Here is a 56389-nt window from a genome sequence, read left to right as displayed (position 1 = left end):
TCAAGGGTAATGGCGAGAAGAATTGCAATTATGGACGTGCGTTACAGTTCGTTTGGTGAGGACGGCGGATTGCTTACGACACGAAATTCAATCTTATTCCAGAGGAAAACAACGATGCCCTCGTCTCCGTCTTGGGTTCGCCCAGTTGCAGTAGCCGCTGCACTCTTTGGTCTCCTTACCATTTTCTCAGGGGGAACGGCTCTATTTGGGGGTGCTGCTGCCAAAGCTGCAGTCGGAGATGCAGTTCCATTCGTGCTTTGGTTCAATTTTCTGGCTGGATTTGTCTATTTGATTGGCGCATTCGCAATCTACAAATCCACATTCTGGGTACAACGCATTGCCTGGTTGATTGGCTTATCTACACTATTGGTGTTTGCTGTTCTAATATTAGTGGCTCTTAGTGGCACGCCATTTGAATGGCGAACCGTCGGTGCAATGACCATACGCACTGGATTTTGGCTTGCCATAGCTTTTGTGCTTTCCAGAACAGTATGAGCCAGTCATTTCGACGTCGCGCCTTTACCCAGATTGCTTAGAGAGACCGGCATTTTTGATTGAAATCAAAGGCCGTGGCGAAGAGTTTCGGCATAGTAAGTTCGCTGTTTAGACCGGTTTGCGGGAGCGTCATTATGACAGTACTTATTGCCTACGGAACTATTGAAGGTCAGACCGCCAAGATTTCGCGCTTCATCAACAAAGTCACGTTAGGGGCAGGATACGAAACTAGGCTGATCGATATCGACCAACTGGCAGGTCCAGTGTCTTTGGAAGATGTAGACCACGTTATCCTTGCGGCTCCCGTCCATGAACGCCGGCACCCCAAGCCGTTCGAGGAGTTTTTAGAAAGGCACCATGACGCATTATCCTCGCGAAAATCACTTTTGCTTTCCGTCAGTCTAAAAGCTGCTTTTCAGAAAGGTCAGGAGGACGCGCGGGACTATCTTACCGAAATGCTGATGCGGACAAAATTCGAACCAGACGCGACCGCCTTGGTCGCTGGTGCCGTACGGCCTGATAATTACGGGTATTTTGAAAGAGAGATCGTCCAACACGTTGTCATGCTAGGCCAGAAGATTGATCCACGAGATGGCTTGAGAGAATTCACTGATTGGGATGCGTTGAAAACAACAGTAACAGCATTCCTGGACGATTAGGTCTGCCGTCACCTCGGAGAGCATCGAACCAATGACAGAGTTCGGCCGGCCTTTCACTGACTCGGATGAGGGCGCTGGCGTTATCCTTATATCGAGTGTCAACGCCAGATCAGGTGTACGATTGCCCAACTGCGTTTAACCTATGCCTCAACTCCGCCACAGTTTTCCCCGCGCCCCTATATCAGTTCCCCGCCATTCCCTACCGGGGAGTCGAGACTGGTTATTCGGCCAGGTCGCAGGGTGCCTGACGGCGAATCTAAGAAAATCTCGGGGAGCGCCGGGGAAGCATGGGGAGCCATTCGGGGACCGTTTTGAGGAGGTGACAACAGGGCATTTATTATTAGTATCAATAACTTAAATATAGTTATAAATTTATGGGGAGACTTGGGGATACCCTATAGCGCAGAATGTGAAAAAACGCAGAAATACACTTTTCTAGAATGCTCTAAGGAATCCCCCTCCCCCGCTCCCCGCACTTTGAAAACAGTGCACAACACCGCTGCGTTCATTGCGAAGAATCCGACGGTGTTTGTTCGCCTTCCCTCCCACGTAGTCATCAAAACCGAGCCAAGAACTCATACATTGGTCCACCGAAGAAAATCGCGGGTCCTTCCATGGCATTGTTACGTGGGTTTATTCGCGCCGTGTTCTATTGGCCGGTGCGAAAAAACTCAAAAGTGGGTTTTTGGGTTGGGGTTGTTGTCTTCGGAACAGATTTGCAAGCTTCATCATACCTAGATAGTAACCGCATAGGTTGAAGCTGGAACCAGAAGACGCCCGAGAGCGGCACCCTAGTAGTCAATTTTATAGTTCATGTCGGAAAGTCTTCGATGCGATATCAACAAAACTAGCTAGGTTTCGAATGCCCAAAGAAGATTTTGCGAGTTTCATTGCCAAGCATCGCTTTAAACCACACGATCTTTTTGCATCCGTCTCAAAGGGTGTTACCACACAGGAGTTTCAATTAGCGAAGTGTTTCTCTCAAGTCGACCTACTGAGATGGGACTTTGGAGACGGTCAGTTCGCCGAGTTAAACCGAGCGCTGACGGTCGCATCATATACTTCAGAAAGCAGCACGGATCATCCAGAGGGTTTCGCCGCATACACTTCAAAGCTGCAAGAGGAATCGTGGAATTACGCATTGCGCTTTTCCCCTTACCATAAAGTTCATACCGCACCGGAGAACTTAGAAAGGGTGCATGCCGCAATGCTGGAAGCAAGCCTTGGTTTGAATGCGGCTACGGCAGGGATGGACACCGTTCTTGAGTTCAAGCGCTCAGATAACTCTGCGTATGCTCGAGAACAATCTAAGGCAACATCCAATCTTTTAACATTCTCTGCGCTTTATGCTTCATACGTAGATGTTTGCAGACGTATCCGAAAATACTCCAAGCTGGAAAACAGTGAATCTTACACCCGGGGAATTGGAAGGGTAATCGGGAAGAACTCCGGCGCGCATAGTTTTGCCATGGGTCTAAGGAACTTTATTCTACATCATCATTTGGTGGAGCCTGGCATAACCATTTCGATGGGGGAAAGTCGCACGGTGCGACTGCTACTCGATTCAAACGCTTTGCTTTTCGCAGGTTTCAAGTGCAAAGCGGACGCTCGAGAATACATCCGTTCGGACAAAAAGCTGGATGTACTGAAAACGACCACCACTGTAGTCAAAGACGTTGCTAGACTTGTAAGGTTCCATCGGAAGATCGCAGAGAAACGACTACCGGAGGAAAAGTTCGCTCACGACACTTACCTTCACGAACGAACCAGGTTTAGACACCTCCAGAACGCGACGTTCGATCCGGGAGCAATTGTCTAACGGCGCTCAACTGTTTTAGCACGCGTTGTAAGCCCCAGCATTATGTCGGTGGCTCTAGACAGCTCCATTCCGGATGAAGAATTACGTATACTACTGACTACTCTGGCAAACCGGCATCAGAATCTTTCAAATGACAAAATGGCAGTTGTTGCCGACGAAATCGTGCAGCTATTGAAGCAGCGTTCAAGGTATCCGAACACCGGCTCATATCTTGACGGGCGGAAGGTCGAGTGACGGCGCATTCAGGCTGCGACGCGCCTGAAAGCAATCAGCGTTGCTGTGATCATTGCACCAAAATCCACTTGAACCAAAAATCGAGCATCATCCTTGATGGCGTTAAGCCAATGAACAATTTCAACCAACAATCCCGCAACATTCGCAAGCCCACGTACCGATAAAATCTCACTAAACAATTGTTATTTATTAAGAAATTTAATTCCTTTACGCAAGTTCGAAATTGGTACTCGCCTCCACTTCTTTTTCAAACACTTAGCTTTCTGCGCTGCTTTCGCAAATTCGGGCGTATACACTTGGGTATCATGTTCCTACTGGCTTCTGGAACAGCATAACCGTCGCCGTTGATGTCCGGGGTTAAATGTCGAAGCGGTTTGAAAGTAATGCCACACGTGCCAAATCTTTTCCCGCGAACAAACGGCGCGACGCACAATGCGACAGTGGTAGAGGGATGTGCTTTGTCTTTGTCGCGCCTTTGCCCGCTTCCTTAATATTGCCCAAAGGTTCGCACAGAACGCGATTGCCCAAGGCGCGCCTGTTGCGATTGCCGGTCCAGCGATTCCGTTTGCACAACCGCACTACCTGATTGCCAAGCCCGGAAGCGCTCAATCATCCGCGGCTGCGGGGCTGTTTTGCTCCTGGCTTCGTGATCGGATCGCATCGGATGCCGCTGACTGACTTCGGCTGGTCGCTTTTCTGACTTAACCGGTTTTCAATCCTCAGTCGTGCTTGACAAGCCCCCTGCCCGTGCCGCATGTCGCATGCGTTGGTGTCCATCCTCGGATGGATGAAAAGGGAATGTGCCAGCGATGTCATCGCCAAGCACAGCCGCCCCCGCGACCGTGACCGGAGAGGGTGCCCAAAGCCACTGGCCCAATAGGCCGGGAAGGCGGGACATCCGACAGGGCAAACGCTCTGACATCCGCAAGCCGGGAGACCTGCCAGCACCCGAAGTTGAAACCGGGCGGGGTGTTCCGGTGTCGGGTCCATGTCGCACACGTGGCCCGCATGAAACCCCGTCCCCCGTACAAAGGATTAGGGGGATGAGAGACGTGACCGAGACCGCACCAGTCGAATTACTGGTCTGCACGACATGCCGCCGTGGGTTGCCCATCGAAGATGACGCTCAGCGACCCGGCACTTTGCTGCACACAGCGCTTGAACAGGCGGGTTTGCCTGACGGCGTGGACCTGAAGCCGGTGGAATGCCTGTCGAACTGTGATCAGGGATGTTCGATCGTTTTGCGTGGTGGCCCGTCCCGATGGACCTTCGTCTATGAAAACCTCGACGAGGCCGACCATGTCGAGACCATCGTCGAAGGCGTCACCAAATATCTGGCCGCTGAAGACGGTCTGGTGAAATGGCGTGAGCGCCCCGAACATTTCCGCAAAAACTGTGCGGCCCGCATTCCCCCGATTGGAGCCCTGAAATGAGCAATCTTGAAAAACTTCCCGTCACCGTGATCACCGGCTTTCTGGGCTCGGGCAAGACCACGCTGGTCAAGCACCTGATGCAGAACCCGCAGGGCAAGCGTCTGGCTGTGGTCGTCAATGAATTTGGCGATGTTGGCGTCGATGGCGATATCCTGAAATCCTGCGCCATTCCGGATTGCCCGGCGGAAAACATCATGGAACTGGCCAATGGCTGCATCTGCTGCACCGTAGCCGATGACTTCATTCCGACCATCGAGGCACTGATGGCGCTGGAGCCGCGCCCCGATCACATTCTGATTGAAACCTCTGGTCTGGCGCTGCCGAAGCCGCTGCTGAAGGCGTTCGACTGGCCGGATATCCGTTCTAAGATCACCGTTGACGGTGTGATCGCTCTGGCCGATGCCGAGGCCGTCGCCGCCGGGCGCTTCGCTCCGAGTGTCGAAGCCGTGGACGCCCAGCGCCTGGCTGATGACTCGATCGACCACGAAACGCCCCTGTCAGAGGTGTTCGAGGATCAGATCTCGTGCGCCGACATCATCCTGCTGACAAAACCCGATCTGGCGGGCGCCGAAGGTGTGGCGAAAGCCAAAGAAGTCATCGCCGCCGAAGCTCCGCGTCCGCTGCCAGTGGTCGAAGTCGCCGAAGGTGCCGTAGACGTGCGCGTCGTGCTGGGGCTGGAAGCGGCCGCCGAGGATGACATGGATGCCCGTCCGTCGCATCACGATGGCCATCACGACCACGAACACGACGATTTCGAAAGCATCATCGTCGAGTTACCTGAACAGACCGACCCGGCCCAACTGGTCGCCAATATCGAACGTCTGGCCAATGAGCTGAACATCCTGCGCGTCAAAGGCTATGCCGCCGTTCAGGGCAAACCCATGCGTCTGCTGGTGCAGGCCGTTGGTGCCCGCGTACGTCACCAGTATGACCGCCCGTGGGAACCCGGTGAAGAGCGCCGTTCGCGTCTGGTGGTCATCGCCGAACACGACGACATCAAAGAGGCCACGATCCGCGATATCCTCGTGGGCGTGACCGAGGCCGCCGAGTAAGCCATGCACGTCGTCTTCCGCGAAAGCCACGGGCTCGAGGAAACCGAGACCCCGACCGATCTGGGCCAAAGTCCGGCGGATCTGGTGGTGCTGTCCTTTTCGGACAGTGACCTTGGTGCTTTCGCGGCGGGCTGGCATCGCGGTGGCGGGGCCGAAGGGCGAATGCCGACAATGCGGCTGGCCAACCTGACAGCACTGAAACACCCGTTGTCCGTCGACACTTATGTCGAGCAAACGCTCGAGGGCGCCAAGGGCATTCTGATCCGTTTGATCGGCGGCGTGCCTTACTGGTCCTATGGCTTGCAGCAAGTTCTGGCGCTGGCGCAATCCAAGGGGATCGCACTGGCCGTCCTACCTGCCGATGGGCGTGAGGATACGCGGCTGGATGATTACTCCACCCTGCCCGTCTCAACCCTGCGGCGGCTTGCGCATCTGTGTGACACCGGTGGCGAAGTCGCGGCGCAAGCGGCCTTGGCTCAAATGGCGCTTGCGGCGGGGCTTTATGCCGGGCCGGTGATGGGCGCTAAGACCTTGCCAGAGTGCGGCGCGTGGTGCCCGGATCGTGGCGTAGTCCCGGTCGAAACAGCATTCTCGAGCGGCGCGAAGCGTATTCTGGTGACTTTCTATCGTGCTTATCTGACATCTGCAGACACCGCCCCGGTCGCAGCCCTGATCCGCCGATTGCGGGAACGCGGCATCGAAGCTGTAGGCATGTTCGCTCCCTCGCTGAAAGCACCTGCAGCCGCCGATTGGCTGCGCGAGAACATCGCCTCCCTTGAACCGTCGGCCATCATCAACGCCACCGCGTTTTCGGGCAAAGGCGCATCCGGCACCTCTCCACTGGACGCCGCCAATGTGCCGGTGTTTCAGGTTGCTCTCGCTACGTCCCGCCGCAAAGCCTGGGCCGAGGCGGAACGCGGTCTTTCGCCCGCTGATTTGGCTATGCACGTTGTCCTGCCTGAAGTGGACGGGCGAATTTCTGCAGGCATTGCTTCGTTCAAGGAACCGGGCAAGCGTGACCCGCATCTGGAGTATTCACGTTTTGCCCACCGGGCTGAACCGGAACGGATCGAGGCCATCATCGACCGTGTCGTCGGCTGGCTGAACCTGAACGACAAGCCCAAAGGGGATCAGGTGCCCGCCTTGGTGCTGTCCACCTATCCCGGCAAGGATTGGCAGATGGCCCATGCGGTAGGCCTTGATGCTTTGGCCTCGGCCGAGGCGATGCTGTCTGACCTGCTGGGCGAAGGGTATGACACCGCTCCTGCCCAGCCGATTTCTGATACGTTGTTGGACGCGCGGATTACGTGGTCGCTTGGCGAATATCTGACTGCGCTAGCAGAATTGCCGGAACAACTGCGCGCAGACCTCGAAATCGTCTGGGGCAAGCCCGAGGATGATCCGGCCTTTGCAGATGGCGCGTTCCACTTCACCGCCCTGCGCCGCGGCAAGGCGCTGGTCGCGTTGCAACCTGAACGCGGCACGCCCGAGTTGCGTGATGACGATTATCATGACCTGTCGCGTACCCCGCGCCACAGCTACGTGGCCTTCTACCTTTGGCTGCGCAAAGGTCTTAGTGCGGATGCGCTGATCCATATCGGCGCGCACGGCACGCTGGAATGGCTGCCCGGCAAGTCGGTCGCGCTGTCCAACGAATGCTGGCCCGAAGCGCTGATCGGCGACCTGCCTGTCATTTACCCCTTCATCGTCAACGACCCTGGCGAGGCCGCGCAGGCCAAGCGCCGGATCGGGGCGGTCACGCTGGGTCATATCCCACCGCCGATGAGAGAAAGCGGTACCCCGGATCGGATGGTTCGGCTGGAATCGCTGCTGGACGAATTCTCGAACGCTGATGGCTTGGACCCCAAACGTCGCGACCGCCTGCAAGAAGATATCCGGGACGAAGCGCAAGCCATCGGGCTGGAGAGCGACCTTGGCCTCGATCAGGCCACCTGCATCGCCGAGGCGATCACTCGCATCGACCGTTTCGTCTGTGACATCAAAGAAAGCCAGTTCGGCGACGGGTTGCATATCTTTGGACGTGTGCCCGAAGCCACCGCCAATTTTGACACGGCTCCTTCTGCCCATGCCGAACGCCGGGCATTGATCGACGCGCTGGCTGGCAAACGGATCGAGGCAGGCCCGTCCGGGTCCCCCTACCGCGGACGGTCAGACGTGCTGCCCACCGGGCGCAATCTGTATACCACCGATCCGCGCTCAGTCCCCACCCGTGCAGCCTATACCCAAGGCGTCAAGCTGGCAGAAGAATTGGTGCGGCGACACCTGCAGGAAGAGGGCGATTATCCCAAGGGGCTGATCGTTGATCTCTGGGGTTCAGCCACGATGCGCACGGCGGGCGAAGAGTTTGCCATGGCGCTGCACTTGCTGGGCGTCAAACCCGTTTGGGACAAAGGGTCCGAGCGGGTGTCGGGCATCGAAGTGCTGCCCATCACTGACCTCAGCCGCCCGCGTCTGGACGTGACGTTGCGTGTCTCAGGCTTGTTCCGCGATGTGTTCCCGACCCTTTCGGCGCTTTATGGTCAAGCTGTTCGCGCGTTGTCGGAACGCGATGAAGCGCCAGACTGGAACCCATATGCCGGGCAGGCCCCGGCAGCGCGCGTCTTTGGCCCGGCACCGGGCAGCTATGGCGTGAACATGACCCAGCTGTCCGAAATCTATACGGATGAGGCCCGCGCGCAGGCGGGTAAGGCATGGCTTGAGGCCAGTTCTTTCGCTTTGGAAGGCGAACACATCACACAGGATATGGACGGCATTACCCAACGGGTCACGAATGCCGACAGTTTCGTGCACCTGCAGGATCTGACCGAAACCGATCTGCTGTTGGCCAACGACTATGCCACGCACGAGGCTGGTTTCGCCGCCGCCAAGAAAGTCACTGGTGGTACGGCGCAGCTATACCATCTGGACAACACCAACCCGGATAGCCCGCGCGCCCGAACGTTGCCTGAAGAAATCAGCCGTGTGGTTCATGCGCGTGCCGCCAACCCGAACTGGATTGCAGGCATGCAAAGGCATGGCTTCCGAGGCGCTGCCGAAATTGCGGCGACACTGGATCACATGGCCTCTTTCGCCCATCTGTCAGGCACGGTCGCGCCGCATCTGTTCGACCTCTATCACGACGCCACTTTGGGCGACGCCGAGGTCGACGCGTTTTTGCAAGAGGCCAACCCGCGCGCGTATCAGGCCATGCAGGACAGGTTCCGCGCGTTGTTGGACGCGGGCCTTTGGAACACCCGCCGCAACTCAATCCGGGCCGATCTGGAGGGGCTGGGATGAGCGCCCCGGTCGTTCAGGGTTGGTGCCCCGGTGCGCATCGGCCGATGATGTCGGGCGATGGTCTGGTGGTTCGGGCGCGCCCGCGTCTGGCCCGTTTGAGCGCGGAACAAACACGTGGTCTTTGTGAGTTGGCCGAGCAATTTGGCAATGGCACGATCGACCTGACCAACCGCGCCAATTTACAGCTGCGCGGGGTAAAAGAAGACGATCATCAAGCATTGCTGGCCGAGCTGGCCGCGCTGAACCTTTTGGATGCTGAGCCCGGTATTGAAATGCGCCGCAATATCCTGGTGTCGCCCCTATACCGATCAAGTGATCGAACCGCACATCTGACACAGGAACTGATCGACCGGTTGGAGGAATTGCCGACTCTGCCCGCCAAATTCGGCTTTGCCATCGACACTGGCCCCAAGCGCCTGTTGGCGGCGGATTCGGCCGATATCCGGGTCGAGGCAGGCACTGATGGCCTCATCCTGCGCGCCGACGGGGCCAAGACTGGCTGCCGGGTCACAGAAACCAACGCAATTGACCGGCTTATCGCCTTGGCCGGATGGTTTTCCGAACGTTTCACGCCAGAAACCCGCCGCATGGCGCGGGTGGCCGCGACGCAGGATTTGCCAGCGGAGTGGCAAGGCAGCGCGCCCGGTGACATCGGCACACCGCCGCAGCCCGGCGTCTGCGATCTGGGTGTGTTGTATGGCGCGGTGTTCGGACAATTGCCGGCGCGACAGCTCTCTGACCTCATTGCAGACAGCGGGGCGTCTGCCTTGCGGGTCACCCCATGGCGGCTGATTCTGCTGGAAGGCGGGGCGGCGATACAAGCACCGGACTTTGTCATAGATGGCACCGACCCGCTGATGACAACCGATGCCTGCCCCGGCGCACCGTTCTGCCCGCAAGCTCAGGTGGAAACCCGCGAAGTTGCCCGCGTCTTGGCCGCCCAAATCCCAGGAAGTTTGCATGTATCCGGTTGCGCCAAAGGCTGTGCCCGTATGGGTCCGGCAAATGTTACACTGGTCGGCAACGACGGACGATTTGATCTTGTCAAAAACGGTCGCGCGGGGGATGAGCCGTCCCAACGCGGGCTGACACCCGAAACACTTATGACTATGGACCTCACCTGATGCCCTATGAATACGAAACCGACGGCGCAGCGATCTATAAGCAAAGCTTTGCCACAATCCGGTCCGAGGCCAATCTGGCGCGTTTTGACGCTGATGAAGAGCAGGTTGCGGTTCGCATGATCCACGCCGCCGGAATGGTCGGTCTGGAAGAATTCGTACATTTTTCGCCCGGTTTCGTGCCAGCCGCAAGGACCGCGTTAGAGAATGGCGCACCTATACTGTGCGATGCGCGAATGGTCAGCGAGGGTGTGACCCGCTTCCGCCTGCCGGCCGATAATGAGGTGATCTGCACTCTGCATGACGAACGCGTGCGCCCACTGGCGGCTGAGATGAGCAACACCCGATCCGCTGCTGCTCTGGAGCTGTGGCGTCCGCATCTGGAAGGCGCTCTGGTCGCGATCGGTAATGCGCCGACCGCTCTGTTCCACCTACTGAATATGCTGGAAGACCCCGATTGCCCACGCCCGGCCGCCATCATCGGGTGCCCGGTGGGCTTTGTCGGTGCCGTCGAATCCAAGGACGCATTGTGGGAGGCGCAGCCCGTGCCCTCTTGCATCATCAAGGGCCGTCTGGGCGGCAGCGCCATCACCGTAGCCGCAATCAACGCCATTGCGAGCCGCGCCGAATGAGCGGCGGCAAGATATACGGCGTGGGCCTTGGTCCCGGTGACCCGGACCTGATGAGCGTGCGGGCCTACCGCCTGCTGCGCAATGCGCGCCACGTGGCGTTCTTTCGCAAGCCCGGTCGCAGCGGTCAGGCGCGCAAGATCGTCAATGGGATGATCCCGGACAGCGCTGTTGAGTTTCCCATGGAATACCCTGTCACGACTGAAATTCCACTGGATGATCCGCGCTATAACGAATTGCTCTCGGCCTTTTACAAGGACTGTGCCGCGCATCTCAAAGCTCTGTCGGATCAGGGCGAGGACGTGGTGGTTTTGTGCGAGGGCGACCCGTTTTTCTATGGATCTTTCATGCATCTTTACAGCCGCTTGCGCGATCAGGCTGATGTTGAGGTCGTGCCAGCCATCACCGGAATGTCCGGCGCGTGGACCGCAACGGGTAATCCGATCACTTGGGGCGATGATGTGCTGACGGTACTGGTCGGTACCCTGCCTGAAGAAGATCTGGCAATTCGCATGGCGCAGACTGATGCTTTGGTTGTCATGAAAATCGGACGCAATATAGACAAGGTAAAGCGCGCGCTGAAAACAGCCGGTTTGTATGACCGCGCATGGATTGTCGAGTTTGCGCAGATGCCGAACCAGGTGGTGACGAAACTGTCCGAGGCATGCGAAAAGGTGACGCCCTATTTCTCGATCATCATCGTGCATGGTCAAGGACGGCGGCCATGAGCGGTTGGGTCAAGATTGCGGGTCTGGGGCCTGGTAACGAAGATCTTGTAACCCCCGAGGTTTCAGCTGCGTTGATGGATGCCACGGACGTGGTCGGCTATATCCCCTATGTCGCACGCGTGGCGGAACGCCCCGGGTTGACGCTGCATGCTAGCGACAACCGGGTCGAGATCGACCGATCCCAACACGCGTTGCAGATGGCGGCTGAGGGCAAGCGCGTGGTCGTTGTGTCCTCGGGTGATCCCGGGGTCTTCGCGATGGCCGCCGCAGTATTTGAGGCGCTGGAAAATGGCCCCGCTAAGTGGCGCAAAATTCCCATCGAAGTGCTGCCGGGGATCACCGCGATGCTAGCGGCATCCGCGCGAGCCGGGGCACCACTGGGACATGATTTTTGCGCCATCAACCTCAGCGACAATCTGAAACCCTGGTCGCTGGTTGAAAAACGTCTTCGACTTGCGGCGCAGGCGGATTTCGCGATGGCGTTTTATAACCCACGCTCGAAATCCCGCCCGGAAGGCTTTGTGAAAACACTGGAAATCCTACGCGAAGAATGTGAGCCCGAACGCTTGATCCTGTTCGCGCGCGCCGTATCCCGCGTTGATGAGGCGATCCGGATTTCGACACTGGCCGAGGCGACACCTGACATGGCCGACATGCAAACCGTCGTCATTGTCGGGTCATCCCTGACGCGCGTCATCAACCGTGACAGCGCGCCGATCGTCTATACCCCGAGGTTCACCCCGGAATGAGCCAACCAGTCCAGAACCTGCGTCACGTTCGACAATTCGGTCCTTTGCGGAAGGGGCGGCCTGTCGATCATCAACACCGGTACGCCCAGAGCGCGCGCGGCATCCAGCTTGGCGCGTGCACCGGTACCGCCAGAGTTCTTGGACACAACCAGTTCAATGCCATGCTGCAGCATCAACGCCCGGTCCCCTGCTTCGGTGAAAGGTCCGCGCGACACGATCGCCTCGCAATCGGGCAGCGGCAGTGCATCCGGTTCATCCACCAGCCTCAGCAAGAAGTGATGTTGGGACTGAGCCGCGAAATCTTCAAGATGCAGGCGGCCAACGGCCAGAAAAACACGCCGCTTAGGACCTCTCAAAGCGGCAACTGCCGCGTCAATGTCAGAAACGTGCTGCCAACGATCTCCGTCTTGCGCGCGCCATGCCGGACGGGTCAAAGCGGCCATGGGCACCCCGGCCTCGCGACACGCGGAAATGGCGTTGGTACTCATTTGCGCGGCAAAGGGATGGGTGGCATCGACTACATGAGTGATCGCGTGGTCCGTCAGGTAACGGGCCAGGCCGTCGACGCCGCCGAACCCTCCAACACGCACTGGCAGGGGCTGCGGCCTTGGATTGTCTACCCGACCGGCATAGGAATAGGTTGCCGGGATGCCCTGATCGGCCAAGGTTTTGGCCAGTGCATTGGCCTCGGTCGTGCCACCAAGGATCAGGAGGTTGGTCATGCATGAAGCTCCGTGGCTAAGCGTTTTGGGCTTGGGCGAAGATGGACTGGATGGCCTGTCACCCGCAAGTCGTCAAGTACTGGAGCGTGCCGAAATCATTATGGGCCCGCCGCGCCATTTGTCACTGATCCCCGACACAGGCGCCAAGCGCGTAGATTGGCCCGTGCCTTTTTCCGACGGCCTGCCGATCCTGACCGGGTTTCGCGGACGCCCAACAGTTGTTCTGGCCTCGGGCGATCCGTTCTGGTTCGGCGCGGGCTCGGTAATCGCGCGCAACTTCGACGCCGGAGAATGGACAGCCCATCCGGGTCAGTCCACGTTCTCGCTCGCTGCGGCACGTCTGGGCTGGCCGTTAGAAAGTACGCAGACATTTGGTCTGCACGCCGCCCCGCTGACCCGTCTGCGCCCGCATCTTTCGCCTGGATTGCGCGCCATTCTGTTGCTGCGCAACGGCGCTGCGGTGGCCGAGCTTGCGACATATCTGAACGAAACAGGGTTTGCCGATACGCAGTTGCACGTGATGGAGGCCCTTGGCGGCCCCCGCGAACGGTCGCGCAGCGTGTCGCTGACCGAAGCCCTGCTGGGCGGGTTCGACCATCCAGTCTGCGTTGGGCTTGAAGTTGCGGGTGAAGGACAGGCGCTGCCCAAGGCCTCGGGTAAGCCGGATGATATCTTCGAAAATGATGGCCAGATCACCAAACGCCCCGTGCGGGCGCTGACTCTGTCGGCGCTGGCCCCCAAGCGCGGCGAGCATCTGTGGGATATCGGCGGCGGCACCGGCTCGATCAGCATCGAGTGGCTGATGTGCGACCCGACCCTGACCGCAACCACGATCGAACCCCGCGAGGATCGCGCGGACCGCATTCGCCGAAATGCCGACACGCTGGGGCAAGACCGGCTGCAAGTTGTGCATGGCACCGCGCCAACCGCGTTGGACGGCCTTGGGTTTCCGGATGTGGTATTCATCGGCGGCGGCCTGAGTACCGAATTGCTGACCTGGTTACACACCGCCCTGCCCGCCGGCACCAGGCTGGTCGCCAATGCTGTGACGCTGGAAAGCGAAGCCTTACTGGCGCAATGGCACGAAAAACTGGGCGGAGAACTTTTGCGTATCGAACTGGCGCAGGCTTCGGCACTGGGACCTCGGCGCGGCTGGAAATCCGCATATCCGGTGGTGCAGTGGAGCGTAATCCTATGATCATCGCAGGGTTAGGGTTTTCATCAACGGCGACCGTGGACAGCCTGCGCGCCGTATTTAAGCGGGCCAGCGTTGGACGAAAGGTTGACGCGCTTGCCACTGTTGCCGACAAGGAAGGTCACGCCGCGCTGTCGGAGTTTGCCGCAGAGACCGCCCTGCCCCTGCATTTCATCGCTGCTGCCGATCTGGCGGGACAGCGCACTCTCACCTGCTCGAACCGCAGCCGTGCCACATATGGCACCGGCAGCGTAGCCGAAGCATCCGCCCTTGCCGCTGCCGGAACAGGCGCGCGGCTGACCTCACCCAGACAGATTTCGGACGACCGGCTTGCAACCTGCGCCGTCGCCATCGGAGGACAAACATGACCGTTCATTTCATCGGTGCCGGGCCCGGCGCTGCCGACCTTCTGACCCTGCGGGGGCGTGATATCATCGCGTCGTGCCCGGTGTGCCTGTATGCAGGATCGCTGGTGCCCGAGGAAATTCTGGCCCACTGCCCCGAGGGCGCAAAGATCATCAACACCGCGCCGATGGATCTGGACCAGATCATGGTCGAAATCGAGACCGCACATAAGGCAGGTCAGGACGTCGCTCGGCTGCATTCCGGAGACCTGTCCGTCTGGTCGGCTATGGGCGAACAGATCCGGAGGCTGAAAGAAATGGGCATTCCCGTCAGTGTCACACCGGGCGTGCCGTCCTTTGCGGCCGCCGCGGCCTCGTTGGGAACGGAACTAACCCTGCCCGGACTTGCACAGTCTGTCGTTTTGACCCGGACACCCGGCCGTGCATCCTCGATGCCTGAAGGCGAAACGCTTGAGAACTTTGCCCGCACTGGTGCAACTTTGGCCATTCATCTGTCGATCGGAAATCTGGACAAGGTGATCGCGGATCTGACCCCGGCCTATGGAGCAGACTGCCCCGTTGCAGTGGTGTATCGCGCCAGCTGGCCTGATGAACGGATCATTCGCGCCACATTGGCGACCCTGAAAGACGCGCTGGACGAAAGTATTTCCCGGACCGCTCTGATCATGGTCGGTCCTGCCCTTGCGGGCGAAGGGTTTGACGAAAGCTGTTTGTATTCAAAAGATTATGACCGCCGGTATCGCCCGCAAAGCGCGGACAGCCCGTGGTCAAGCTGGAGTCACGGCGATGACTAACCCGCCGGGATTGCTTGTTTCCGCGCCTTCGTCGGGGACGGGAAAAACCACTGTCATGCTGGGCCTTCTGCGCGCACTGGCCGAGGATGGCCTGACGGTACAGCCATTCAAGAGTGGCCCGGACTATATCGACCCTGCCTTTCACCGCGCTGCTGCCGGGCGCGCCTCGTTCAATCTGGACAGCTGGGCGATGACCGATCCGCTGCTGAACGCGATTTCTGCCCAAGCCGAGGGCGTGGATATCGTCGTGGCCGAAGGTTCGATGGGCCTGTTCGACGGCGTCGCCAAGCCCGGCGAAATCGGACATGGGTCCAGCGCCGAAACCGCGCAGCGAATGGGCTGGCCCGTGGTTTTGGTGCTGGATGTGGGCGGTCAGGCGCAATCTGCGGCGGCCACTGCGCTGGGATTTCGGATGTACAATCCCGACCTGCCCTTCGCCGGTGTGATCCTGAACCGCTGCGCCAGCCCACGCCACGAACGCCTGACCCGATTGGGTATGGAGCGAGCAGGATTGCCGGTTCTGGGCGTGTTGCCCCGGCGCGGAGACCTGACCCTGCCCGAGCGGCATCTTGGGTTGATTCAGGCGGTCGAGCACCCGGATCTGGAAAGCGCGATTGCCGGTTACGCCACATTCTTGCGCGAGCATGTGGATCTTGAGGCGATCAAGGCGGCGGCTTCCTCAGGCCCCAATGGGCCATCGTCAGCCGCGCTGCCGCGCCCCCCGGCACAGCGGATCGCGCTGGCACGAGATGCGGCGTTTTCGTTCACCTACCCGCATTTGCTGGAAGGCTGGCGCGCAGCAGGGGCGGAAATCATGCCGTTTTCACCGCTGGTCAACGAAGCCCCGGCTGCGGATGCCGATCTGGTCTGGTTGCCCGGTGGCTATCCTGAACTGCACGCGGGCACTTTGGCCGCTGCCGACACATTCCTGAGCGGTCTGCGCAAACACGCGGAGACAAAGCCCGTTCACGGTGAGTGCGGTGGTTATATGGCCTTGGGCAAAGCTCTGGTCGACAAGGAAGGGGTCCGACATCAGATGGCAGGTCTGCTTGGGCTCGTGACCTCCTATGAGAAGCGAAAGTTCAATCTTGGGTATCGCAAGGCGCAATTATTGGCCCCAATGGCAGGGTATGCCGCTGATGCGACATTGCGTGGCCATGAGTTTCACTATTCTTCGATCCTCGAGCAACCCGACGCACCTTTGGCACGGGTGTTCGATGCTGAAGGGGTTGAAGGACCACAAACCGGATCAATTCGTGGCAACGTGACCGGAACATTCTTTCATCTGATCGCAGAGGCGCAGGCATGAGCGGTTTCGTTTCGTTCATTGGCTCTGGTCCCGGGGATCCGGAACTGCTGACGCTTAAGGCCGTGGACCGGATGCAAAAGGCAGACGCGGTGCTGTTCGATGACCTCAGCAGTGGCCCAATCCTGAACCATGCGCATCAGGACGCAGACCTTGTTGGGGTCGGCAAACGCGCCGGTCGCCCGTCACCGAAACAAGACCACGTCAGCCGCCTGTTGGTGGATTACGCAAAAACTGGCGCGCGCGTGGTGCGACTGAAATCCGGCGATGGCGGTCTGTTTGGACGTCTGGAAGAAGAACTGGTGGCGCTGCGCGAGGCCGGGATCGAATATGAGATCATTCCGGGTATCCCGTCTGCGGTCGCGGCTGCGGCAGCAGCTGGCATTCCGCTGACGCGGCGCCTCACAGCGCGTCGCGTACAATTTGTCACCGGCCATGACGTCAGCGGCAAACTGCCCGAAGACCTGAACCTTGCCGCGCTTGCCGATCCAGATGCCACCACGGTTGTGTTCATGGGCAAGCGGACATTCCCTTTGCTGGTAAAGACATTGAACGAACACGGATTGCCGCTGGATACACCGGCGCTGATGGCCGAAGCCGTCTCGACCCCGGATCAGGTGTTGCACCGATCCACGGTCGGTGAGTTGGCGGACAAGCTGGGTGCTGAGATCGGCACGGCCCCCGCCTTGATCCTTTACGGCCCGCTTGCAGAGACTGACGATGTTTGACCTGACCCTGATCGGTATTGGCACCGGCAATCCGGACCACCTGACGTTTCAAGGCGCTAGTGCCATTCGGGACGCAGACCTGATCCTGATCCCACGAAAAGGCAAAAGCAAGGCCGATCTGGCCGGTTTGCGGGAAGAGATTATCGCGCAGGTGACCGACACCGCGCCACAGATCGCATATTTTGATATTCCCAAACGACGCGCCGATGATGGCTATCTGCGCGGTGTTGATGAATGGCACGACGCCATCGCTCTGCGGTGGCAAGAGGCGATCGCGGCGCACCCTGATGCAAAGCGGGTAGCTCTTTTGATCTGGGGCGATCCGTCGCTTTATGACAGTTCGCTGCGCATCGCCTCACGACTGAAGCCCCAACCGGAAACACGTGTGATCCCCGGCATCACTGCGCTGCAGGCATTGACGGCGGCGCATGCGATACCGATCAACGATCTGGGCGCGCCGTATGTCGTGACCACCGGTCGGCGCATTCGGGATGAAGGCTGGCCGCTAAACGCTTCAAAAGTGGCCGTTATGCTGGACGGCGAGTGTTCGTTTCAAAGCCTTGAGATGGCCGACTACGAAATCTGGTGGGGCGCTTATGTGGGGATGAAGGAAGAAATCCTGATCCACGGTCCTTTGGCTGATTTGGCGTCGCAGATTATCGAAACACGGGCAAAAGCGCGGGCAGATCATGGCTGGATCATGGACATTTATCTGCTGAAAAGGCGCCTGGACTGATCCGAAAGCATCCACTGCGGCTGCTACCCACGGGATTGTGACTGCGCGAAATACGAGTTTCTGGCATCAACTTCGCACCCGTACCCAAGAGGACAGCGCAATGAAGGCTATTTCGACCGTACTGTGTTTGCTGGCCTTTCCCGCGCTGGCGCAAGAAGCTCTACCAGGCTGGGCCATTCATTCGACCGCCAAAAGCTATCAAGCGTTGGTCGCGGATACGAAGGCCGCGGTCAAAGATAACGGTCTGATTGTTGTAACGCAGGCCGGGCCCACCAAGGCGGCAGCGGCCCGTGGCATCATCATTCCCGGAAACTTAGTGATCGGTGCCTTTAACAACGACTATGCAGTTCGGGTTCTGGAAACCTCGGTCAACGCAATGATCGAAGCGCCCATCCGGTTCTACGTGACCGAAAATGCGGACGGCACGGCGACTTTGTCCTACAAAACCCCAAGCCATGTCTTTGCGCCCTATGCCCAGCAAGGCGGTGAGCCACTGCAAGAAATTGCGACGGAACTGGATAAAAAGTTTCAGGCCGTGGCGGAATCCGCAGTCAATTAGTCACACTGCCGTGAACCTGCTTGCGTCCGGGCGCGTCCTCCGCAATCTGCAATGACGTAGTATTTCGGAGCATAACTAATGCAGGACCTTTCGCCCCGCGCCGCGGACCTTTTTGCCCAAAGACTTTACGAGGCCGGATGCCGCCATGCCTTTGGTATGCCCGGTGGCGAGATTCTGACGTTGGTGGATGCGCTGGAACAGGCGGGGATCACCTTTCACCTGACCAAGCACGAAAACGCCGCCGGTTTCATGGCCGAAGCCGTGCATCACCGCGACGGTGCACCTGCCATTCTGGTGGCGACGCTTGGCCCCGGCGCGATGAACGGGATCAACGTGGTCGCCAACGCCTTGCAAGACCGGGTGCCGATGATCGTGCTGACCGGTTGCGTCGATGCGAATGAAGCGCTGACTTATACCCATCAGGTTATGGATCACGCACAGGTCTATCGCTCGATCACCAAAGGAACCTTTAAACTGACGGCACAGGGCGCGGATATCGTGGCAGACAAGGCCGTATCGCTGGCCAACCAGTCGCGCCCCGGGCCGGTGCATATCGACGTTCCGATCTCGGTTGCGGATATGCGTGTGTCCGGCGTCAAGAAGCGGCGACTTGTCAGGGCTGCAGCCGTCGCGCCAGAGGGCAATTGCCTTGAAAAAGCGCGCCGTTGGGTGGCTGACGCGGAACGTCCCATTGCGATTGTGGGGCTGGACGTGCTGTATGACGGGTCGCGCAATATCGTGCAGGCGTTTCTGGAACATTTTGGCATCCCCTTTGTCACGACTTACAAAGCCAAGGGAGTTGTGGCTGAAGATCACCCCCTGTGCCTTGGCGGGGCCGGATTGTCACCGCTGGCCGACAAACACCTTTTGCCGCTGGTCGAACAAGCCGATCTAGTCTTGTGCCTTGGCTACGACCCTATTGAGATGCGCCCAGGCTGGCGCGAGGTCTGGGACCCCGAAGAAAAGCGCGTTATCGACATCTCGGCTGTGATCAATGACCACTATATGCATCAGGCCAGCCTGAATATGGTCGCCGATACGGGTGCTACGTTGGAGGCCATGGCAAAGGGCAACCCTGCCCGCGATACGTGGCCGGGCGGTGAACCCGCACAGGTCAAAGCCGCGCTGGCTCAGGCGTTCCCGACCGACGAGGAATGGGGTCCCGCCGCCGTCATCGCCGAAACCCGTGCAACCCTGCCTGCCGAAACGCTGGCTACGGCCGACAGCGGCGCGCATCGTATCTTGCTGAGTCAGATGTGGGATTGTTCCGAGGAACGCGGACTGATCCAGTCCTCGGCGCTGTGTACCATGGGCTGCGCCGTGCCAATGGCGATTGGTCTGAAACTGGCCGAACCAAACCGCCCGGTTATCAGTTTTTCGGGCGACGCCGGGTTCCTGATGGTCGCCGGAGAGCTGTCGACCGCCGCCGAAATGGGCGGAAACCCGATCTTTCTGGTCTTTGTCGATGCAAGCCTCGCGTTGATCGAGCTGAAACAACGTCAGCGCCAGATGGGCAACAGAGGTGTCGATTTCGACCGCCATGACTTTGCCGCCATGGGCCGGGCGTTTGGCGGCAACGGTCACACCGTTCGAAACCGCGAGGAACTGCGCAATGCCCTGAATGAGGCGTTGAAGGCCAACTCTTTCACCGTGATTGCCGCCGAAATTGATCGTGGAGGCTATGATGGCCGGATCTGAAGGACCGCTGAAGGGCGTCAAAGTCCTGGACCTCAGTCGCATTTTGGCCGGACCGACCTGCACGCAGTTGCTGGGCGATCTGGGGGCCAGCGTGATCAAGATCGAAAACCCCACGACCGGCGGGGATGACACCCGCCAATGGGGCCCTCCTTACGTCGAAGACGCGCAAGGCAACCGGTCCGATCTAAGCGCTTATTTCATGTCGGCCAACCGCAACAAGAAATCCGTGGCTATCGACATCACCACGACCGAGGGGCAATCTGAAATCAAACGGTTGGCCTCGCATGCGGACATTCTGATCGAGAACTTCAAACCCGGCGGATTGGCGAAATACGGTCTGGACTACGCCACGTTGTCGCAAGACTTTCCCAGCCTAGTCTATTGCTCGATATCGGGTTACGGCCAGACCGGGCCAAATGCGTCTAAGCCGGGTTATGACCTGATGGCGCAGGGGTACGGTGGGATCATGTCGCTGACAGGCGAACCCGATGGCGCGCCGATGAAGGTGGGCGTGGGCATCGCCGATGTTATGTGCGGAATGTACGCAAGTGTCGGCATTCTGGCCGCCCTGCGCCACCGCGATCAGACCGGCGAAGGCCAGCAGATTGATCTGGCGCTGGTGGATGCGCAGATTGCCTGGTTGATCAACGAAGGGGTGAACTACCTGACCTCGGGAAACGTGCCCCAAAGGCGCGGCAACGGACACCCAAATATCGTGCCCTATGACGTCTATGAAACCGCCGATGGCCACGTCATTCTGGCCGTTGGCAATGACAGTCAGTTCCGACGCTTCTGTGAATGCATCGAGCACCCCGATCTGGCTGATGACCCCCGTTTCGCCACCAACCCCGCCCGGCTGGAAAATCGTGACGCATTAAACGCCGTGCTGCGTCCGGTGGTGAAGACCCACGCGTCTGAGACCATGATTGCGCATCTCGAGGCCCGCAAAGTTCCGGTTGGCCCGGCACAGACTTTGGATCAGGTTTTTGCAACCGATCAGGTCGAAGCCCGCCAGATGCAGATCGCGATGCAGGCCGAACCGGGCGACGTTCAACTGATCGGGAATCCGCTGAAACTGTCGCGCACACCTGTAACATATCGGGCTGCCCCGCCCGTCTTTGGGGCCGATACGCAGGCCGTTTTACGCGCTAAAAACCCCTTTGACGATTGAAACACTGTGCCCGTTTCGGCGGCATGTTGCTGAAACATGCCCTTGAATCGGCAGTTTTTTTCAATTTTTGTCCACACGGCATTTCACCAATTCGAGAGCAGGGCCGATACTGATACGACCCGCCCACAGTCTCTGATACATCAAGTGCTGTAGATATTCTCGATTGGATCGGAACATGAACATGAAGCAAGACGTTTTCGGACAGATGAACACCCTCAGCCACCCGGCAAGTGCCGAGGCGTGGGATGGTGTTCTGCTTGGGTTCATGGCCCATGCCGCCGTTACGCCACAGCATCTTGGCAAGGTTCTTGAGCTTGAGCCCGATTTTGCCCTGGGTCACGCGATCAAAGGCTTGTTCATGGTCCTGCTGGGCCGCCGCGAGATGATGCCGGTCGCCGTCGAAGCAATGGCAGCCGCCAACAGCGCCATGGAACGTCAGCCGGTCTCGGCCCGTGAACGGCTCTATGTCGAAGCGCTGGGTCTGTATCTGGCCGACCTGCCCACGCAAGCCATCCAAAAGTTCGAAGAGATTCTGCGGGATCACCCACAAGACTCGCTGGCCATGAAACTCAGCCACGCGACAAGATTCGTACTTGGCGACTCGGAAGGGATGCGCCGGTCGATCGAGCGCGTTCTTCCCGCTTATGAACCCGATCATGCCGGCCGCGGTTACCTGCTGGGTTGTCATTCCTTTGCATTGGAAGAGACCGGTGCCTACGAAAAGGCCGAAATCGCCGGACGGCAGGCGCTGTGGATGGTCTCGGACGATGCCTGGGGTCTGCACGCCGTTGCACACGTGCATGAGATGACAGGCAACGCGCAGCTGGGCCTTGATTGGCTCGCGGGTCGCGAAGAGGCTTGGACCCACTGCAACAACTTTCGCTATCACGTCTGGTGGCACAAGGCGCTGATGCATCTGGATCTGGGTCAGGTCGATCAGGTGATGGAGCTGTATGACAACTACATCCGTCAGGACAAAACCGACGACTACCGCGATATCTCGAACGCCACGTCCCTGCTATCACGACTTGAGCTTGAGGGCGTCAATGTGGGCAACCGCTGGGAAGAACTGGCGGATCTCAGTGCGGCACGGACCGAAGATGGTTGCCTGATTTTTGCCGATCTTCACTATCTTCTGGCCCTGACCGGCGACAATCGCCCAGAGGCGACCAGCAAGATGTTGCAGCGTATTCAGAAAGATGCGCAGCGCAATCAGGGGGACACCCCGATCCGCATGTCCGATCCGGGCATTGCGGCCGCAAAAGGACTTGAGGCCTTTGGCGAAGGCCTTTACGGCGACGCCTTCGACTTTTTATCAAACGCTCGAGCAGGTATGCAACTGGCAGGTGGAAGCCACGCCCAACGTGATGTATTCGAGCGCATCACAATTGATTCCGGCCTGCGCGCCGGCCGCCTGGATGCTGTCGAGCGCATTCTGGATGACCGTCGCGCCAAAAGAGCCGGGGGCGAAGACAATTACGCTCTTGCGCGCCGCACATTGATCGATGCGGCACGCGACAACGGAGACGCACAAAGCGTCCCGGCTGAATAACAAAAACTAAGACCAAGAAGGACAGAATACGTATGGCGACAGTTTCGCCCGCTTCTGATTTTGCGCCAGTGGCTGCCTCTGCGGCGGCGCCTGCCCGCACGCGCGACCCGCGCCTGGATTTCTATCGCGGTATCGCGATGTTCATCATCCTGATCGCCCATATCCCAAACGATCCATGGGCAAAGTGGATTCCCGCGCGGTTTGGATTCTCGGACGCGACCGAGATTTTCGTGTTCTGCTCGGGCATGGCGTCGGCGATTGCCTTTGGCGGAGCGTTCCTGCGCAAGGGTTGGTGGATGGGCACCGCCCGCGTCTCGTTCCGTATCTGGCAGGTCTACTGGGCGCATATCTGTCTGTTCTTCTTTGTCGCCATGTCAATGGCGGCGCTGGATCAATCGGGGCTGTTTGAAAAGACCTACGTGTCGTCTTTGAATTTGCAGCACTTCTTCAACGATCCTGCGCCTCAGATCGTGGGTTTGTTTACGCTGACCTATGTTCCGAACTATTTCGACATCCTGCCGATGTACTTGGTGGTTCTGGCGATGATGCCCATGTTTATGGGCCTCTACCGGATCGGGTTTTGGGCGGTCGCCGCAGCATCTGTCGCGATTTGGCTGGTCGCGCAGACCGACGTTCTGGACCTACCGGCCGAGCCGTGGTCTGAGCGGCAGTGGTTCTTCAATCCTTTTGGTTGGCAGCTGCTGTTTTTCACCGGCTTTGCATTCATGCGCGGCTGGATACCGGCCCCCCCGGTATCGAAAACCTTGATCTGGGCGGCAGCACTGTTCCTGATCTTCTCGATGCCTTTTGGTTCGTGGAAGGTGTTCACATGGATCAACGCAGTGGCCCCAGATCTGGCTGACGAAATCCGCAAGGTCTGGCCGGTCACAAAAGAGTTCCGCGACAAAACCGATTTTGGCCTGTTCCGCTATCTACATTTCCTGTCACTCGCCTATCTGGGCTGGGTTGTCGCCGGGGAACATGGACATCGCCTGATTGCAACCGGTCAGGGTACCGCGGCCAAGGTCTGGCAGTTCCTGCTGACCGTCATCACCAAAGTTGGTCAGCAATCATTGGCAGTGTTCGTATTTTCGATGGCTGCAGCACGACTTATCGGCGTCGGTCTGGACCTGAGTGGGCGGGATGTTGCCAGTGTTTTCGTCGCCAACATGATTGGCTTTGCGATGATCATCGGCGTGGCATACATGGCCGCTTGGTTTAAGTCACAACCTTGGAAGTCTAAGAAATGAATTTTACACGTCGCGCATTTCTGGTCTCAACGTCGGCGCTTGCATTTGCGCCCGCGACCTTCGCCACCGGCGGCGAGGTCCCATTTGACCGCAATGTCGTCATTGAGATGGCCCGCGATCTGGCCAGCCGACCTTATGCGGAACGCGAAATGGTGCCGCAGGAATGGCAGGATCTGACATACCAGCAATACCGATCGATCCGGTTCCGGCTGGACCGCGCGCTTTGGTATGAAACGGAAACGCCCTTCAACGTCGATTTCTTCACACCGGGCCTGTACTTCCCGCGCACTGTTAAAGTTGAAACCGTTGAAAATGGAATGGCTACTCCGGTCGCGTTTGATCTTGAGATGTTCGACAAATCCGAGGACGTCCCGAAACTGCCAATCGACGACACTCTGGGCTTCTCCGGCCTGCGTCTGCGCACCGAAATGCACCGCCCCGGCCAGACCGATGAGTTCTGCGTCTGGCAAGGAGCCAGCTATTTCCGCGCTATTGGCCTGCATGAGGTCTATGGCCTCTCCGCCCGTGGTCTGGCCCTGAAAACCGGCGACCCGGATGGAGAGGAATTCCCCGAATTCATCCGGTTTTGGCTGGAACGCCCAAAACCCGGCCAGCGCGATATGGTCGTCCACGCGCTGATGGACAGCCCCAGCGTGACTGGTGCGTATCGGTTCAATGTCACCGCCGGTGCGGATTGCGTCATGGATATCGAAGCCAAACTATTCCCACGCGAAGAGCTGACGCATGTGGGTATCGCCCCCGGCACGTCGATGTTCCTGTTCGATCAGACCAACCACAGCCGGTTTGACGACTTTCGCCCTGCCGTACACGACAGCGATGGTCTGTTGGTGCGCAACGGTGCTGGAGAGGTTCTGTGGCGGCCATTGGCGAACCCGACCCGCCTGCAGATTTCGTCGTTCGTCGACACCAACCCGCGCGGCTTTGGCCTGTTGCAGCGCAAGCGTGAGTTCTCGGATTACGCGGATCTTGAGGCAAATTATCACAAACGCCCCAGCCTGTGGGTCGAACCCGGTGCGGATTGGGGCAAAGGTGCGGTCACGCTGGTTGAAATTCCGGCGGATCAGGAAATCTACGATAACATCGTTGCCTACTGGCGCCCTGCCGAACCCTATACGGCTGGCAGCCAGGTCGACCTGTCCTATCGCCTGATCTGGGGGGATGAGCCCCAGCGCACACCGATGGCGCGCGTGATCAACACCGCGATGGGCGACAACACGTTTGGTGAAGGGCGTCTGGCCGTCATCGATTTTGAAGAAAGCGAGCTGTTCAACGACCCAGAGGCGATGACCATTTTCGTAGACTCGCCGCATGCCGAAACATCCGAAGGTGTGCTGCAACGCAACCCCGACACAGGCGGTTTGCGGCTGGCGTTTTCGTTCGAGCCCGGCGACCGCGACCATGTCGAATTGCGCGCGCAGTTGCTGAAAGACAAACAGCCAGCCTCTGAGGTCTGGCTATACCGTTGGACCTCATGACCAGAGATCTTCATATCATGCCGCCCGAGACGCCTCTGGCCATGCCCGCGCAGGATTTCAGCGCAGGGTTTCGGGATGCACAGGTTCCTGATGCCAAACGTCCCTCGGCCGGGTTCTGGCGTGCGCTGGCGTTTTCGCCCGCAATGGCGGCGACGCTGGGACTGTTATGGGTGATGACGGACTGGTTCGACGCCGAAGGCATCAACCTGATCGAGGCCATCCTTCTGACACTGATTTCATTCAACTTCTTCTGGATCTCCTTCACGGTCTGCACTGTGTTGCTGGGCATGGTCTCCCTGTCCCGGCAGGAGCGTCCCGTACGTCAGGGTCGCGCCCAGCCTTTGCGTGTCGCCCTTTTGATGCCGGTCTATAACGAGGTTCCCTGGAACGTGCTGGGCAATGCCCGGACCATGCTTGAAGATTTGCAGGCGCGCGGTGGGCAGCATCACTATGCCATGTTCATCCTCTCGGACACGCGCGACCCCGAGATCGCCGCACAGGAGCAAGCCAGTGTCGAGGCCTTGCGTACCACCCTCGCCCCCGGGCTGGAACTGTATTACCGCCGTCGCGAACAAAACACCGACCGCAAGGTTGGCAACATCGCCGACTGGGTCAGCCGCTGGGGTGCCGAGTGGGATGCGATGCTGGTTTTGGATGCCGACAGTCTGATGACCGGTCGCGCCATCGCCCGATTGACCGATGCGTTGGCGCGCGATCCGGGCGCAGGATTGATCCAAAGCTACCCTCAGCTGATCGGCGCGCAATCGGTCTTTGCGCGAATGCAGCAATTCGCCAATGGCGTTTATGGCATCGCCTTCGCCGAGGGGCTCGCGCGCTGGTGCGGTCAGGAAGGCAACTATTGGGGCCATAACGCCATTATCCGTACCAAGGCCTTCGCAAATTGCGCGGGGCTGCCAAAGCTTCGAGCCCTGAATGGTCAGGAAAAACTGATCATGAGCCATGACTTCGTCGAGGCCGGTCTGTTGCGTCGGGCCGGTTGGGGCGTGCGGTTCCTGCCCCGCATTCGCGGGTCTTATGAAGAAACACCGCCGACACTGATTGATCACGCCCTGCGCGATCGGCGCTGGTGTCAGGGCAATTTGCAGCACCTGAAGCTGTTGGGCTCAGCCGGATTTCAATCGGTTTCACGGTTCCACATGTTCCACGGCGCAGTCGGATATCTGATGTCGCCGCTTTGGTTTGCGCTGCTGGTGATGTGGGCTTTGATCGGTCAGGGTGAGGATGCCTCTGTCCTGCATTATTTCAGCCCAGACAATCCACTGTTCCCGCAATGGCCCGAGATGACGGAAACCCGCCATGTGCTGATCATTCTGGTCATGTATGCGATGCTGCTTGCGCCAAAGGTCTTGGGTGTTCTGGCCCTGCCACTCAGCGGAGTGCGCTATGCCGAATTCGGTGGCGGGCGCAAATTCCTGACCTCATTCCTGGCCGAGGTTGTTCTGTCGATCCTCTACGCCCCTATTCTGATGGTGCAACAGATGATCGCCGTCATTCGCACCACCTTTGGTATCCAAAAGGGCTGGTCCCCGCAGGCGCGGGATGGCGGCAGCTATGGTCTGCGCACGCTGATCCTCTGCCACACGGTCGAAACGATCAGCGGCGTGGCCCTTAGCGTGGGCATCCTGTCCGGTCTTGTATCAGTCTGGTTGGCCCCGATTGCGATCAGCCTTGCCTTTGCGATTCCTTTGTCCGCGCTCAGTGGCGTATCGGCCGGAGCAGCCCGCCGTATGGTTGGCATGAAAGAGGACTATAACGAGCCCGCCATCACACGCTCGGCCCGTCGCTACAGGGATGAGCTGAAGAAGGTGATCGAGGGTAAGGGCGTGATGACTCCGGCCGAGTGATCACCCACCCGGCAGACCTTCGTACCAATCAACCATCATGTTGGCCCAGCCGTTGGGCACCATGTGACCGCCGGGAAACAGCGCAAATTCCAGCGCGCTGCCGTCGTCACACCCGCTCCAATATCGGCGCATGAAAGAGCCGGTGGTCGAGAACCCGCTGGGCTTGGTATCGACACATCCATTTGCAACGCGCCAAATCTCAAGTCCGGCAAAGATATCGCCCTGATGAAATCGGCCACCGCCCAACAAGCGCCCTTCCAGCGGCACCACGTTGTCCGTCCAGCCATGAGTGTGGAACATCCGAACCGGGCCATCGCAAGATTCAGGATCAGGGCGCCAGAACCCACCTGAAACGGGCACATAGGCCGAGAACGTATCGGGCGCGGCGCAGGCAAGGTAGTAGACCATGAACGCGCCCGCCGAGAACCCGCCCAGAACGACCCGGTCCGTATCCACGCCAAACCGATCCGCGGCATCCTCAACCGCCTCGGTCAAAAAGGCGGTTTCATCGCGTCCTTCCCAACCCGGAAAGAAGTTCCAGCTTTGTCGCCCGTTGCGCTCCGACCCTTCTGGCGCCATTACAGCGTAGCCGCGCTCCAGCAGAGGTTCCACCATGCCTCGGTTTTTCAACGTACCGGTGGCGGTGCCACCATAGCCGTGTAGAAACACCACCAGCGGAGGGTTCTCATCTTCGGGCAGTTCGATGTGATATCCACCCGAGGTGGTCTCGCACATACCCTCCTGATCGGCACAGGCGGCCAGCCCCGACTGCCCGACCAGCGCCAAACCCGTTGCCAGTGTTAATTCCCGGATCATACTGCACTCCTGTCGTAGTCGCGAACCGGCAATCCGGCGCGCACCCATCCCGGCCCGGCGGCCGACCCCAACATGCCTTCGGGCACATCAATAATATTCGTAAATCCTGCCTCGGTCAGCCGGTTGCCCAACCGCGCCGAGCGCACACCCCGCGCACAGATCAATGCAATTGCCGCGCCCTTGTCACCTTTGACGAGCTGCGTCAGAGCGGGAATGAAATCATCACGGCGCATGTCCAAAGATTGGGCGCCCTCTCCGATCCCGGTGGACTGCCACTCTTTCGGGGTTCGAATGTCCAGCAACAATACGTCTCCGGCCTCGGCCTGCGTATGTGCATCCTGCACGCTAAGTTGCCGTCCCGCATAGTCAGGCGGAATAAGCCGGTATTCGCGTATCGCAAATCCCCCCGCCGCTGCGGCACCGCCTCCGATCAATATCCACCTGCGGGATCGGTTTATGTTTCGGGCCACGTCGCACCCTCCTGACCTGACACCAGGTTTCTATCACAGCGCAGAATTGGAATCCGCGCCGAATTTATCCTGGCAGTTCAAGTTCACGTCATTTTTGCAGGCAAAAGCCGCAGCCTCGCTGTGTTGGCGCGCGGCAAATGAGTTGTATTAGCTGGACAGTAAGAAAATTATCCTTACAAAATCAGTACTACTTGACCGCCCAGAACGGAGTATCGCACTTGTCCCTATTCCTCATTGCGGCCCTTCCTTTTCTCGGCGCTGTTTTTCCAGCTCTTCTGATCAGGGCAGGACGAAATGCAGCTGCTTCTGCTGCTGGGTTGACCACATTTCTGGCGCTGATGGGTCTATTGATCCACATCCCGTCTGTGATGCGAGGCGATGTTGTGACCGCCCGGTTCGAGTGGATACCAGCCCTTGGATTGAACGCAAATTTCATGCTGGATGGCTTGGGATTTTTGTTTGCCTTGCTGATACTAGGTATCGGGTTGCTTATCATCCTCTACGCACGATTTTACCTGTCGCGCGAGGACCCGATGGGGCAGTTCTACACCTATCTTCTGCTGTTTCAGGGCGCGATGGTCGGGATTGTTCTGTCCGACAACATACTGCTTTTGCTTATCTTTTGGGAACTCACGTCGCTTAGCTCCTTCCTGTTGATCGGATATTGGAAACACCTGCCCGAAGGACGTCAAGGTGCGCGGATGGCGCTTGCAGTGACCGGCTCTGGCGGGTTGGCGATGATCGCCGGGATGCTGATCCTGGGCAATATCGTCGGGTCTTATGACCTAAGCGTAATTTTGCAGAACAAAGAGCTGATCCAGGCGTCACCCTATTACCTGCCCGCGTTGATCCTGATCCTGCTAGGTTGCTTTACCAAGTCGGCGCAATTCCCATTCCATTTCTGGCTGCCCCACGCCATGGCGGCCCCGACACCGGTTTCTGCCTACCTGCACTCGGCCACCATGGTGAAGGCCGGGTTGTTCCTGATGGCCCGGATGTGGCCCGTTTTGGCCGGCACCGACGCTTGGTTCTACATTGTTGCCACAACTGGACTTATCACCATGCTGATGGGCGCGGTGATCGCTCTGTTCAAGGATGACCTCAAGGCCCTTCTGGCGTTTTCGACCGTGTCGCATCTGGGGTTGGTCACCATGTTGCTGGGCTTTGGCACAAAGATCGCCGCCGTAGCCGCGATATTTCACATCATCAACCACGCCACGTTCAAGGCTGCGCTGTTCATGACCGCAGGGATCGTGGATCACGAAACCGGTACGCGGGATATCAAGCGGCTGGGTGGGTTACGCCACCTGATGCCGATCACCTTTACAATTGGCACAATCGCTGCACTGTCGATGGCGGGCATACCGCCCCTGAACGGGTTTCTGTCCAAGGAAATGATGCTGGAAGAGACCGTTCACACCACATGGCTGCACTCTTATTATCTTGTACCGGGTCTGGCATTGTTGGCGGCGCTGTTTTCAGCGGCCTATTCCTTCCGGTTTGTCAGCCACGTGTTCCTAGGTCCGGAGCGGCATGATTACCCGGCCCATCCACATGATCCGCCAGTTGGTCTATGGCTGGCGCCTGCGTTCCTTGTCGTGCTGGTGGTTCTGATCGGATTGAACTCTGCTGCCATCGTGGGGCCCCTGGTCGCCGTTGTGTCCAGCGCGGTCATTGGCGGTGAGAAGCTGCCGTATTATTCGCTGAAATTGTGGCACGGCTTTACGCCTGCCCTCTATATGTCCGTGGTCGCGACACTGGGCGGTCTGTTCCTGCTTAGCTTGCATCGGCATGAAGAGAAAATCTGGAATGCCCTGCCACGCCCCGAGGCCAAGGTGATCTTTGACACCGCGATCGGCGTGCTGACAAGACTCAGTCGGTTGATCACCGATACTTTGCACAACGGCGTCCTCAGCCGTTACGCGATCATTATGATCGGCTTCACCCTCGCGCTGGGTTATTATGCCTATACAACCGGCACGATTGGCCCCGAAACGCGGGAGGCGCTGCCCATTCAGATTATTCCGCTTATCGGATGGATCTGCCTTGTGGGTGCAACGCTGGCAATTATGTGGTTCCACCGCAATCGCCTGTTGTCGCTGGTGCTGATTGGTGTTGTCGGCCTGATCGTTTCGATGGCCTTCAACTATCTGTCCGCCCCGGATCTGGCGCTGACGCAGATCTCGGTCGAAGTGGTCACAATGATCCTGCTGCTGCTGTCGCTGAACTTCCTGCCCACGGATACACCCTGGGACAGCAGCGCCGCGCGCCGCTGGCGCGACGCTGCAATCTCAGTCGTGGCTGGCATTGGTTCGGGCGCGCTGATCTATGCGCTGCTGCTGCGGGATTTTTCCTTTCCGACGATTTCCGAATTCCATCTGGCGAATTCGTACAAAGGTGGTGGCGGCACCAATGTGGTCAACGTCATCCTCGTGGACTTCAGGGGCTTTGATACCTTTGGCGAAATCATCGTTCTGGGTATTGCCGCGCTTATCATCTTTGCGCTGACCGAGGCTGTTTTGGGCACCAATGTCCGCAGCTATCTGCTGAACCGGAAACCGCATTGGCCACAGTCGGGGGACTCGCATCCGTTGATGATGGTGGTCGTGACCCGGATGATGATGCCCATCGCGCTGATGGTCGGGGCCTATATCTTTTTCCGCGGCCACAATCAGCCGGGCGGAGGCTTCATCGCGGGCCTTGTCGTCGCAATCGCCTTCCTGATGCAATACATGGCCAGCGGCTATACCTGGGCCATTGAACGCCAAAGGTTCTACTACCATGGCTCCATCGGCTGGGGCGTGCTGATTGCCGCCGCTACGGGTCTGGGTGCGTGGTTTAACGATCGTCCGTTCCTGACCAGCGATTTTGGCTATATTCACTGGCCACCGCTGGAAGAGTTCGAATGGGCCACCGCCATCCTGTTCGACACCGGCGTCTTCCTGGCTGTACTTGGGGCCGTAATGCTGGCGCTAGACAGCCTGTCCCGATTTGCGTGGCAACCGGGTATGGCGCAAGAATTCCCGATGGATATCAACCCATTGCGGGACAATCCGCCGCAAGAAGAAGAAAACAAGGAGCAGGCCTGATGGAAGCGCTCGTAGCCTCTGCCGTTGGCGTCATGACTGCTGCCGGGATATTCCTGATCCTGCGCCGCCGGACCTTCCCTGTCATTCTGGGCCTGTCTCTGCTGACTTACGCGGTGAACGTGTTCTTGTTCGCAACGGGCCGGTTGGCTTTGGACGCGCCTGCCGTTTTGAACAAATACAAAGAGGTACCCTATACCGATCCTCTGCCGCAGGCTTTGGTGCTGACGGCCATCGTGATCTCGTTCGGGATGACCGCCGTAATCGTAATGATCGCGCTCAGCGCCTATTTGTCCTCGAAGGATGACCATATCGACATGAACGCCCATGACAGCGTTGACGCGCCGGGAGAAGACGCATGAACCATTGGATCGTTGCGCCAATCGTCCTGCCCGCGATTCTGGCCCCGTTCATTATCATGGTCCTGCGCTTTCACTTGGACCTGCAACGCATCTTTTCGGTCGCTGGTGTGGTGGCCCTGTTGGGGATTGCCCTGACCGTCACCGCACAGGCGGCAGGCGGCGATATTCAGGTTTATGAACTGGGCAACTGGCCCGCGCCCTTTGGCATCGTTCTGGTGCTGGACCGGCTATCGGCCATGATGGTGCTGCTGACGGCGCTGCTGGCTTTGCCGATCGTTCTTTATGCGATCGCGTCCGGTTGGGACGACAGGGGCAAACACTTCCATGCCCTATTCCACTTTCAGTTGATGGGCGTCTGCGGCGCATTTCTGACCGGCGATGCCTTTAACCTATTCGTTTTCTTCGAAGTTCTGCTGATCGCGTCCTATGGCCTGATGACGCATGGGGGCGGTGCAGTACGGCTGAAGGCTGGGGTGCAATATGTGGCCTATAACCTGCTTGGTTCGACCCTGTTCCTGTTTGCTTTAGGCACGCTTTATGCTGTCACCGGAACGTTGAACATGGCCGACTTGGCCGTGCGGGTGGCCGAATTGCCAGCGGATGACACCGCCCTGCTGCGGGTTGGTGCAGTTTTGCTGCTGTTGGTGTTCTGTATCAAGGCCGCTGTCTTGCCGCTGCATTTCTGGCTACCCGCGAGCTATGCCAGCGCGCCCATGCCAGTAGCCGCCCTGTTTGCGATCATGACCAAGGTTGGCGCCTACTCGATTCTGCGGATGTACACACTGGGCTTCGGCCCAGAGGTCGAGGCTACGCAGGGGCTTGTTGGTGCTTGGTTACAACCCGCCGCTTTGGTGACGCTGGCCGTTGGTGCCATCGGCATTCTGGGCACACAGCATATCGCGCGTATGGTGGCGTTCTGTGCCATCACATCGATGGGAACTTTGCTGATCGCGATCTCGCTGTTCACTGAGACGGCGACGGCAGCAGCGTTGTACTATGTCTATCACTCAACCCTGGCGACCGCGCTTATGTTCCTGGTCGCCGATCTGGTGATGGAGCGTCGGGGCGGCGCGATTGCCCCAACGGCTCCGATGCCGCAAACGGGTCTGATCTCGGCTCTGTTCTTCGTGGGGGCCATTGCGCTGGCGGGTATGCCACCGCTGTCGGGCTTTATCGGCAAACTGCTGGTTCTGGATGCCGCGCGCGACGCCCCGGATGCAAACGCTATCTGGGCCGTAATCCTAATCGGTTCCTTCGTCACAATCGTGGGTTTTGCCCGGGCAGGCTCATTGATCTTCTGGAAAAGCCATGATGCCCAGCACAACACCGAAATGAATCCGGAGAACGAAGAAGAAGCCCAGCCCGTACCTGCGCCCGAGCCGAACCCCGCCCTGACCTTCACGGCCGTGTTCGCAATGGCAATAGGCCTTGTTCTACTGACGGTGTTTGCCGGGCCTGCGCTGGAGTATACCAACAAGACGGCGGAACAATTGTTCACACCCGAAAACTACATCGCAGCCGTATTGGGAGGCGACGCATGATCAGACTTCTGCACCGGATTTTTCCGCACCCGCACCTGACATTCCTGCTGACCATCGTTTGGGTCCTGCTGGCCAACAACATGACCCTGAATTCGCTGGTCTTTGGCCTGATCCTGGGGATTATCATCCCCTTTATCACCCAACCATACTGGCCTGATCGCCCAAAGCTGCGCAACTGGCCTATGGTTGTTGAATACATCCTGGTCGTACTGTGGGACATCGTGGTCGCCAACGTCACTGTCGCCCGGATTATCCTGTTCAAACGCGACGCAGATCGTCAGCCGGCCTGGATCTGTGTCCCGCTGGAATTGCGCACCCCCGAGGCGATCACGGTGCTGGCAGGTACAATCACCATGACACCCGGCACCGTCAGCAGCGATCTGTCTGCGCAGGGGCATAACCTGCTCGTGCATTGTCTGGATGCACCCGACCCTGACGCCGTGCGAGATCAGATCAAAAGCCGCTATGAGCGTCGCCTGAAGGAGATTTTCGAATGATCGACATTGCAATCGCCTTTGCATTCGCCTGCTTCGGCGCGGCCATTATGATGTGCCTTTGGCGGATCATCACCGCAGACGGCGTCGGCACCCGCGTTCTTGCGCTGGATACGATGGTCATCAACACGATCGCTCTGTTGATCCTATATGGTCTGACTCTGGGAACAGAAGTGTTCTTCGAATCTGCCATGATCATTGCCATGCTGGGCTTTGTCTCAACGGTTGCCTACGCGCGCTTCATGCTGCGTGGCAATATCATTGAGTGAGGGTGGTATGAGTTTCATCATAGAACTTCTGATCGCCTTCTTCCTGGTCGTCTCGGGCATATTCGGCTTTGTCGGCTCATACGGGATGATCAAGCTGAAAGACCCGATGTCCCGCCTGCACGCACCCACCAAGGCGACGACCCTGGGTGTGGGTGGCGTGTTGCTGGCATCGATCTGCCACTCGGTTCTGATCGAACAGCACCTGTCGCTACACGAACTTCTGATCACATTGTTCCTGTTCCTGACCGCGCCGATCACAGCCCTGTTCATTGCCAAATGGCACATTCACCGCCATGAAAAGCCCAGCGATCTGCCAGATGCGGGCGAGGATGAACTTTGGGCTACGCACGCTGTTGAGCAGGTCGAAGACGTCCCTGATCACAGCAAGTCCTGAGTTTGATGCACCACCCACCGCTGCCCCTAACCCGCGATCTGGTTTTAATCGGCGGCGGTCACACTCATGCATTGTTGCTGCGCAAGTGGGGCATGAACCCCCTGGCTGGCGCACGGGTGACGGTGATCAACCCCGGTCCCACGGCGCCATATTCGGGGATGCTGCCGGGCTTTGTCGCCGGGCACTACGCACGTCAAGACCTGAACATAGATCTGGTCAGACTAGCCCGCTTTGCCGGCGCGCGGATCATTGTGGGCGCGGTTTCCGGCATCGACCCAGAACGGCGCGAGGTTCATGTGCCAGACCGTTCTCCGGTGGCGTTTGACGTGGCTTCAGTCAATGTCGGAATTACATCGGACATGCCCGCCGTGCCGGGTTTTGCCCAGCATGCGGTTCCGGCCAAACCGTTGGGCCCGTTTGCTGCCAGATGGGTAGAATATCTGGAAAGATCAGGTGAAGCCTCGGTCGCTGTGATCGGCGGCGGGGTGGCCGGTGCCGAGCTTATCATGGCTATGGCCTTTGCCTTGCGCACCAAGGGGCGCACCGCGCACCTGACCCTGATTGACAGCGCACATGCCCTGACGGCGACTCATCCCAAATCCGCGCAGACCATTCGCAAGGCAATGGCTGATCTGGGTATCGAAGTGGTCGAACAGGCATCTGTTTCGCACATCGCCAAGGATCACGTCGCACTGCAGGATGGCCGTCAAATCGCGGCCAGCTTTGTAACTGGTGCGGCCGGTGCAAAACCCTATGACTGGATCACGAATACAGGGCTGGATCTTCAGGACGGCTTCATCCGCGTCGACGGGCACCTGCAGTCCAGCGATACTGCGATTTTTGCTGCGGGCGACTGCGCACATCTGAGCGAAAATCCCCGCCCCAAAGCAGGTGTCTATGCAGTCCGCGAGGCCCCCGTTTTGTTCCAAAACCTAAGGGCCGCCTTGGGGTCAGGTGCCATGCGGCGGTATGAGCCGCAAAAGGATTACCTCAAGCTCATATCACTAGGCGGCAAGTCTGCATTGGGAGAACGGCTGGGGACCTCGTTCAGCGGGTCGTTGATGTGGAAATGGAAAAACCACATCGATCAAAGTTTTATGGACAAGTTTCGCAATCTGCCGCAGATGAAGCCTCCGGCCTTACCCCGCCATCACGCGGCTGGTTTAACCGAAGCCTTGGGCGACAAACCCATGTGCGGGGGCTGTGGTGCCAAGGTCGGACGCGGTGCGCTGCATACTGCGCTTGCCGATCTGCCCTCCCCTGTTCGTGCGGATGTGACTCCGCTGCCCGGCGATGATGCCGCCCTGTTGCAGACCGGGGGTGCTCGGCAGGTCATGACCTCGGACCATTTGCGCAGCTTCGTGGACGATCCCGCATTGATGACGCGCATTGCAGCGGTTCACGCGCTCGGGGATATCTGGGCTATGGGAGCCCGCCCACAAGCCGCCACGGCAACGATCATCCTGCCCCGCATGTCGCCAACCCTTCAGCATCGCACCATGGCCGAGATCATGGCAACGGCCAGCGACGTCATCCGTAACGCTGGGGCCGAGATTGTCGGCGGGCACAGCTCGATGGGTGACGAGATGACGATCGGGTTCACCCTGACTGGCCTGTGCGACGCCGACCCGATCACACTGTCCGGCGCGGCACCTGGTGATTCTTTGATCCTGACCAAACCATTGGGCAGCGGCGTTCTGATGGCCGCAGAGATGGCGGGCGCGGCAAAGGGTGAATGGGTTGCGGCCGCTCTTGCACATATGGTGCAACCACAAGGCAGGGCTTCGGAAGTACTGGTAGATGCACATGCGATGACCGATGTAACGGGATTTGGTCTGGCCGGGCACCTGCTGGGCATGACCGAGGCCGCGGGTTGCGGTGCCACCCTGGATCTAGAGGCAGTTCCGGTTATGGACGGCGCGCAAGAACTGGCCGCGCAGGGCATCCGGTCAACCTTGTTCAAAGACAATCGTGCGATTACGCCCGAACTACCGACGGGCGGCAAAGCTGACCTGCTGTATGATCCTCAGACGGCCGGAGGCTTACTGGCCGCGGTACCAGCAGATCAAGAACAGATGATCAGCGAAACTTTGCGCGAAGCGGGATATCCTGCCGTAATCATTGGGCACATGACCGATGCGCCGGGGCTTCGCGTTCAAAGCTGACCCAGAATGGCTTCGATCTGCGCTGCTGTTGCAGACAAGCCAGCATCATCCAGCGCTGACGCATGGATATTTGCGATAACGTCTGACCTGCGCACACGGCTGGACTTACTATATGCAGGATCATAATGCTGTTCGATCAACGCCTGAGTCAGTGCGCGTTTGTCACCAGCGTCAATCATGTCCAGCCAACCGTCCACCACGTCATGCCCGCGGTGAAACCGCAGCGGGGAAAGGCGGTCACGGAGGCGGTCAGAGTCCGACAGAACGTCATCATAGGCGGATACCAAGTAGTCCGAACGCGCCGGAACGGACGCTGTGATCTGGATTCGCGGGGCTTGGCGCAAAGCCGCCCAAAGCGTCGGCGGCAGGATCAGAGACCCGATTTTGGACGACTCCGCTTCAACTACCACGGGGCGCAACATGTCCAGACGGCACAGCGCAGACGACAGGGCAGACTCGAACCCCTTTTGGCTGGGTTGGCCGCCGAGCATTTCACCCAGCAAGGATCCGCGATGGTTAGCCAACCCTTCCAGATCCAGAACCTGAACGCCACGTACGGCAAGATGCGCCAACAATTCGGTCTTGGCCGTGCCAGTATAGCCGTCCAACGCGATCAAACGATGCGGCAGCGGGTCATCATAAAGATACCGCTTCACCAAGCGGCGATAGCTGCGATAGCCACCCTCGACCACTTCGGCTCGCCAGCCAATCTGTTGCAGCATCCAGGTGAATGACCCTGATCTTTGCCCGCCACGCCAGCAATAAACCAGCGGCCGCCACCCGCCTTCGTGATGAGACAGGCTGTTCTCGATGTGATTGGCCGCATTCCGAAACACCAGCGCGGCCCCCAGTTTGCGCGCCAAAAATGGGCTTTCCTGAACATAGATCGTGCCGACACGGGCGCGTTCCTCGTTGTCGAGAACAGGCAGGCTGATGGCGCCGGGAAGGTGGTCTTCGTCAAATTCCGCCGGGCTGCGCACGTCGATTACCGTGTCGAATTCATGCGCGTAAAGATCGGGCAAACTGTCGAATTTTAGAACCATGTCAGAGGTCTATCCCGCAAGGCTGCGAATGAAAAGGCAGCGCTAAGTTTCGATCGGTTCAATCAATTCCGGCCCGCTGGCGCGGTTCGAATTCACGGTCGGGTCGACGCGGTGATAGCTGAGGACATCTTCGGCCCCCGGTCGCATCAGACGCGCGGCCCCTTTGCCCGCCTCGCCCAGCCAAAGGGGCCAGTCATCAGGTTCCAAGATCAGAGGCATGCGGTGATGGATTGCGCTGAGGTGACGGTTGGCCAGTGTCGTGACGATGGCGCAGGTGCCCTGTCGCGCATCTTCAGGCCCCCAATCCTGCCAAACACCGGCAAAGGCAATCGGTGCGTTGTCCTGACGGAAAATGTACCACGGCAACCGGTCGCCTTGTTCTGTCTTGGTCCATTCATAGAACCCCGTCGCAGCGATCAGGCAGCGGCGTTCCCGGCATGCAGCGCGAAAGGCGGGCTTTTCGGCAAGCGTTTCCGCCCGCGCGTTGATCAACAGAGGTCCTGCGTTTTCCGCCTTGTACCAATGGGGCAAAAACCCCCAGCGCAGCGGATCAAGCGTGCGCCCAGTTTCCCCGGCGCGCACCACATGCACCTGATTGGTCGGGCAGACGTTGAAATTTGGCACCGCAGGCAAAGTGTTAGCCGGGCGCGCCGAAAAAAGCTGCGCCATTGCATCGTTGGGAAGTGTTACGGCAAACCGTCCGCACATAGGCTTTGTCCCTTTTTCAGAAATTGTAGGTTAATGTCGCCCGCACCGATACCGAGCGGAACACCATCAAGCCGTTTCTGACCATAAGACTGAAAAGGCCGCGTCAAACGCGGCCTTTTGGGTTGAATATCGAAACAGATTTACTTCTGCTTGATCCGCCCATCCAGATAGGGCGTGTAAGGCGCGTTTTCGGCCAGGTATTCCGCCGTTACATCTGCCAAATCGGGGCCAAAGTCATAGGCGTTCTTGTCGTCGCCCGAGAACATCTTGTAGCCGTCGCCGCCATTGCGGACGTAGTTGTTGGTGACCACCAGATAAGTCGCGGCCGGATCGATGGGAACAAACCCGTCTCCGTCGGCAACCATGACCTCAGCGATACGCCCTTCGTTCGGCGCAACGGCCGGGTCCCAGGTGAAGGTCAGGCCAGCAACCTGCGGAAAGCGGCCTTTGACCTCTTCCACCTGGCTGACGCCGTTTTCCAGCGCATCGATGACGCCCTGGCCGCTGATCTCAAAGGTCGACAGCGTGTTCTGGAACGGCAGAACGGTCAGCACTTCGCCCATGGTCACGTCGCCCGGATCGATCGAAGCCCGCAGACCGCCCGAGTTGGCAATCGCAATCTTAACGCCCTGATCCGCGACGCGTGCCAACATTGCGTCGGCCACAAGGTTGCCCATCTGGCATTCCTGAACACGACAAACAGCGCGGTCGCCTTCGATGGCATCGGCAGAGTTTGCAACCACTTTGTTGCGGATTTCATCCAATGGCACGGCCAGCTCGGCAATACGATCCAGCGCGGCCTGATCCTCGGTGACGGTGTTGTCCATGATCAGCGGCTCACCAGCAGCCGAGACCACGTTGCCGTCATCGTCAAAGGTCACATTCAGCTCACCCAGGAATTTGCCATAGGCATAGGCCTGAACAATCTGAACGCCGTTGACCACGGTCGGATACGGGCCAGCGGCCTTGTCCGACGTATTCGACAGATATGTGTTCGAGTGACCACCTACGATCACGTCAACTCCGGTGGTTTCCTGCGCAACGCGCTGATCCACACCGTAGCCCGAGTGGCTGAGAACGATGATCTTGTTAACCCCTTCACCGGTCAGCTTGTCCACCTCGGCCTGAACCGCAGGCACCGGGTCCGAGAACGAGATATTCGGACCGGGCGAGGCAAGCTCGTCAGTGTCGATTGGTGTCAGGCCGATCAAGCCGATCTTTTCGCCGCCAACTTCGATCACGGTCGATTTCTTGATTTTGTCGGTCAGCAACTCTTCGTCCGCAATATCCGCATTGGACATCAGAACAGGGAAATCGACCGAGTCGATAAAGCCGCGCAGAACCTCGGGGCCGTCGTCGAATTCGTGGTTACCCACTGTCATCGCGTTGTAGCCCAGCTTGTTCATGAACTCGGCCGCGACCTTGCCCTTGTAATAAGTATAGAACAACGATCCCTGGAACTGGTCTCCACCATCCACCAGAATCGAGTTTTCGGCACGGCCACGTGCTTCTTCGACCGCAGTGACCAGGCGTGCGGAACCACCGAAACACTTGCCTTCGGCGTTGTCTTCATCACCGCAACCGCTGTCGTACTTGTTGATCGGCTCAAAACGCGAGTGGAAATCGTTGGTGTGCAGAATCGTCAGCTTGTACTCGGCAAATGCCATGCCTGCGGTCAGGCTGAGCGCCGCGGCAGATGTCAAAAGACGGGTGAGCATAGTTTAACTCCCTATTGTTAATTGCGGAGATGTTGCGACGCGCGACGCCGAGAGTCAAAGGGGGAAATCCGGCTTGATTCTACCCGTAGCCCGGTGCATCACGACCGCATGCTGATTTACAAAATTTTTAGGGCCGACGAATGGGCCACGTTACAGGCGCAAGGTGCATCGGATGGCGCGCCAATTGATGTCACTGACGGATATGTCCACTTCTCAACCGCCGAACAGGCCGCAGAAACAGCCGCCAAACATTTTGCCGGGGTCGAAGGTTTGACCCTGCTGGCCTGTGACGTTGATGCGATGGGCGACGACCTGAAATGGGAAGTCTCACGCGGTGATGCGTTGTTCCCGCATCTCTACCGGCAAATTCGTATGAGCGATATCGTTTGGTCGCACCCCCTCCCCTTTGATGGAACGGTTCACCAATTTCCGAAGGAAATGAAATGACCGATTTTGTCGATCCGGAGCGTGCCCAGTTTGAGGCCTTCAAGGACCTCGATCGAAACCACCCGATCGAAATGCTGAACCTGGTTAAGTTTCGTACCAATGCCGCGTATCCCGCAGGGCACGAACTTGCCGACGCCGGCCTGTCCGGCGCGCAGGCCTATCGCAACTACGGCTCGGAAACAGCACCGATCATTGGCCGCCTTGGTGCCTCGATCCTATGGCGCGGCGAGTTTGAAACAACGCTGATCGGCCCGCAGGACGAAGACTGGGACGCAGTGTTCATCGCCCGTTATCCCTCTGCGAACGCGTTCTTGGAAATGGTGACGGACACTGCATATCAAAAAGCTGTCGTGCACCGGCAAGCCGCGGTTATGACCTCTCGGCTAATAAGATGCACCCCTGCCCAAGTCGGAGAGTCATTCGGATGAAACTGACCGAAAAACTGGGCCTGGCTGCTCTGCACCGCTTGGATCCTGAGACCGCACACAGCCTGTCGATCAAAGCGCTAAAAGCCGGTTTGGCTCCTGCCCCGGGTCCAGTGACGTCGCCTCGGCTTCGCACTCAAGTTGCGGGATTGGAATTGCCAAACCCTGTGGGACTGGCCGCTGGGTTTGATAAGAACGGCGAGGTTCTTAGGCCGCTGTCCCGTGCCGGGTTTGGGTTTATCGAGGTTGGCGCCGTGACACCGCGCCCACAGCCCGGTAATCCAAAACCCCGCCTGTTCCGCCTGACCGAAGACATGGCCGCCATCAACCGGTTCGGGTTCAACAACGAAGGCATGGAGGTCATGGCCCGCCGTCTGGCTGACCGTCCAAAGGACGCGGTGATTGGCCTGAACCTGGGTGCCAACAAAGACAGCGACGACCGCCCCGGCGATTTCGCCAAGGTCCTGGCCCATTGCGCCGCGCATCTGGATTTTGCCACGGTCAACGTCTCATCTCCGAATACGGAAAAGCTGCGGGATCTGCAGGGCAAGGCGGCACTTTCTGCTCTGTTAAGCGGCGTGATTGAAACCCGTGACGCTCTGCCCCGTCCGCTGCCGATCTTTCTAAAGATTGCCCCCGACCTGACCGCGACCGAATTGCAGGACATCGCCGAAGTGGCCCGCGAAACCGGCGTCGATGCAGTGATTGCAACCAACACCACCCTGTCACGAGATGGCCTGCGAAGTGCCCATAAGGGCCAAGCGGGCGGGCTGTCCGGCGCACCTGTGTTCCAGAAATCAACCCACGTGCTGGCGCAGCTCAGCCAACTGACCGACGGGAAAATCCCGCTGATCGGCGTTGGCGGGATCGGGTCAGCAAAGCAGGCATACGCCAAGATTTGCGCCGGGGCATCAGCCGTACAGTTCTATACAGCTATGGTCTACGGCGGCATTTCGCTGGCAGCAGAGATTGCCCAAGGTCTGGATGACCTGCTGAAGCAGGACGGTTTCACGTCGGTCGATCAGGCCGTTGGCAGCAAAAGAGAGGACTGGCTGTGATCAAATATTGGCACAACCCGCGCTGTTCGAAATCCCGCGCCGGACTTGCATTGCTGGAAGAAAACGGTGCGACGGTCGAAATTCGGAAGTATCTGGAGGATGCACCGTCAGTCGAAGAGTTGCGCGCAGTGCTGTCCCAATTGGGAGTTCCGGCCATCGAGATGATACGGACGGGCGAAAAGCGCTTCAAAGAACTGGGGCTGACTAAAACGACACCAGACGATGACTTGATTCAAGCGATGGTGGAAAACCCCATCCTGATCGAACGTCCTCTGGCCGTGGCCAGCAATAAGGCCGCGATCGGTCGTCCGCCCGAAAACCTGCTGTCGCTGCTTTAGGCGATCTGCGCTTCCAGCTTAGGGTAACGCCATCCCAACGTGACCCCGCGCACGATGTTCAGGACCATCAGCGCGGCCCAAAGCCCATGGTTGCCGAACGTCGGCACCAGCAGGAACAGGGCCACCACATAGATCGCGACGGACTGGATCATCGCCTGCCGCATGGCGCGGGTCCAGGTCGCCCCGATATAGATACCGTCGAACATCCAGCTGGCTACGCCGATCACCGGCGCAAGGGCCGCCCAGAGCAGAAACTCCCGCGCGGCAATCCGTACTTCCGGTGAGGTTGACATCAGATCAATCAGGGATGGTCCGGTTAGAAAGAACACAAGACCCAGGGCAAACGCACCTCCGACGCCCCATTGCGAGGCCATGATCGACGCGCGCCGTACCTGGGCCCGATCACGCGCGCCGACCGCACTGCCCACCAGCGCCTCGGCAGAGAAGGCGAAACCGTCCAAGGCAAAAGCCGTGATCTCAAGAAATTGCAGCAGCACCTGATTTGCCGCCAGATTGACGTCCCCCAGATCTGAACCAACAAACAAAAAAGTGGTAAACGCGCCGGTCAAAAGCACCGAACGCACCATGATGTCGCCGTTCACCTGCATCATTCGGCGCAGACGCGCTGGGTCAAAGATCCTGGGCCAGTCGCGCCACTGATTTCCAGCGAAAGCGTCGTGGCACAACCAGAGACCAAGCGCCAACCCGGTCCATTCGGCGATGAGCGTCGCGATGGCGACACCTTCGACGCCCCAGCCAAGGCCAAGAACAAACCAGAGATCCAGAACGATGTTCAGCCCGTTCATCCAGATCTGCAAAACGAACACACCCTTGGTGCGCTCTACCGCGATCAGCCAACCTGTCACGGCAAAAAGCGCGATCGTAGCCGGAGCCCCCCAGATACGGATCTCCAGATAGGCGCGGGTCAGAGATTCAACCTCTGGACTGGCTGGAGACAGGGCGAACGCCCCCCAGAACAACCAGACCTGCGTCAATATAAAGAACAGACCCGCCGCGCCGCCCAGCAACAGCCCGCGCATCAGCAAGGCTCCGGTTTCCGCCGTGTCCCCTGCACCACGTGCCTGGGCAGCAAGACCGGTTGTCCCCATACGTAGGAACCCGAACACCCAGTAGATGGTGGCCAGAATAACGGCACCCATGCCGACAGCGCCTATCGGGGCCGCCTGCCCCAACTGCCCCACAACACCAGTGTCCACCGCCCCCAGTATTGGCACCGTCGCATTGGACAATACGATCGGCGCTGCAATCCGGAGCACCCGCTTATGCGTAATGGGTGCCGAAGCGTCCTGCATAGCGTTCTATTTTTCGTCAGTAGTGGGCTGTGGCATCAGGAAATGCCCGGAAGCCTGTGCAAAGAGCTTCGCGTGATTGTCTTGCCAGGCCTCGACCCTGACAGAGGCATAGCGACGCCCGGCCCGGCTGATGAATGCGCGCGCATAGGCATCACGCGGCAGGCCTGACCGCAGATAGTCGACGGTGAAATCGACGGTCTTTGGGAAACGTACCGTTTCATAGTCGGCGATATCACTGGCATTCAGTTCCCCGCTTTCGATCTTGGGCAGCAAGAACTCCCAACTCAGCGTGATGACAGCCGTGACTTCTAGAAACGCCGCCGTGACGCCGCCATGTAATGCGGGCAGTAACGGGTTGCCGATCAGTTTCTGGTCGAAATTCAACACGCCAGTCAGTTCATCACCGCGGCGATCAAAGCCGATGTCGAGGAACCGGATGTAGGGCACACCTTCGACTATAGCGTTCAGCGCCGCATCCCGGCGTTGTTTTACGACCTGGACGGGTTCGGGGCGAGTACGCGCCATTACAAACCCTCCACCGTGAATGACCCTGCCGCTGTGGCCACCGGAAGACCTTCGTCTTCGTCCATCGCCGTCGCGCGCACAAAGGCGACGTTCCGTGTGATGTGGTAGCATGTCGCCTGGGTCGTTATCGTCTGTCCCGGTGTTGCCGCCCGCATGTAGTCGATCCTCAGGTCAATCGTCGCCGTACCCCCTGGGGCCGACGGATGGCTCATGACGGCGGCACCACAACAGGTATCCAATGCGGCAAAAACAGCGCCGCCATGAATCACCCCGGTGCGCGGATCGCCAACAAGTTCTTTGCTGTACGGCATTGTAATACCCGCTTCGCCATTTCCGATTGAGGTCAGCTTCAGACCCAACGCCCTTGCATGCGGGATCGCCTCGATGAACTGGCGCGCAATTGCGGCTTTGTCGACCATGTACTTGAATCCGTTCTTTTGGTTTATCCCTTTATGAGCCCGTGTCCGCCAAAAGAGCAAGCCCGCCGGTTGCGCTTGCCGCTGACAGAACATAGGCTGCGCCAGAGGAGATCAGGAATGTCCGACAACCGTTTGTCATTCAAAGAGATGTGCGCCGAGTACGATGTGACTCCACGTACCCTGCGCTACTATGAGTACATCGAATTGCTGCAACCCGATCGGGAAGGCAGATCGCGATATTATGGCCCGCGGGAATGCGCACGCATGACTTTGATCCTTCGCGGCCGCAAATATGGGTTTTCGCTGGAAGATATCCGGCAGTGGCTGCTGATCTATGAAAATGAAGGCAACGAGATCCAAATGCGTGCTTTTGTCAACGTCGCGGACAAGCAGATCGTCGAACTGAACCAGCAAAAACAGCAATTGGACGAGGCAATTGATGCCCTGACCGAGATGCGCGACCAGACTGCCAAATCGCTCGAGTGATTCCGTTGGCGCACCATCGCGCACTCAAAAAATGAAGCGACTCTCGCACACTTCGGCCATGCCTTAAGGTGTGTTGGGTCGCTCTGCGGGAAATGGCACCCACAAATTCCGTTACGTTAATTCCGAAAAAGTCGGAAATCCGCGACTTGACGCGCGCGGAAGTTACGTAAACTTCTGTTGTGACGCAGCGTTCACATTACGTGAACGTCATCTACATGTTGTAACGTGCGCATCGACTGCGCAACTGACTTTCATTGACGCCAGGGACGAGAGTGCTGAAACCATGACCGAAGATCTGATGACCATCCGAGAAATGTGCGAGACATATGATGTCACGCCCCGCACGTTGCGGTTTTACGAGGCCAAAGAGCTTTTGTTTCCGATCCGTGAAGGTCAGAAACGGCTGTTCACCAAAAGTGATCGTGCCCGCCTGAAACTCATCCTGCGCGGCAAGCGCTTTGGGTTCAGCCTTGAAGAAATTCGCCAGCTTCTGGACCTTTACCATGTCGGCGACCAACAGATGACTCAGATATCGCGCACCTATGAAATTGCGTGCGAGCGTCTGGAAGACATGGAAGCGCGCCGTGAGGAACTGACCCAGGCGATCGACGACCTGAAAGAACAGTTGCGCTGGGGCGAGAAAGTCATCGCCTCGGTCAAACAAGACAAAAAGGCTGCCGAGTAACCCCCTCGCCTGCCTACCACCCGGACATATGAATTAAAGGGAGCTTCACATGCCCGTCTACAACGCGCCAACCAAAGATACGCAGTTCATTCTGCACGACGTACTGAAAATCTCGGACTCCGACGTTCCGGGGTACAACGAGCTTGAAGCCGAATTCACAGGCGCCGTTCTGGAAGAAGCAGGCAAAGTGGCCACCAATGTTCTGCACCCACTGAACGTGGTTGGGGACACCGAAGGATGCCGGTTGGAAAACGGTATCGTATACACGCCCACCGGGTTCAAAGACGCCTTTGAGCAGATGAAAGAAGGTGGCTGGACTGGCCTCGACATGCCGGAAGAGTATGGCGGTCAGAATATGCCATACGTCCTGGGCACCGCCGTTGGCGAGATGTTCTCGGCTGCGAACCAGGCATTCGTGATGTATCAGGGCCTGACGCACGGCGCGGCGTCAGCGATCCTGGCGCACGGAACCGACGAACAGAAAGACAAATACCTGCCCAATATGGTCAGCTGCGAATGGACCGGCACCATGAACCTGACGGAACCGCATTGCGGCACCGATCTGGGCCTGATGCGCACCAAGGCAGAACCGCAGGGCGACGGCAGCTATAAGATTTCGGGCCAGAAGATATTTATCTCGTCCGGCGATCACGACATGGCTGACAACATCATACACCTGGTGTTGGCCAAGATCCCCGGCGGTCCCGAAGGCATCAAGGGCGTCTCCCTGTTCATCGTGCCCAAGTTCATCGTCAATGAAGATGGTACGCCGGGCGAGCGTAACGGAGTTTCGGTCGGCAAGATCGAAGAGAAGATGGGTATCCACGGCAACTCGACCTGCGTCATGAACTATGACGAAGCCACCGGCTGGCTGCTGGGCGAAGAGCACAAAGGCATGCGTGCCATGTTCACCATGATGAACGAAGCGCGTCTGGGTGTGGGCATGCAAGGTCTGTCTCAGGCAGAGGCCGCGTACCAGAATGCCGTCGAATACGCCAAAGACCGCCTGCAGGGCCGTGACGTGACCGGTGTAAAGAACCCGGACGGCCCAGCTGATCCGCTGATCGTGCACCCGGACATCCGCCGCAACCTGATGGATCAGAAAAGCTTCACCGAAGGTGCGCGTGCGTTCATCCTGTGGGGCGCGACCATGATCGACAAGGCGCATCGGTCTGACGACAAAGATGCGGACGGACTGATCTCGCTGCTGACACCGGTCATCAAAGGCTTTTTGACCGATCAGGGCTATGACATGACTGTTCAGGCACAGCAGGTCTATGGCGGTCATGGCTACATCGAAGAATGGGGCATGTCGCAATACACCCGCGACGCACGCATCGCGATGATCTACGAAGGCGCCAACGGCGTTCAGGCGTTGGACCTTGTCGGTCGTAAGCTGGCGCAAGACGGCGGCAAGCACGTCATGGCGTTCTTCGACATGGTCAAGACCTTCTGCAAAGACAACGCTGGTAAAGACGAAGCCTATGACAAGGCCTTCATCGAACCGCTGAAGGCTGCGTCCAAAGACCTGCAGGCCGCTGGCATGTACTTCATGCAGGAAGGCATGAAGAACCCCAACAATGCTCTGTCCGGTTCTTATGACTTCATGCACATGTTCGGACATGTTTGCCTGGGCTTGATGTGGGCGCAGATGGCCAAAGCCGCGCAAGATGCGCTGGATGGCGGCGCGTCGGACAAGGAGTTCTACGAGACCAAGATCAACACCGGGCGCTTCTACATGGCGCGCCGCCTGCCCGCCACAGGCATGCATTTGGCGCGCATCCAGACGGGCGCGGACACGGTCATGGCTCTGGACGCGGCGAACTTCTGATCTCAGTCTGGGTCCGGGCGATATTGCCCGGACCCAGCTTACCGGAGGAACCACATGCCAAAGCGTTTTCGACTAACCCGCCGCTTTCCCGTCGCAATGACCGAAGACGGGTATCGCAAGCTCAAAGCATTCGCGCGTGATGCTGGATTGGACGAAGGAGAGGCGCTGTCGTTTCTGTTCGAGAATTTCAACAGCGTGATCAACGAGGACAACCTGACCCACCGCCTGCGTATCTTCAATTCGGAGCTGGATGACCGCAAGCGGTAAAAACATCAGCCACCTTCAATCAGGTGGGCGTGTTTTCAGAAAGCCAAACCCCAATGGCGCTTAGCCTTATGGTTCGTCTTTCTCGAAATACGCGAAATTCGACTTCGCACCATGCGCCTTGGGAGGGGCGATCACATGACAATCATGCTTCATTGCTTCGGAGAAAGCGGAAACAGTTATAAGGCTGCGCTGGCGCTGGAAATGTCCGGGCTGGAGTGGGAACCGGTCTTTGTCGACTTTTTCAAAGGTGTAACTCGCACGCCCGAGTTTCGCGCCGAAGTGAATGAAATGGGCGAAGCACCTGTCCTGATCGACGGTGATTTCCGCACAAGCCAGTCTGGCGCCATTCAGACCTATGTGACTGAGAAGTCAGGTAAGTTCGGTGGCAAGAACCGGGAAGAGAATTACGATGTTCTGCGCTGGGTGCTGTGGGATAATCACAAACTCAGCTCGATGGCCGGCCTGACCCGCTTCCTGATCAATTTCCTCCCGGAACAGCACCGCAATCCCGATGTGATCGCTTTCAATCAAGGGCGCCTGAAGGCCGCTTACCAAGTGTTGAACGATCATCTGAACGGCCGCGCCTGGATTGTTGGCGACGATGTCACGAACGCCGATCTCAGCTGCTGCAGCTATCTCTATTACCCCGAACCATTCGGCTTTGACCGCGCCGACTGGCCCCATATCGACGCCTGGCTGTCTCGCTTGTCCGAGCAGCCTGGCTGGAAACACCCCTATGACCTGATGCCCGGCAACCCGTCGGATCGAGCTTGAGGAGAAGACCCATGACCGAAGCTTATATTTATGACGCCCTGCGCACCCCGCGCGGCAAGGGCCGCAAGGATGGCAGCCTGCACGAGGTAACCTCGGTGCGCCTGTCCGCCCTGACCCTGAACGCGATGAAAGAGCGTAACAACCTCGAAGGCCACGCCGTAGAAGACGTGATCTGGGGCAACGTCACGCAAGTGATGGAACAAGGCGGCTGTCTGGCACGCTCGGCGGTTCTGGCCTCTGATCTGGATCAGTCGATCCCCGGTCTGGCGATCAACCGTTTCTGCGCTTCCGGCATGGAAGCTGTGAACCTCGCGGCGAACCAGGTCAAAGGTGGCGCAGGTGAGGCTTACATCGCAGGTGGCGTCGAAATGATGGGCCGTGTGGCAATGGGCAGCGACGGTGCAGCGATCGCGGTTGACCCTTCGCTGGCGATGGAGACCTACTTCGTGCCGCAGGGTATCTCGGCCGACATTATCGCGACCGAATATGGCTTTAGCCGTGACGACGCCGACGCGTTGGCGATGGAATCGCAGCGCCGAGCCGCGGAAGCATGGGCAGACAACCGTTTTGATAAATCGGTTATCACCATCAAGGATCAGAACGGCCTGACCATTCTGGACCGCGACGAATACATGCGCCCCGGCACTGACATGCAAAGCCTTGGTGGCCTGAACCCGGCCTTCCAGATGATGGGCGAACAGATGCCCGGCTTCGACAAGGTGGCCATGCTGAAATACCCGCATCTGGAAAAGATCAACCACATCCACCACGCGGGCAACAGCTCGGGCATCGTGGATGGTGCTGCGGCGGTTCTCATCGGCAACAAGGAGTTCGGCGAGAAATACGGCCTCAAGCCGCGCGCTCGCATCAAGGCAACCGCCAAGATTGGCACCGACCCGACCATCATGCTGACTGGCCCGGTACCGGTGACCGAGAAGATTCTGGCCGACAACGGTATGAAGATCAGTGATCTGGACCTGTTCGAAGTCAACGAAGCCTTTGCCTCGGTCGTGCTGCGCTTCCAGCAGGCGTTTGATGTCGACCCCGGTTTGGTCAACGTCAACGGCGGCTCGATCGCTATGGGCCACCCGCTGGGCGCAACCGGTGCGATGATCATTGGAACTCTGCTGGATGAGTTGGAGCGTCAGGACAAGGAAACCGGTCTGGCGACGCTCTGCATTGCATCCGGCATGGGTGCAGCAACCATTATCGAGCGGGTCTGATGCCCAAGCTGGATCTCTCTCAGATTCCGTTCAAGGGCGGCTCGGCCTATCCCGGCAAGCTGGCTGAAGCGACCGCAGGTCGTTTCGTTCAGCGTGTGGGCGATGCAGGCGGGCTGTCCCAATACGGGGTCAACATCGTGCGGTTGGAACCGCAGGGCATGTCTTCGCTGCGCCATTACCACATGGAGCAGGACGAATTTGCCATCATGCTCAGCGGCACCTGCGTGCTGATTGATGACGATGGTGAGCATGAGATGCAGCCCGGCGACTGCGCCGCTTGGCCCGCAGGTGAGGCCAACGGCCATCACCTTGTGAACAAAACCGATGCGCCCGCGACCTTTCTGGTGGTGGGAACACGGACCCCGACCGAGACCGCATATTACAGCGACTTAGACATGATGGTGAAGGATGATGAGAACGGATTCTCCTTCACCCGCAAGGATGGCAGCCCGTTGACGGCTGACCAGATTGGAGATGACAATGACTGATTTCACTCTGAGCAAAGACGCAGACGGCGTCGCCACAATCACCTGGGATGTGCCCGGGAAAACCATGAACGTGATGTCCTTTGACGGGCTGGCACAGCTGAGCGATCTGGTCGATCAGGCGCTGGCTGATGACGACGTCAAAGGCATCATCATCACCTCGGGTAAGGAAGGGTCCTTCGCTGGTGGCATGGACCTGAACCTGTTGGCAGTGATGAAGGAACAGGCGGGCGACAACCCGGCAAAAGGCTTGTTCGAGGGCACAATGCAGATGCACGCACTGCTGCGTAAGATCGAGATGGCGGGCATGGACCCCAAGACCAAGAAGGGCGGCAAGCCGATTGCCACCGTTCTGCCCGGCACTGCCGCAGGCATTGGCATGGAACTGCCGCTGTCCACGCACCGCATCTTTGCGGCCGAAAACCCCAAGGCCAAATATGGCCTGCCCGAGATCATGGTCGGCATCTTCCCCGGCGCGGGTGGCACCACCCGGATGGTCCGCAAGGTTGGCGCGATTGCGGCGGCTCCGCTGCTGCTGGAAGGCAAAATGCTGGACGTCAAGAAAGCCAAGGGCGCGGGTTATATTGACGAAGTCGCAGCCGACCCGATGGCCGCAGCCAAGGAATGGGTGCTGAACGCCAAGGACGCAGACATCATCAAACCGTGGGATGCGAAGGGCTATAAGATGCCCGGCGGCGCGCCTTACCACCCTGCTGGTTTCATGAACTTCGTTGGTGCATCGGCGATGGTAAACGGCAAGACCCAAGGCGCCTTCCCTGCGACCAAGGCTCTGCTGAGCGCGGTTTACGAAGGTGCGCTGGTCGATTTCGACACCGCCCTGAAGATCGAGGCGCGTTGGTTCACCTCTGTCCTGATGAACCCCTCTTCGGGTGCGATGATCCGGTCGCTGTTCCTGAACAAGGAAGCGTTGGAAAAAGGTGCCGTGCGTCCTGCCGGTGTTCCCGATCAGTCGGTCAAGAAGATCGGCGTACTGGGCGCAGGCATGATGGGTGCCGGTATCGCGCTGGTGTCGGCCCAGGCTGGGATGGAAGTGGTGCTTGTGGACCGCGACCAGGAAGCTGCGGACAAAGGCAAAGCCTATACCGAGAGCTATCTCGACAAGGGCATGAAGCGCGGCAAAGTCACGGCTGAGAAGAAAGAGGCCATGCTGGCCCGCATCACCGCGACCCCGGATCTGGACAACCTCAAAGGATGCGATCTGATCATCGAAGCCGTCTTCGAAGACGTGGGCGTCAAGGCCGAGATGACCAAGAAGGTCGAGGCGATTATCCCCGAGGATTGCATCTTTGCCTCGAACACTTCGACCCTGCCGATCACCGATCTGGCCAAAGCATCCGTGCGCTCGGATCAGTTCATCGGTATTCACTTCTTCTCACCGGTCGAGAAGATGTTCCTAGTCGAGATTATCAAGGGTAAAGAAACCGGTGATCGCGCGGTTGCCAAGGCGCTGGACTATGTGCGCCAGATCCGCAAGACGCCGATCGTGGTCAACGATGCGCGTTTCTTCTACGCCAACCGTTGCATCATTCCCTATATCAACGAAGGTCTGCGCATGATCACCGAGGGCGTCAGCCCAGTGTTGATCGACAACGCCGCGCGTCAGTTGGGCTTCCCCGTTGGGCCGATCCAGCTGAACGATGAGACCTCGATTGATCTGGGCGCCAAAATTGCTCGCGCGACCAAAGCCGCGATGGGTAATGCCTATCCGGATAACCCCGGCGATGATCTGATCTTCTGGATGGAGGAGGAGGGTCGTCTGGGACGCAAGGCAAACGCAGGTTTCTTCGACTATGACGAAAAGGGCAAGCGCACTGAGTACTGGAAGGGTCTGCAGGAGAAATATCCGCATGCCGAGGACCAGCCTGACCTGATCGAAGTACAGGAACGTCTGATGTTCGCACAGGTTCTGGAAGCGGTCCGCGCGCTGGAAGAAGGCGTTCTGGAGGACATCCGCGAAGGCGACGTGGGCGCAATCCTTGGCTGGGGCTTTGCACCATGGTCGGGTGGTCCGCTCAGCTGGCTGGACATCATCGGCACGCCCTACGCGGCCGAGCGCTGCGACCAGTTGACGGCACAGTATGGCGAACGCTTCGCCTGCCCGCCGCTGCTGCGTGAGATGGCTGAGAAAGGCCAAAGCTTCTATGGTCGCTTTGACCCCGAAGCAAAAGCTGCCTAAAAAATTGACGCTGGTGCGGGTTACCGCGCCAGCGCCATTCTTTAATCAATAGCTTAACAAAAATTAGAATATCGGTGCAGGCCGCCCCGGCCGACCAGGACGTCGCGCACCCATGACAGGCCGCGCTGGAAAAATCGGGTTCTGCATGATCGGAGCCGGTAATGCGCCCAGTGAATTCGCAAGAACAGCAATGTCCCTGCTATGCGCGACCATGTCGATCAGGTCTTCGGTCCGATCAGCATCGACCACCTTGTATGAGGCGTTCGCGGGCCGGCTGTTCGACCCAAAGCGGCCCGCAGGACAAAAGGCGCGCAAACCACCCTCGATATAGATCACTTCGTCTTGCTCAAAGAACAACGAACAAACCTCAAACAGCAATGAGGGCGCGCTGGACGAAAGTCGAAACGTTCCACTGAGAACCCGCGCAGGCACCACAGGCATGCTGATCGGCAGCGTGATCGGACCCTGGCTCAGCTTGGTGTTGTCCAACGCCACGCCCTGCTCTGGCATCAACCAGACCGGATCGCCGTTATACAAAGTGTTCGATGGCACACGGACAGGTAAGTTTTCCGACCTGGACTCGCTGGCAGCGATTGCTATGCAATCCGTCGCAACCCGCGAGACTGCCCTGAACCCGTTGTCCATCGTGCGGATCAGATCGCCTGCTTGCAGTCCTTCAACAGGCTGCCAACCGCGATCCGTCGCAATCTTAGTTCCGTGGACAAAACCACCCCGACGCGCGTTCAGCGAAATCGCAGGATTGTCCTGCACTTCCCGGTTCGGAACGGCCTCATAACTCAAAACACTCTGTACATTTAACACGTGTCGCACCCATTTCTGACACAAAAACAACTACTCATAACGACTAGCACGACTTAACCATGGGCGACTTAATTCAGACACATTGCCGCCCAATTTGCGCTCTTAAAGCCGTGAAAAACAACAATTCTTTAAACAACACTGCGCAATTGGTAAAAATTGGCAGATTTTTGGAAACTATAATTTACACCAGCGGTCATCCGTGCCGCCGAATCTGTCTGAGCCCGTCGGCTGAAATCGGGCAGGTCGTGTTACACCCATCGGTATCCGGTCTGAATGATCCCCGATTGCCCACCCAAAACAAATGGCTGGCCTCAGGATAAGGCTAAACCGGTTCTGGCCGGGCAGCCTCGCGCCCTGCTCGCCATCCCAACAGGGCACCTGCGATTGCAATCAAGCCAATCCCGCCAATCTGCATCGGCCCGATCGCCTGCCCGAAAGCCGCAAAGGCAAAGAGCGGACCAAAAATCATGACCGAGTACTCAAAGACCGCGACATAGGACGGCTCGCCCACCTGATAGGCCTTGATCAACATGAAGACGGCAATCGTGGAACCAACCGCCTGTATTGCGATCCACGGCAATGCAGGTTGCATCTGCCAGACCCAACCCCGCGCGGCGAAGCCGTCGGGACCATCCGGCGCGGCCACCGGAAACAGCTCAAGTACCAGAAGGCCAATCGCCCCGGCCGATCCCAGCGTGATGATCATCGCAGCCAGCAGCGCCACGGTGCTTTCATCGGAACAATGGCTGCGCGTGATAACGGCACTCAGCGCGTAGAACAGACCCCCGGCGACCGGCAACAGGCTGCGAGTATCGAAATCGTAGGGGTCAAGCTGCAGCACGCACAGAATTCCCGCAAACCCCAGTAGAACCGCAACAATACGCCAAGGGCCAATCCGCTGCTTCATTGCCAGGGCCGAGATCAAAAGGACAAAAATCGGCGATGTGAACAACCCGGCCAGCGCCTGCGCAATCGGCATGACCGCAAGCGATGCGAAATAGAACAACATGGCCAGGGTGATCAGTACGCTGCGCAGAATCACCGGGCCAAATCGTTTCGGGCGCATACTGCCCAGCCCCAATAGCGATAGACCGAAGATCAGCGGCAACATTAGCAACGCGCGGCTCAGGTGGAATTGCCACAGGCCAACCGTTTCCGCCAACAGGATCACCACATTGTCGATCACCCCGATGATCGCCATGGCGCTGATCATCAGCACCGATGCCAGTATCGGTGAGGTCTGAGTGTCCGCCTGCATCTTTCGCCTCGGTAAAATGGTGGGGCACGACAGGACAACCCTGCACGTGTCGTTGTATCCAGCACATTTATCGCAGATGGCGCAACTGGTTTGCGCCCTTTGAATTTACCATGTTAAGCTGGGGCAAAATAATAACGAGCAAACCTCACCTTGATGACGGCTCTGAAACAGTACCAACGGATCGAAGCCACCGGTCTGTGGCGCCCCTCGCCCGACGTGCAGCGGCGCGAGGTTGTGGTGTCGATTGGCGAAGCAACGCTGACGATTTCTGATTTCAACGATCGGGCATTGACCCATTGGTCATTGGCTGCGCTGGAACGACAGAACCCCGGACTTTATCCCGCAATCTTCAACCCGGACGGCGACCCCGACGAAACGCTGGAGCTGGAAGAAACCGAGACCACGATGATCGCGGCGATCGACCGTTTGCAAAAGGCAATTGATCGGTCGCGCCCGCATCCCGGACGGTTGCGTTGGCTTAGTGTTGCGGGAGTGGTTGCTGCAGTTGCCGCATTATTGCTGCTTTGGGTTCCAGCCGCGCTGCAAAACCACGTCGTTTCTGTTGTCCCCGAGATCAAGCGATACGATATCGGGGATGCGATCCTGCACCGGATTGAACGGGTTTCGGGTGTTTCGTGCACCTCAGAGGATGCACAGGCTGCGTTGGACCAACTGGCAGCCCGAACCGGCGTGCGAGAGGTCGTTATTCTGCCCGCAGGTGTGCAAACAAGCCTCGGCCTGCCTGGTGGGATCATTCTGCTGAACCGCTCATTGGTCGAAGATCACGAGGACCCATCCATCGCTGCCGGTTACATCATCGCCGAACGCGCGCGAGCCGCCGCACAAGACCCATTGGACGAGGTGCTGGACCGAACCGGCCCAACGACGGCGTTTCGCCTGCTGACAACCGGAGAGCTGACGCCAGAGATCGTTGACGCCTATACCGAGCAGGTCTTGTCAGAACCGCGCCCAGCTTTGTCTGATCAAGCTTTGCTAGAGGTATTTGCCCAGGCGGCGCTGCCTTCAACGCCATATGCCTTTGCTGTGGATGTCACGGGGGAAGCCACTCTGGGCCTGATCGAGGCGGACCCGATGGCGGGTCGCCCTCTGCCACAAG

55 protein-coding genes and 1 riboswitch (1 of these 56 running past the window's edge) are annotated in these 56389 nt (G+C 58.5%); of the genes, 43 read left to right on the top strand and 12 right to left on the bottom strand.

Features of this window, described 5'->3' with window-relative positions:
- Positions 1-9: 9 nt before the first annotated feature.
- The 3 genes from AC2FFP_RS17165 (at position 10) to AC2FFP_RS17155 (ending at position 2973) form a co-directional block, all read left to right on the top strand.
- Positions 10-495 (top strand): hypothetical protein, encoded by a 486-nt coding sequence (locus AC2FFP_RS17165; protein ID WP_496768365.1) that lies wholly within the window; start codon positions 10-12, stop codon positions 493-495.
- 134 nt (positions 496-629) lie between these two features.
- Positions 630-1154 carry a flavodoxin domain-containing protein gene (locus tag AC2FFP_RS17160; RefSeq protein WP_496768363.1) on the top strand — a complete coding sequence of 175 codons (525 nt, stop codon included), beginning with the start codon at positions 630-632 and terminating at the stop codon, positions 1152-1154.
- Between the two features lie 862 nt (positions 1155-2016).
- Positions 2017-2973, top strand: coding sequence for a hypothetical protein (locus AC2FFP_RS17155; protein WP_496881270.1), 957 nt, complete (start codon positions 2017-2019; stop codon positions 2971-2973).
- Positions 2974-3215: 242 nt separating this feature from the next.
- Here the strand turns inward: AC2FFP_RS17155 and AC2FFP_RS17150 are convergent, their stop codons facing one another.
- Positions 3216-3386, bottom strand: coding sequence for a hypothetical protein (locus AC2FFP_RS17150; protein WP_496726135.1), 171 nt, complete (start codon positions 3384-3386; stop codon positions 3216-3218).
- 571 nt (positions 3387-3957) lie between these two features.
- A riboswitch (cobalamin riboswitch) is annotated at positions 3958-4167 on the top strand.
- Between the two features lie 83 nt (positions 4168-4250).
- On the opposite strand from AC2FFP_RS17150, the gene AC2FFP_RS17145 reads away from it, so the two are divergent.
- Genes AC2FFP_RS17145 through cobJ form a run of 7 tightly spaced genes read left to right on the top strand, consistent with a single transcriptional unit; the run spans position 4251 to position 12216 of the window.
- A complete protein-coding gene (locus AC2FFP_RS17145) occupies positions 4251-4640 on the top strand; it encodes a DUF1636 family protein (protein ID WP_496726134.1) in 390 nt (129 codons plus the stop codon).
- A complete protein-coding gene (cobW, locus tag AC2FFP_RS17140) occupies positions 4637-5692 on the top strand; it encodes a cobalamin biosynthesis protein CobW (RefSeq protein WP_496768359.1) in 1056 nt (351 codons plus the stop codon). The genes AC2FFP_RS17145 and cobW overlap by 4 nt, the downstream gene beginning before the upstream one ends.
- Positions 5693-5695: 3 nt before the next feature.
- On the top strand, positions 5696-8989 hold the full coding sequence (gene cobN, locus AC2FFP_RS17135; protein WP_496844800.1) for a cobaltochelatase subunit CobN: 3294 nt from the start codon (positions 5696-5698) through the stop codon (positions 8987-8989).
- A complete protein-coding gene (locus tag AC2FFP_RS17130) occupies positions 8986-10113 on the top strand; it encodes a ferredoxin-like domain-containing protein (RefSeq protein WP_496739706.1) in 1128 nt (375 codons plus the stop codon). Before cobN ends, AC2FFP_RS17130 begins: the two co-directional genes overlap by 4 nt.
- Entirely contained in the window at positions 10113-10742 is a 630-nt protein-coding gene (locus tag AC2FFP_RS17125) for a precorrin-8X methylmutase (RefSeq protein WP_496768353.1), read from the top strand. The genes AC2FFP_RS17130 and AC2FFP_RS17125 overlap by 1 nt, the downstream gene beginning before the upstream one ends.
- Complete coding sequence (locus AC2FFP_RS17120) at positions 10739-11467, top strand: precorrin-2 C(20)-methyltransferase (RefSeq protein ID WP_496768351.1); 729 nt, start codon at positions 10739-10741, stop codon at positions 11465-11467. The genes AC2FFP_RS17125 and AC2FFP_RS17120 overlap by 4 nt, the downstream gene beginning before the upstream one ends.
- Positions 11464-12216 (top strand): precorrin-3B C(17)-methyltransferase, encoded by a 753-nt coding sequence (gene cobJ, locus AC2FFP_RS17115; protein ID WP_496768349.1) that lies wholly within the window; start codon positions 11464-11466, stop codon positions 12214-12216. The genes AC2FFP_RS17120 and cobJ overlap by 4 nt, the downstream gene beginning before the upstream one ends.
- On the opposite strand, the gene AC2FFP_RS17110 is transcribed toward cobJ, so the two are convergent.
- Positions 12189-12938, bottom strand: a complete 750-nt coding sequence (locus AC2FFP_RS17110) for a cobalt-precorrin-6A reductase (protein WP_496844798.1) — start codon at positions 12936-12938, stop codon at positions 12189-12191. The genes cobJ and AC2FFP_RS17110 overlap by 28 nt on opposite strands.
- Here AC2FFP_RS17110 and cbiE point away from each other — a divergent pair.
- The 13 genes from cbiE to mdoH all read left to right on the top strand — a co-directional run bounded on the left by cbiE (position 12937) and on the right by mdoH (position 27653).
- Positions 12937-14136 (top strand): precorrin-6y C5,15-methyltransferase (decarboxylating) subunit CbiE, encoded by a 1200-nt coding sequence (gene cbiE, locus AC2FFP_RS17105; RefSeq protein ID WP_496777485.1) that lies wholly within the window; start codon positions 12937-12939, stop codon positions 14134-14136. The two genes, AC2FFP_RS17110 and cbiE, sit on opposite strands and share 2 nt — an antisense overlap.
- Positions 14133-14501, top strand: a complete 369-nt coding sequence (locus tag AC2FFP_RS17100) for a cobalamin biosynthesis protein (protein WP_496844797.1) — start codon at positions 14133-14135, stop codon at positions 14499-14501. The genes cbiE and AC2FFP_RS17100 overlap by 4 nt, the downstream gene beginning before the upstream one ends.
- A complete protein-coding gene (gene cobM, locus AC2FFP_RS17095) occupies positions 14498-15292 on the top strand; it encodes a precorrin-4 C(11)-methyltransferase (protein WP_496777481.1) in 795 nt (264 codons plus the stop codon). Before AC2FFP_RS17100 ends, cobM begins: the two co-directional genes overlap by 4 nt.
- Entirely contained in the window at positions 15285-16601 is a 1317-nt protein-coding gene (locus AC2FFP_RS17090; protein ID WP_496881269.1) for a cobyrinic acid a,c-diamide synthase CobB, read from the top strand. The genes cobM and AC2FFP_RS17090 overlap by 8 nt, the downstream gene beginning before the upstream one ends.
- Positions 16598-17326: a uroporphyrinogen-III C-methyltransferase gene (gene cobA / locus AC2FFP_RS17085; protein ID WP_496844793.1), complete on the top strand. Its 729-nt coding sequence runs from the start codon at positions 16598-16600 to the stop codon at positions 17324-17326. The genes AC2FFP_RS17090 and cobA overlap by 4 nt, the downstream gene beginning before the upstream one ends.
- Positions 17319-18062 (top strand): precorrin-6A synthase (deacetylating), encoded by a 744-nt coding sequence (gene cobF / locus AC2FFP_RS17080; RefSeq protein WP_496881268.1) that lies wholly within the window; start codon positions 17319-17321, stop codon positions 18060-18062. Before cobA ends, cobF begins: the two co-directional genes overlap by 8 nt.
- Positions 18063-18162: 100 nt before the next feature.
- On the top strand, positions 18163-18621 hold the full coding sequence (locus AC2FFP_RS17075) for a DUF302 domain-containing protein (protein WP_496844792.1): 459 nt from the start codon (positions 18163-18165) through the stop codon (positions 18619-18621).
- A gap of 78 nt (positions 18622-18699) precedes the next feature.
- Positions 18700-20319 carry a thiamine pyrophosphate-binding protein gene (locus tag AC2FFP_RS17070; RefSeq protein WP_496844791.1) on the top strand — a complete coding sequence of 540 codons (1620 nt, stop codon included), beginning with the start codon at positions 18700-18702 and terminating at the stop codon, positions 20317-20319.
- Entirely contained in the window at positions 20306-21490 is a 1185-nt protein-coding gene (locus AC2FFP_RS17065; RefSeq protein ID WP_496768330.1) for a CaiB/BaiF CoA transferase family protein, read from the top strand. The genes AC2FFP_RS17070 and AC2FFP_RS17065 overlap by 14 nt, the downstream gene beginning before the upstream one ends.
- A 181-nt stretch (positions 21491-21671) precedes the next feature.
- Positions 21672-23042 (top strand): tetratricopeptide repeat protein, encoded by a 1371-nt coding sequence (locus AC2FFP_RS17060; protein ID WP_496726118.1) that lies wholly within the window; start codon positions 21672-21674, stop codon positions 23040-23042.
- 32 nt (positions 23043-23074) lie between these two features.
- Positions 23075-24292: an OpgC family protein gene (locus tag AC2FFP_RS17055; protein WP_496768327.1), complete on the top strand. Its 1218-nt coding sequence runs from the start codon at positions 23075-23077 to the stop codon at positions 24290-24292.
- A complete protein-coding gene (locus AC2FFP_RS17050; protein WP_496844789.1) occupies positions 24289-25788 on the top strand; it encodes an OpgD/OpgG family glucan biosynthesis protein in 1500 nt (499 codons plus the stop codon). Before AC2FFP_RS17055 ends, AC2FFP_RS17050 begins: the two co-directional genes overlap by 4 nt.
- Positions 25785-27653, top strand: coding sequence for a glucans biosynthesis glucosyltransferase MdoH (mdoH, locus tag AC2FFP_RS17045; RefSeq protein WP_282169204.1), 1869 nt, complete (start codon positions 25785-25787; stop codon positions 27651-27653). The genes AC2FFP_RS17050 and mdoH overlap by 4 nt, the downstream gene beginning before the upstream one ends.
- Here the strand turns inward: mdoH and AC2FFP_RS17040 are convergent, their stop codons facing one another.
- Entirely contained in the window at positions 27654-28469 is an 816-nt protein-coding gene (locus AC2FFP_RS17040; protein ID WP_496844787.1) for a CE1 family esterase, read from the bottom strand. It lies immediately after the preceding gene.
- Positions 28466-28939, bottom strand: a complete 474-nt coding sequence (locus AC2FFP_RS17035) for a rhodanese-like domain-containing protein (RefSeq protein ID WP_496768318.1) — start codon at positions 28937-28939, stop codon at positions 28466-28468. The genes AC2FFP_RS17040 and AC2FFP_RS17035 overlap by 4 nt, the downstream gene beginning before the upstream one ends.
- Positions 28940-29157: 218 nt before the next feature.
- On the opposite strand from AC2FFP_RS17035, the gene AC2FFP_RS17030 reads away from it, so the two are divergent.
- The 7 genes from AC2FFP_RS17030 to selD are packed head-to-tail and all read left to right on the top strand — an operon-like array spanning position 29158 to position 37250.
- Positions 29158-32028 carry a monovalent cation/H+ antiporter subunit A gene (locus AC2FFP_RS17030; protein WP_496881267.1) on the top strand — a complete coding sequence of 957 codons (2871 nt, stop codon included), beginning with the start codon at positions 29158-29160 and terminating at the stop codon, positions 32026-32028.
- Positions 32028-32387: a Na+/H+ antiporter subunit C gene (locus AC2FFP_RS17025; RefSeq protein WP_108860216.1), complete on the top strand. Its 360-nt coding sequence runs from the start codon at positions 32028-32030 to the stop codon at positions 32385-32387. The genes AC2FFP_RS17030 and AC2FFP_RS17025 overlap by 1 nt, the downstream gene beginning before the upstream one ends.
- Positions 32384-33928, top strand: a complete 1545-nt coding sequence (locus tag AC2FFP_RS17020) for a monovalent cation/H+ antiporter subunit D (protein ID WP_496768315.1) — start codon at positions 32384-32386, stop codon at positions 33926-33928. Before AC2FFP_RS17025 ends, AC2FFP_RS17020 begins: the two co-directional genes overlap by 4 nt.
- Complete coding sequence (locus AC2FFP_RS17015; protein ID WP_496768313.1) at positions 33925-34425, top strand: Na+/H+ antiporter subunit E; 501 nt, start codon at positions 33925-33927, stop codon at positions 34423-34425. The genes AC2FFP_RS17020 and AC2FFP_RS17015 overlap by 4 nt, the downstream gene beginning before the upstream one ends.
- Complete coding sequence (locus tag AC2FFP_RS17010; protein WP_058274196.1) at positions 34422-34691, top strand: K+/H+ antiporter subunit F; 270 nt, start codon at positions 34422-34424, stop codon at positions 34689-34691. The genes AC2FFP_RS17015 and AC2FFP_RS17010 overlap by 4 nt, the downstream gene beginning before the upstream one ends.
- 7 nt (positions 34692-34698) lie before the next feature.
- Positions 34699-35085: a Na+/H+ antiporter subunit G gene (locus AC2FFP_RS17005; protein ID WP_282119930.1), complete on the top strand. Its 387-nt coding sequence runs from the start codon at positions 34699-34701 to the stop codon at positions 35083-35085.
- 5 nt (positions 35086-35090) lie between these two features.
- On the top strand, positions 35091-37250 hold the full coding sequence (selD, locus tag AC2FFP_RS17000; RefSeq protein ID WP_496881266.1) for a selenide, water dikinase SelD: 2160 nt from the start codon (positions 35091-35093) through the stop codon (positions 37248-37250).
- On the opposite strand, the gene mnmH is transcribed toward selD, so the two are convergent.
- The 3 genes from mnmH to AC2FFP_RS16985 all read right to left on the bottom strand — a co-directional run bounded on the left by mnmH (position 37241) and on the right by AC2FFP_RS16985 (position 40719).
- Complete coding sequence (gene mnmH / locus AC2FFP_RS16995) at positions 37241-38293, bottom strand: tRNA 2-selenouridine(34) synthase MnmH (protein ID WP_496881265.1); 1053 nt, start codon at positions 38291-38293, stop codon at positions 37241-37243. The two genes, selD and mnmH, sit on opposite strands and share 10 nt — an antisense overlap.
- Before the next feature lie 42 nt (positions 38294-38335).
- A complete protein-coding gene (locus tag AC2FFP_RS16990) occupies positions 38336-39001 on the bottom strand; it encodes an SOS response-associated peptidase (RefSeq protein ID WP_496726107.1) in 666 nt (221 codons plus the stop codon).
- Between the two features lie 140 nt (positions 39002-39141).
- Positions 39142-40719, bottom strand: coding sequence for a bifunctional metallophosphatase/5'-nucleotidase (locus tag AC2FFP_RS16985; RefSeq protein ID WP_496782495.1), 1578 nt, complete (start codon positions 40717-40719; stop codon positions 39142-39144).
- A gap of 108 nt (positions 40720-40827) precedes the next feature.
- Between AC2FFP_RS16985 and AC2FFP_RS16980 the strand changes: the two genes are divergently transcribed.
- Genes AC2FFP_RS16980 through arsC form a run of 4 tightly spaced genes read left to right on the top strand, consistent with a single transcriptional unit; the run spans position 40828 to position 42987 of the window.
- Positions 40828-41166 (top strand): DUF952 domain-containing protein, encoded by a 339-nt coding sequence (locus AC2FFP_RS16980; protein WP_480792472.1) that lies wholly within the window; start codon positions 40828-40830, stop codon positions 41164-41166.
- Entirely contained in the window at positions 41163-41594 is a 432-nt protein-coding gene (locus AC2FFP_RS16975; RefSeq protein WP_496777445.1) for a DUF1330 domain-containing protein, read from the top strand. Before AC2FFP_RS16980 ends, AC2FFP_RS16975 begins: the two co-directional genes overlap by 4 nt.
- Positions 41591-42649 (top strand): quinone-dependent dihydroorotate dehydrogenase, encoded by a 1059-nt coding sequence (locus tag AC2FFP_RS16970; RefSeq protein ID WP_496881264.1) that lies wholly within the window; start codon positions 41591-41593, stop codon positions 42647-42649. Before AC2FFP_RS16975 ends, AC2FFP_RS16970 begins: the two co-directional genes overlap by 4 nt.
- On the top strand, positions 42646-42987 hold the full coding sequence (gene arsC, locus AC2FFP_RS16965; RefSeq protein WP_496726102.1) for an arsenate reductase (glutaredoxin): 342 nt from the start codon (positions 42646-42648) through the stop codon (positions 42985-42987). The genes AC2FFP_RS16970 and arsC overlap by 4 nt, the downstream gene beginning before the upstream one ends.
- Here arsC and AC2FFP_RS16960 read toward each other — a convergent pair.
- Genes AC2FFP_RS16960 through AC2FFP_RS16950 form a run of 3 tightly spaced genes read right to left on the bottom strand, consistent with a single transcriptional unit; the run spans position 42984 to position 45244 of the window.
- Complete coding sequence (locus AC2FFP_RS16960) at positions 42984-44300, bottom strand: MATE family efflux transporter (RefSeq protein ID WP_496739735.1); 1317 nt, start codon at positions 44298-44300, stop codon at positions 42984-42986. The two genes, arsC and AC2FFP_RS16960, sit on opposite strands and share 4 nt — an antisense overlap.
- A 6-nt stretch (positions 44301-44306) precedes the next feature.
- Positions 44307-44825, bottom strand: coding sequence for a PaaI family thioesterase (locus tag AC2FFP_RS16955; RefSeq protein ID WP_496768296.1), 519 nt, complete (start codon positions 44823-44825; stop codon positions 44307-44309).
- Entirely contained in the window at positions 44825-45244 is a 420-nt protein-coding gene (locus AC2FFP_RS16950) for a PaaI family thioesterase (RefSeq protein ID WP_113790396.1), read from the bottom strand. Before AC2FFP_RS16950 ends, AC2FFP_RS16955 begins: the two co-directional genes overlap by 1 nt.
- A 117-nt stretch (positions 45245-45361) precedes the next feature.
- Here AC2FFP_RS16950 and AC2FFP_RS16945 point away from each other — a divergent pair, with 117 nt between their 5' ends.
- From AC2FFP_RS16945 to AC2FFP_RS16910, 8 genes are all read left to right on the top strand, one after another.
- Positions 45362-45730 carry a MerR family transcriptional regulator gene (locus AC2FFP_RS16945; protein ID WP_496736253.1) on the top strand — a complete coding sequence of 123 codons (369 nt, stop codon included), beginning with the start codon at positions 45362-45364 and terminating at the stop codon, positions 45728-45730.
- A 283-nt stretch (positions 45731-46013) separates the two neighbouring features.
- Positions 46014-46415: a MerR family transcriptional regulator gene (locus AC2FFP_RS16940; protein WP_058274210.1), complete on the top strand. Its 402-nt coding sequence runs from the start codon at positions 46014-46016 to the stop codon at positions 46413-46415.
- Positions 46416-46464: 49 nt separating this feature from the next.
- On the top strand, positions 46465-48246 hold the full coding sequence (locus AC2FFP_RS16935; RefSeq protein ID WP_472724143.1) for an acyl-CoA dehydrogenase C-terminal domain-containing protein: 1782 nt from the start codon (positions 46465-46467) through the stop codon (positions 48244-48246).
- Between the two features lie 54 nt (positions 48247-48300).
- Positions 48301-48513, top strand: coding sequence for a hypothetical protein (locus AC2FFP_RS16930; RefSeq protein WP_058274212.1), 213 nt, complete (start codon positions 48301-48303; stop codon positions 48511-48513).
- A gap of 135 nt (positions 48514-48648) precedes the next feature.
- Positions 48649-49287, top strand: a complete 639-nt coding sequence (locus AC2FFP_RS16925) for a glutathione S-transferase family protein (protein ID WP_496768290.1) — start codon at positions 48649-48651, stop codon at positions 49285-49287.
- An 11-nt stretch (positions 49288-49298) separates the two neighbouring features.
- On the top strand, positions 49299-50510 hold the full coding sequence (locus AC2FFP_RS16920) for an acetyl-CoA C-acetyltransferase (RefSeq protein ID WP_496768289.1): 1212 nt from the start codon (positions 49299-49301) through the stop codon (positions 50508-50510).
- Positions 50510-50998 carry a cupin domain-containing protein gene (locus AC2FFP_RS16915; RefSeq protein ID WP_496768287.1) on the top strand — a complete coding sequence of 163 codons (489 nt, stop codon included), beginning with the start codon at positions 50510-50512 and terminating at the stop codon, positions 50996-50998. Before AC2FFP_RS16920 ends, AC2FFP_RS16915 begins: the two co-directional genes overlap by 1 nt.
- Positions 50991-53192, top strand: coding sequence for a 3-hydroxyacyl-CoA dehydrogenase NAD-binding domain-containing protein (locus AC2FFP_RS16910; protein ID WP_496768286.1), 2202 nt, complete (start codon positions 50991-50993; stop codon positions 53190-53192). Before AC2FFP_RS16915 ends, AC2FFP_RS16910 begins: the two co-directional genes overlap by 8 nt.
- A gap of 63 nt (positions 53193-53255) precedes the next feature.
- Here the strand turns inward: AC2FFP_RS16910 and AC2FFP_RS16905 are convergent, their stop codons facing one another.
- A complete protein-coding gene (locus tag AC2FFP_RS16905) occupies positions 53256-54014 on the bottom strand; it encodes a Hint domain-containing protein (protein WP_496726093.1) in 759 nt (252 codons plus the stop codon).
- A gap of 322 nt (positions 54015-54336) precedes the next feature.
- Positions 54337-55272: a DMT family transporter gene (locus AC2FFP_RS16900; RefSeq protein ID WP_496739742.1), complete on the bottom strand. Its 936-nt coding sequence runs from the start codon at positions 55270-55272 to the stop codon at positions 54337-54339.
- 153 nt (positions 55273-55425) lie between these two features.
- Between AC2FFP_RS16900 and AC2FFP_RS16895 the strand changes: the two genes are divergently transcribed.
- Positions 55426-56389, top strand: the 5' portion of a protein-coding gene (locus AC2FFP_RS16895) for a hypothetical protein (protein WP_496881263.1). 50 nt of this gene lie beyond the right edge of the window; 964 of the gene's 1014 nt are visible here — the first part of the coding sequence; its start codon is at positions 55426-55428; the stop codon falls past the right edge of the window.

This window comes from Ruegeria sp. YTSC004 (assembly GCF_059609805.1).
This window is presented reverse-complemented; position numbering and strand designations above follow the sequence as displayed.

Bases quoted from the DNA above. Each gene is read 5' to 3' on its own strand.
- AC2FFP_RS17165 (WP_496768365.1), top strand. From the start codon at position 10: ATGGCGAGAAGAATTGCAATTATGGACGTGCGTTACAGTTCGTTTGGT.
- AC2FFP_RS17160 (WP_496768363.1), top strand. From the start codon at position 630: ATGACAGTACTTATTGCCTACGGAACTATTGAAGGTCAGACCGCCAAG.
- AC2FFP_RS17155 (WP_496881270.1), top strand. From the start codon at position 2,017: ATGCCCAAAGAAGATTTTGCGAGTTTCATTGCCAAGCATCGCTTTAAA.
- AC2FFP_RS17145 (WP_496726134.1), top strand. From the start codon at position 4,251: ATGAGAGACGTGACCGAGACCGCACCAGTCGAATTACTGGTCTGCACG.
- cobW (WP_496768359.1), top strand. From the start codon at position 4,637: ATGAGCAATCTTGAAAAACTTCCCGTCACCGTGATCACCGGCTTTCTG.
- cobN (WP_496844800.1), top strand. From the start codon at position 5,696: ATGCACGTCGTCTTCCGCGAAAGCCACGGGCTCGAGGAAACCGAGACC.
- AC2FFP_RS17130 (WP_496739706.1), top strand. From the start codon at position 8,986: ATGAGCGCCCCGGTCGTTCAGGGTTGGTGCCCCGGTGCGCATCGGCCG.
- AC2FFP_RS17125 (WP_496768353.1), top strand. From the start codon at position 10,113: ATGCCCTATGAATACGAAACCGACGGCGCAGCGATCTATAAGCAAAGC.
- AC2FFP_RS17120 (WP_496768351.1), top strand. From the start codon at position 10,739: ATGAGCGGCGGCAAGATATACGGCGTGGGCCTTGGTCCCGGTGACCCG.
- cobJ (WP_496768349.1), top strand. From the start codon at position 11,464: ATGAGCGGTTGGGTCAAGATTGCGGGTCTGGGGCCTGGTAACGAAGAT.
- cbiE (WP_496777485.1), top strand. From the start codon at position 12,937: ATGCATGAAGCTCCGTGGCTAAGCGTTTTGGGCTTGGGCGAAGATGGA.
- AC2FFP_RS17110 (WP_496844798.1), bottom strand. From the start codon at position 12,938: ATGACCAACCTCCTGATCCTTGGTGGCACGACCGAGGCCAATGCACTG.
- AC2FFP_RS17100 (WP_496844797.1), top strand. From the start codon at position 14,133: ATGATCATCGCAGGGTTAGGGTTTTCATCAACGGCGACCGTGGACAGC.
- cobM (WP_496777481.1), top strand. From the start codon at position 14,498: ATGACCGTTCATTTCATCGGTGCCGGGCCCGGCGCTGCCGACCTTCTG.
- AC2FFP_RS17090 (WP_496881269.1), top strand. From the start codon at position 15,285: ATGACTAACCCGCCGGGATTGCTTGTTTCCGCGCCTTCGTCGGGGACG.
- cobA (WP_496844793.1), top strand. From the start codon at position 16,598: ATGAGCGGTTTCGTTTCGTTCATTGGCTCTGGTCCCGGGGATCCGGAA.
- cobF (WP_496881268.1), top strand. From the start codon at position 17,319: ATGTTTGACCTGACCCTGATCGGTATTGGCACCGGCAATCCGGACCAC.
- AC2FFP_RS17075 (WP_496844792.1), top strand. From the start codon at position 18,163: ATGAAGGCTATTTCGACCGTACTGTGTTTGCTGGCCTTTCCCGCGCTG.
- AC2FFP_RS17070 (WP_496844791.1), top strand. From the start codon at position 18,700: ATGCAGGACCTTTCGCCCCGCGCCGCGGACCTTTTTGCCCAAAGACTT.
- AC2FFP_RS17065 (WP_496768330.1), top strand. From the start codon at position 20,306: ATGGCCGGATCTGAAGGACCGCTGAAGGGCGTCAAAGTCCTGGACCTC.
- AC2FFP_RS17060 (WP_496726118.1), top strand. From the start codon at position 21,672: ATGAAGCAAGACGTTTTCGGACAGATGAACACCCTCAGCCACCCGGCA.
- AC2FFP_RS17055 (WP_496768327.1), top strand. From the start codon at position 23,075: ATGGCGACAGTTTCGCCCGCTTCTGATTTTGCGCCAGTGGCTGCCTCT.
- AC2FFP_RS17050 (WP_496844789.1), top strand. From the start codon at position 24,289: ATGAATTTTACACGTCGCGCATTTCTGGTCTCAACGTCGGCGCTTGCA.
- mdoH (WP_282169204.1), top strand. From the start codon at position 25,785: ATGACCAGAGATCTTCATATCATGCCGCCCGAGACGCCTCTGGCCATG.
- AC2FFP_RS17040 (WP_496844787.1), bottom strand. From the start codon at position 28,469: ATGATCCGGGAATTAACACTGGCAACGGGTTTGGCGCTGGTCGGGCAG.
- AC2FFP_RS17025 (WP_108860216.1), top strand. From the start codon at position 32,028: ATGGAAGCGCTCGTAGCCTCTGCCGTTGGCGTCATGACTGCTGCCGGG.
- AC2FFP_RS17020 (WP_496768315.1), top strand. From the start codon at position 32,384: ATGAACCATTGGATCGTTGCGCCAATCGTCCTGCCCGCGATTCTGGCC.
- AC2FFP_RS17015 (WP_496768313.1), top strand. From the start codon at position 33,925: ATGATCAGACTTCTGCACCGGATTTTTCCGCACCCGCACCTGACATTC.
- AC2FFP_RS17010 (WP_058274196.1), top strand. From the start codon at position 34,422: ATGATCGACATTGCAATCGCCTTTGCATTCGCCTGCTTCGGCGCGGCC.
- AC2FFP_RS17005 (WP_282119930.1), top strand. From the start codon at position 34,699: ATGAGTTTCATCATAGAACTTCTGATCGCCTTCTTCCTGGTCGTCTCG.
- selD (WP_496881266.1), top strand. From the start codon at position 35,091: ATGCACCACCCACCGCTGCCCCTAACCCGCGATCTGGTTTTAATCGGC.
- mnmH (WP_496881265.1), bottom strand. From the start codon at position 38,293: ATGGTTCTAAAATTCGACAGTTTGCCCGATCTTTACGCGCATGAATTC.
- AC2FFP_RS16990 (WP_496726107.1), bottom strand. From the start codon at position 39,001: ATGTGCGGACGGTTTGCCGTAACACTTCCCAACGATGCAATGGCGCAG.
- AC2FFP_RS16985 (WP_496782495.1), bottom strand. From the start codon at position 40,719: ATGCTCACCCGTCTTTTGACATCTGCCGCGGCGCTCAGCCTGACCGCA.
- AC2FFP_RS16980 (WP_480792472.1), top strand. From the start codon at position 40,828: ATGCTGATTTACAAAATTTTTAGGGCCGACGAATGGGCCACGTTACAG.
- AC2FFP_RS16975 (WP_496777445.1), top strand. From the start codon at position 41,163: ATGACCGATTTTGTCGATCCGGAGCGTGCCCAGTTTGAGGCCTTCAAG.
- AC2FFP_RS16970 (WP_496881264.1), top strand. From the start codon at position 41,591: ATGAAACTGACCGAAAAACTGGGCCTGGCTGCTCTGCACCGCTTGGAT.
- AC2FFP_RS16960 (WP_496739735.1), bottom strand. From the start codon at position 44,300: ATGCAGGACGCTTCGGCACCCATTACGCATAAGCGGGTGCTCCGGATT.
- AC2FFP_RS16955 (WP_496768296.1), bottom strand. From the start codon at position 44,825: ATGGCGCGTACTCGCCCCGAACCCGTCCAGGTCGTAAAACAACGCCGG.
- AC2FFP_RS16950 (WP_113790396.1), bottom strand. From the start codon at position 45,244: ATGGTCGACAAAGCCGCAATTGCGCGCCAGTTCATCGAGGCGATCCCG.
- AC2FFP_RS16945 (WP_496736253.1), top strand. From the start codon at position 45,362: ATGTCCGACAACCGTTTGTCATTCAAAGAGATGTGCGCCGAGTACGAT.
- AC2FFP_RS16940 (WP_058274210.1), top strand. From the start codon at position 46,014: ATGACCGAAGATCTGATGACCATCCGAGAAATGTGCGAGACATATGAT.
- AC2FFP_RS16935 (WP_472724143.1), top strand. From the start codon at position 46,465: ATGCCCGTCTACAACGCGCCAACCAAAGATACGCAGTTCATTCTGCAC.
- AC2FFP_RS16930 (WP_058274212.1), top strand. From the start codon at position 48,301: ATGCCAAAGCGTTTTCGACTAACCCGCCGCTTTCCCGTCGCAATGACC.
- AC2FFP_RS16925 (WP_496768290.1), top strand. From the start codon at position 48,649: ATGACAATCATGCTTCATTGCTTCGGAGAAAGCGGAAACAGTTATAAG.
- AC2FFP_RS16920 (WP_496768289.1), top strand. From the start codon at position 49,299: ATGACCGAAGCTTATATTTATGACGCCCTGCGCACCCCGCGCGGCAAG.
- AC2FFP_RS16915 (WP_496768287.1), top strand. From the start codon at position 50,510: ATGCCCAAGCTGGATCTCTCTCAGATTCCGTTCAAGGGCGGCTCGGCC.
- AC2FFP_RS16910 (WP_496768286.1), top strand. From the start codon at position 50,991: ATGACTGATTTCACTCTGAGCAAAGACGCAGACGGCGTCGCCACAATC.
- AC2FFP_RS16900 (WP_496739742.1), bottom strand. From the start codon at position 55,272: ATGCAGGCGGACACTCAGACCTCACCGATACTGGCATCGGTGCTGATG.